General features: G+C 42.9%; 43 protein-coding genes, 1 tRNA gene and 1 pseudogene (1 of these 45 running past the window's edge). 14 read left to right on the top strand and 31 right to left on the bottom strand.

Annotated features, from left to right (window positions below; genetic code table 11):
* The 12 genes from B2575_RS01825 to urtA all read right to left on the bottom strand — a co-directional run.
* A protein-coding gene (locus B2575_RS01825; RefSeq protein ID WP_296239958.1) for a HupE/UreJ family protein crosses the window boundary here: on the bottom strand, nucleotides 1-387 show its 5' portion. 291 nt of this gene lie to the left of the window's left edge; the window shows 387 of its 678 coding nt (coding positions 1-387); its start codon is at nucleotides 385-387; the stop codon falls past the left edge of the window.
* A gap of 105 nt (nucleotides 388-492) precedes the next feature.
* Entirely contained in the window at nucleotides 493-1,146 is a 654-nt protein-coding gene (gene ureG / locus B2575_RS01820; RefSeq protein WP_296239957.1) for an urease accessory protein UreG, read from the bottom strand.
* A gap of 38 nt (nucleotides 1,147-1,184) precedes the next feature.
* The gene (locus B2575_RS01815) at nucleotides 1,185-2,000 is read right to left on the bottom strand and encodes an urease accessory protein UreF (RefSeq protein WP_296239956.1); all 816 of its coding nucleotides are present in this window, start codon (nucleotides 1,998-2,000) and stop codon (nucleotides 1,185-1,187) included.
* Nucleotides 1,993-2,592: an urease accessory protein UreE gene (ureE, locus tag B2575_RS01810; protein WP_296239955.1), complete on the bottom strand. Its 600-nt coding sequence runs from the start codon at nucleotides 2,590-2,592 to the stop codon at nucleotides 1,993-1,995. Before ureE ends, B2575_RS01815 begins: the two co-directional genes overlap by 8 nt.
* Nucleotides 2,593-2,666: 74 nt before the next feature.
* Nucleotides 2,667-4,793: an urease subunit alpha gene (ureC, locus tag B2575_RS01805; protein ID WP_296239954.1), complete on the bottom strand. Its 2,127-nt coding sequence runs from the start codon at nucleotides 4,791-4,793 to the stop codon at nucleotides 2,667-2,669.
* A 74-nt stretch (nucleotides 4,794-4,867) separates the two neighbouring features.
* Nucleotides 4,868-5,170: an urease subunit gamma gene (ureA, locus tag B2575_RS01800; protein WP_296239953.1), complete on the bottom strand. Its 303-nt coding sequence runs from the start codon at nucleotides 5,168-5,170 to the stop codon at nucleotides 4,868-4,870.
* 164 nt (nucleotides 5,171-5,334) lie between these two features.
* On the bottom strand, nucleotides 5,335-6,324 hold the full coding sequence (locus B2575_RS01795) for an urease accessory protein UreD (protein WP_296239952.1): 990 nt from the start codon (nucleotides 6,322-6,324) through the stop codon (nucleotides 5,335-5,337).
* Between the two features lie 59 nt (nucleotides 6,325-6,383).
* Complete coding sequence (gene urtE, locus B2575_RS01790; RefSeq protein ID WP_296239951.1) at nucleotides 6,384-7,082, bottom strand: urea ABC transporter ATP-binding subunit UrtE; 699 nt, start codon at nucleotides 7,080-7,082, stop codon at nucleotides 6,384-6,386.
* A 46-nt stretch (nucleotides 7,083-7,128) separates the two neighbouring features.
* Nucleotides 7,129-8,094, bottom strand: a complete 966-nt coding sequence (gene urtD, locus B2575_RS01785; RefSeq protein ID WP_296239950.1) for an urea ABC transporter ATP-binding protein UrtD — start codon at nucleotides 8,092-8,094, stop codon at nucleotides 7,129-7,131.
* Nucleotides 8,094-9,164, bottom strand: coding sequence for an urea ABC transporter permease subunit UrtC (gene urtC / locus B2575_RS01780; protein ID WP_296239949.1), 1,071 nt, complete (start codon nucleotides 9,162-9,164; stop codon nucleotides 8,094-8,096). Before urtC ends, urtD begins: the two co-directional genes overlap by 1 nt.
* A 10-nt stretch (nucleotides 9,165-9,174) precedes the next feature.
* Nucleotides 9,175-10,959 carry an urea ABC transporter permease subunit UrtB gene (gene urtB, locus B2575_RS01775; RefSeq protein ID WP_296239948.1) on the bottom strand — a complete coding sequence of 595 codons (1,785 nt, stop codon included), beginning with the start codon at nucleotides 10,957-10,959 and terminating at the stop codon, nucleotides 9,175-9,177.
* A gap of 129 nt (nucleotides 10,960-11,088) precedes the next feature.
* Nucleotides 11,089-12,399, bottom strand: coding sequence for an urea ABC transporter substrate-binding protein (gene urtA, locus B2575_RS01770; RefSeq protein ID WP_296239978.1), 1,311 nt, complete (start codon nucleotides 12,397-12,399; stop codon nucleotides 11,089-11,091).
* Between the two features lie 584 nt (nucleotides 12,400-12,983).
* Between urtA and B2575_RS01765 the strand changes: the two genes are divergently transcribed.
* A complete protein-coding gene (locus B2575_RS01765; protein ID WP_296239947.1) occupies nucleotides 12,984-14,600 on the top strand; it encodes an NAD(P)/FAD-dependent oxidoreductase in 1,617 nt (538 codons plus the stop codon).
* A gap of 236 nt (nucleotides 14,601-14,836) precedes the next feature.
* On the opposite strand, the gene B2575_RS01760 is transcribed toward B2575_RS01765, so the two are convergent.
* The 3 genes from B2575_RS01760 to B2575_RS01750 form a co-directional block, all read right to left on the bottom strand.
* A tRNA-Arg gene (locus tag B2575_RS01760) sits at nucleotides 14,837-14,912 on the bottom strand.
* Nucleotides 14,913-14,979: 67 nt separating this feature from the next.
* The gene (locus B2575_RS01755; protein WP_296239946.1) at nucleotides 14,980-15,777 is read right to left on the bottom strand and encodes a hypothetical protein; all 798 of its coding nucleotides are present in this window, start codon (nucleotides 15,775-15,777) and stop codon (nucleotides 14,980-14,982) included.
* 69 nt (nucleotides 15,778-15,846) lie between these two features.
* Complete coding sequence (locus tag B2575_RS01750) at nucleotides 15,847-16,368, bottom strand: hypothetical protein (protein WP_296239945.1); 522 nt, start codon at nucleotides 16,366-16,368, stop codon at nucleotides 15,847-15,849.
* 455 nt (nucleotides 16,369-16,823) lie between these two features.
* Here B2575_RS01750 and B2575_RS01745 point away from each other — a divergent pair.
* The 4 genes and pseudogenes from B2575_RS01745 to B2575_RS01725 all read left to right on the top strand — a co-directional run bounded on the left by B2575_RS01745 (nucleotide 16,824) and on the right by B2575_RS01725 (nucleotide 29,041).
* Nucleotides 16,824-21,447 (top strand): annotated as a pseudogene (locus B2575_RS01745) (exodeoxyribonuclease V subunit gamma).
* A 220-nt stretch (nucleotides 21,448-21,667) separates the two neighbouring features.
* Nucleotides 21,668-26,197, top strand: a complete 4,530-nt coding sequence (locus tag B2575_RS01735; RefSeq protein WP_296239942.1) for a UvrD-helicase domain-containing protein — start codon at nucleotides 21,668-21,670, stop codon at nucleotides 26,195-26,197.
* A 74-nt stretch (nucleotides 26,198-26,271) separates the two neighbouring features.
* Nucleotides 26,272-28,485, top strand: coding sequence for an exodeoxyribonuclease V subunit alpha (recD, locus tag B2575_RS01730; RefSeq protein WP_296239941.1), 2,214 nt, complete (start codon nucleotides 26,272-26,274; stop codon nucleotides 28,483-28,485).
* Between the two features lie 37 nt (nucleotides 28,486-28,522).
* Entirely contained in the window at nucleotides 28,523-29,041 is a 519-nt protein-coding gene (locus B2575_RS01725) for a MepB family protein (RefSeq protein ID WP_296239940.1), read from the top strand.
* Between the two features lie 80 nt (nucleotides 29,042-29,121).
* Here the strand turns inward: B2575_RS01725 and B2575_RS01720 are convergent, their stop codons facing one another.
* Together B2575_RS01720 and B2575_RS01715 are read right to left on the bottom strand one after the other, a co-directional pair.
* On the bottom strand, nucleotides 29,122-29,685 hold the full coding sequence (locus B2575_RS01720) for a hypoxanthine-guanine phosphoribosyltransferase (protein ID WP_045447249.1): 564 nt from the start codon (nucleotides 29,683-29,685) through the stop codon (nucleotides 29,122-29,124).
* Between the two features lie 102 nt (nucleotides 29,686-29,787).
* Nucleotides 29,788-30,456 carry a hypothetical protein gene (locus tag B2575_RS01715; protein WP_296239939.1) on the bottom strand — a complete coding sequence of 223 codons (669 nt, stop codon included), beginning with the start codon at nucleotides 30,454-30,456 and terminating at the stop codon, nucleotides 29,788-29,790.
* Between the two features lie 296 nt (nucleotides 30,457-30,752).
* On the opposite strand from B2575_RS01715, the gene B2575_RS01710 reads away from it, so the two are divergent.
* The 3 genes from B2575_RS01710 to B2575_RS01700 all read left to right on the top strand — a co-directional run bounded on the left by B2575_RS01710 (nucleotide 30,753) and on the right by B2575_RS01700 (nucleotide 33,899).
* Complete coding sequence (locus tag B2575_RS01710; protein WP_055125815.1) at nucleotides 30,753-32,432, top strand: carbon starvation CstA family protein; 1,680 nt, start codon at nucleotides 30,753-30,755, stop codon at nucleotides 32,430-32,432.
* Between the two features lie 123 nt (nucleotides 32,433-32,555).
* The gene (locus B2575_RS01705; protein WP_045454674.1) at nucleotides 32,556-32,849 is read left to right on the top strand and encodes a cory-CC-star protein; all 294 of its coding nucleotides are present in this window, start codon (nucleotides 32,556-32,558) and stop codon (nucleotides 32,847-32,849) included.
* Between the two features lie 33 nt (nucleotides 32,850-32,882).
* Nucleotides 32,883-33,899 (top strand): ArsA family ATPase, encoded by a 1,017-nt coding sequence (locus B2575_RS01700; RefSeq protein ID WP_296239938.1) that lies wholly within the window; start codon nucleotides 32,883-32,885, stop codon nucleotides 33,897-33,899.
* 38 nt (nucleotides 33,900-33,937) lie between these two features.
* Here B2575_RS01700 and B2575_RS01695 read toward each other — a convergent pair whose 3' ends face one another.
* Nucleotides 33,938-35,557, bottom strand: coding sequence for a DUF3482 domain-containing protein (locus B2575_RS01695; protein ID WP_296239937.1), 1,620 nt, complete (start codon nucleotides 35,555-35,557; stop codon nucleotides 33,938-33,940).
* Nucleotides 35,558-35,687: 130 nt separating this feature from the next.
* Nucleotides 35,688-37,052 carry a DUF2868 domain-containing protein gene (locus B2575_RS01690; RefSeq protein ID WP_296239936.1) on the bottom strand — a complete coding sequence of 455 codons (1,365 nt, stop codon included), beginning with the start codon at nucleotides 37,050-37,052 and terminating at the stop codon, nucleotides 35,688-35,690.
* Nucleotides 37,053-37,275: 223 nt separating this feature from the next.
* Here B2575_RS01690 and B2575_RS01685 point away from each other — a divergent pair, with 223 nt between their 5' ends.
* Entirely contained in the window at nucleotides 37,276-38,067 is a 792-nt protein-coding gene (locus B2575_RS01685; RefSeq protein WP_296239935.1) for an SDR family oxidoreductase, read from the top strand.
* Between the two features lie 121 nt (nucleotides 38,068-38,188).
* Here B2575_RS01685 and B2575_RS01680 read toward each other — a convergent pair whose 3' ends face one another.
* The 12 genes from B2575_RS01680 to B2575_RS01625 form a co-directional block, all read right to left on the bottom strand.
* The gene (locus B2575_RS01680; protein WP_296239934.1) at nucleotides 38,189-39,733 is read right to left on the bottom strand and encodes a bifunctional 2-methylcitrate dehydratase/aconitate hydratase; all 1,545 of its coding nucleotides are present in this window, start codon (nucleotides 39,731-39,733) and stop codon (nucleotides 38,189-38,191) included.
* 144 nt (nucleotides 39,734-39,877) lie between these two features.
* Nucleotides 39,878-40,504 carry a GNAT family N-acetyltransferase gene (locus tag B2575_RS01675; protein WP_296239933.1) on the bottom strand — a complete coding sequence of 209 codons (627 nt, stop codon included), beginning with the start codon at nucleotides 40,502-40,504 and terminating at the stop codon, nucleotides 39,878-39,880.
* A 71-nt stretch (nucleotides 40,505-40,575) separates the two neighbouring features.
* The gene (locus B2575_RS01670) at nucleotides 40,576-42,402 is read right to left on the bottom strand and encodes an ABC transporter ATP-binding protein (protein WP_296239976.1); all 1,827 of its coding nucleotides are present in this window, start codon (nucleotides 42,400-42,402) and stop codon (nucleotides 40,576-40,578) included.
* 49 nt (nucleotides 42,403-42,451) lie between these two features.
* Nucleotides 42,452-43,210: a 5'-nucleotidase gene (locus B2575_RS01665; protein WP_349681507.1), complete on the bottom strand. Its 759-nt coding sequence runs from the start codon at nucleotides 43,208-43,210 to the stop codon at nucleotides 42,452-42,454.
* Between the two features lie 138 nt (nucleotides 43,211-43,348).
* The gene (gene prpF / locus B2575_RS01660) at nucleotides 43,349-44,590 is read right to left on the bottom strand and encodes a 2-methylaconitate cis-trans isomerase PrpF (protein ID WP_296239932.1); all 1,242 of its coding nucleotides are present in this window, start codon (nucleotides 44,588-44,590) and stop codon (nucleotides 43,349-43,351) included.
* A 13-nt stretch (nucleotides 44,591-44,603) separates the two neighbouring features.
* A complete protein-coding gene (locus B2575_RS01655; protein WP_296239931.1) occupies nucleotides 44,604-45,281 on the bottom strand; it encodes a tetratricopeptide repeat protein in 678 nt (225 codons plus the stop codon).
* A 238-nt stretch (nucleotides 45,282-45,519) separates the two neighbouring features.
* Nucleotides 45,520-48,153, bottom strand: a complete 2,634-nt coding sequence (gene acnD, locus B2575_RS01650) for a Fe/S-dependent 2-methylisocitrate dehydratase AcnD (RefSeq protein ID WP_296239975.1) — start codon at nucleotides 48,151-48,153, stop codon at nucleotides 45,520-45,522.
* A 248-nt stretch (nucleotides 48,154-48,401) separates the two neighbouring features.
* The gene (gene prpC / locus B2575_RS01645) at nucleotides 48,402-49,541 is read right to left on the bottom strand and encodes a bifunctional 2-methylcitrate synthase/citrate synthase (protein WP_198329944.1); all 1,140 of its coding nucleotides are present in this window, start codon (nucleotides 49,539-49,541) and stop codon (nucleotides 48,402-48,404) included.
* A gap of 112 nt (nucleotides 49,542-49,653) precedes the next feature.
* Nucleotides 49,654-50,307 carry a DUF2059 domain-containing protein gene (locus B2575_RS01640; protein WP_087815417.1) on the bottom strand — a complete coding sequence of 218 codons (654 nt, stop codon included), beginning with the start codon at nucleotides 50,305-50,307 and terminating at the stop codon, nucleotides 49,654-49,656.
* A gap of 93 nt (nucleotides 50,308-50,400) precedes the next feature.
* Complete coding sequence (gene prpB, locus B2575_RS01635) at nucleotides 50,401-51,291, bottom strand: methylisocitrate lyase (protein WP_087815419.1); 891 nt, start codon at nucleotides 51,289-51,291, stop codon at nucleotides 50,401-50,403.
* 354 nt (nucleotides 51,292-51,645) lie between these two features.
* Nucleotides 51,646-52,944, bottom strand: a complete 1,299-nt coding sequence (locus tag B2575_RS01630) for an NRAMP family divalent metal transporter (protein ID WP_045454703.1) — start codon at nucleotides 52,942-52,944, stop codon at nucleotides 51,646-51,648.
* 286 nt (nucleotides 52,945-53,230) lie between these two features.
* Nucleotides 53,231-54,244 (bottom strand): LysR family transcriptional regulator, encoded by a 1,014-nt coding sequence (locus B2575_RS01625; RefSeq protein WP_198329942.1) that lies wholly within the window; start codon nucleotides 54,242-54,244, stop codon nucleotides 53,231-53,233.
* Between the two features lie 237 nt (nucleotides 54,245-54,481).
* Here B2575_RS01625 and B2575_RS01620 point away from each other — a divergent pair, with 237 nt between their 5' ends.
* The 5 genes from B2575_RS01620 to B2575_RS01600 all read left to right on the top strand — a co-directional run bounded on the left by B2575_RS01620 (nucleotide 54,482) and on the right by B2575_RS01600 (nucleotide 57,212).
* Nucleotides 54,482-54,904 carry a hypothetical protein gene (locus B2575_RS01620; RefSeq protein WP_296239930.1) on the top strand — a complete coding sequence of 141 codons (423 nt, stop codon included), beginning with the start codon at nucleotides 54,482-54,484 and terminating at the stop codon, nucleotides 54,902-54,904.
* Between the two features lie 35 nt (nucleotides 54,905-54,939).
* On the top strand, nucleotides 54,940-55,290 hold the full coding sequence (locus B2575_RS01615) for an IS630 transposase-related protein (RefSeq protein ID WP_201501539.1): 351 nt from the start codon (nucleotides 54,940-54,942) through the stop codon (nucleotides 55,288-55,290).
* Nucleotides 55,265-55,789: an IS630 family transposase gene (locus B2575_RS01610; RefSeq protein WP_349681508.1), complete on the top strand. Its 525-nt coding sequence runs from the start codon at nucleotides 55,265-55,267 to the stop codon at nucleotides 55,787-55,789. The genes B2575_RS01615 and B2575_RS01610 overlap by 26 nt, the downstream gene beginning before the upstream one ends.
* A 207-nt stretch (nucleotides 55,790-55,996) precedes the next feature.
* Nucleotides 55,997-56,356, top strand: a complete 360-nt coding sequence (locus B2575_RS01605; protein WP_296239929.1) for a hypothetical protein — start codon at nucleotides 55,997-55,999, stop codon at nucleotides 56,354-56,356.
* A gap of 340 nt (nucleotides 56,357-56,696) precedes the next feature.
* Nucleotides 56,697-57,212, top strand: coding sequence for a hypothetical protein (locus tag B2575_RS01600; protein WP_198329940.1), 516 nt, complete (start codon nucleotides 56,697-56,699; stop codon nucleotides 57,210-57,212).
* Nucleotides 57,213-57,671 lie beyond the last annotated feature (459 nt).

Genomic DNA, 57,671 nt, shown 5'->3' with positions numbered 1-57,671 from the left:
GCGGCTCATAAGTGCCATGGTCAGGAGTACGATAGAGAGTAGAATACCGTATTCAATAAACAGGCTATTCAAGCTCACACTTAAACTCAGTACAAATCCTGTTACTAGACCAATTAACAGTGCTACAAAGCCTTTTTTAAAGCTGTGCATTTGAGTAAATAGCATGCCCATGCCCAGCGCTAACATCAGATGGTCGAACCCAGTCAAAGGGTGCAACATACCAGACAATATTGAAAGGCTAAATGAGCCATCTGCTGCCATCAATTCATGCCCAGGGTGAGCAAATGCGAGTGTTGGTAGCAACGATAACAGTGCTAAGCTACTGATTATGGTGGTTTTTTGGAAGATATTTTTGCGTATCATCGTTTTGGCTGTGTCTGTTGTCATGATAAATCCTTAATAAATAAACAAATCGATATAAAAACTGACTGATAATCCACTGATCCATCAGCGGTTTGTAGAGCACTTATTGATGCCATTACCTAAGGCATTCTACGCCACACTTAACATGCCTTTATCTAAGATAAAAGCAACAATGTCATCAAGACCTTCGCCTGTTTTCATGTTACTAAATACCACAGGCTTATCACCGCGCATTTTTTTGGCATCATGTGCCATCACCTCAAGTGACGCGCCTACGAAAGGGGCAAGGTCGGTTTTATTGATAATGAGCAAGTCCGATTTCATGATACCAGGGCCGCCTTTACGAGGAATTTTATCGCCTGCAGACACGTCAATGACATATAGTGTCAAGTCGGACAATTCAGGGCTAAAAGTTGCTGCCAAATTATCACCACCAGACTCGATGATAATGAGCTCAAGACCTGCAAATTGCTGCTGTAATTCGGCGATGGCAGATAAGTTAATTGAGGCATCCTCACGAATGGCAGTATGCGGGCAGCCACCGGTTTCAACACCGCGAATGCGCTCAGCTGGCATCGCCTCATTGCGGGTTAAAAATTCAGAGTCTTCTTTGGTATAAATATCATTGGTCACCACTGCCATATTGATGTCATCCCGCAGGCGTTGACATAGTCTCAGCGTCAATGCCGTTTTTCCTGAGCCTACAGGGCCGCCAATACCTAAGCGTAGAGGAGAGAGCGTCGTTTCTAAATTTTTGTTTTCGATTTTGGGTGTTAGGGCCATAAATAAAGTTCCTTGATGAGAGTTATGTATATTAGCGATTAAGAGCGAAATAGGCGGCTATATTGCCTTTCATGCTGGCAAGACAGTATGGCTAAATTTGGTAGGTTGGCGGACATATGTAGCTGTTGATAGAGAAGATTTCGCTTAAATGTTGTTATATCAGAGCAATCAGTCATTAACGCCATATGTTGAACGTGCGAAAATTTTTGCTGGACATTAGCAGCCAGTGGCTGTATTTGCTGACTTAATAACTGTTGCAGCTGCCAAATGATGCGCTGTCCTGCCATTTGTCCAAGCGGTACGGTCTTGACCGCAGCCAGCACCATATTTTCAATTTGACCAAAGGCGTAAGTGGTCATGGCTTGTACAGGGTTAAATTGCCAGTGCGAGCTGATATGGGCAAACAGTGGCAAAAAACCATGAACGAGTAAGCTATCAGGCACATTAAGCTCAAGAACATTATCTAGCCATGCGGATAAAGACAGCGCCAATTGACTTGACTCATAGACGAACTCTTTGGTTTCGCGGCTAGCGTGATAATCGGCACCTAAAGCATCAGTCAGCGCCACATCATTAATCATAATTGCCTCTATCATCAGCGCCAGTAGCGGTAGCTCATAACGACACAATGCCAGCTCCAAATAGTCACTCATAAACGTTAAACCACTGCTTTCGTCGTGAATGAGCCCTGACTCGATAGCAGGCTCTATGCCTTGCGAATAGGTATAACTGCCAATAGGTAGGTTGCTTGACGCCAGCATTAACAGACGTCCAGTTACCTCTGTATTATTCAGATCATTTATACCTTGTGCGGTACGGGTAGTCTGCTGTGAGTGTGTGGCGTGATTAGTCATGAGTATGCTCATGATTACGGCTATGGCTGTGAGCGTCAGAGTGATTGTGCTGATGGTTATCGCTATGTGCATGGCTATGACTATGACTATGATCACGATTGTGGCTATGAGAGTGAGAATGTCCGCCGTGCTCACCTTTATACGCACCAGTCTCTGGCTCAAATGGCGCTTGTACGGCTTGGGTATGTAGGCCAAGTTGATATAACATCGCTTCTAAAACATGGTCAGGCTCAAAGTAGAGTGCCTTAGGTGTCAGCATTAAAGGAACATGGCGGTTGCCTAAATGGTAAGCGCCTTTCATAAGGTCAAAGCCATTATCAGCGGTTACTTCTATCAAAGCTTGCTTGGCAGCTATTATTTGTATCAAGTTGCCTTGATGGTCTGCCAGCACACTGCCATTCTTAATGGTTTCCGTACGTGGCAAATCGGCACCAATGGTTTCTTGATGCTGAGTGTCTGCTTTAAACCGGCTACGTTGACGGGTATCGAAATCTAAATATAAAAAGTTTTCTGCCTTTTTTTGCCTATCAATAATCGCTTGTTGTTCAGCGCTAAGGGTTGATAGATCAAGACGTTGCGTATAAATGTTCATAATTATGTTTATAGTCCGTTAAAGTAGATGGTTGACAGCTGATGGTGGATTATCAGCACGACAATAAAAAGCAGCTAGAATAAAAAATAGCGCTGTGCCATCGGTAGATAGTCGGCAGGCTCACAGGTCAGCAGCTCACCATCGGCGTACACTTCATAGGTCTCAGGATTGACCTCCATCTTAGGACAGTAGCTATTAAACTTCATGTCTTGTTTACGTACCTTACGAATGTTGTGTACCGCTTTAATGACCTTTTCTAACCCTAATTGCTTATCAACACCCTTATCAATAGCCGCACTTGACATAAAGGTGATGCAAGTCTGCGCCACTGTTTTGGGGAAGCTGCCAAACATGCTGCGATAGTGCACAGGCTGCGGGGTTGAAATGGAAGCATTGAGGTCGCCCATGGACGCTGCCGCAATTAAGCCGCCTTTAATGATAAGGTCGGGCTTTACCCCAAAAAATGCAGGCGACCATAAAATTAAATCCGCCCATTTATCTACTTCAATGGATCCCACTTCGTCACTAATACCATGAGTGATGGCAGGGTTGATGGTGTATTTTGCGAGGTAGCGTTTGATACGAAAATTATCATTGCTGCTATCAGAGTCAGTGGGACTTAGCATGATATTTTCTAAGGATTGCTCAGTTTTAGCCGATTGATCAGGAGCCAGATGACCACGTTGGGTTTTCATTTTATCAGCCGTTTGCCACGTGCGAATAATGACTTCTCCTACGCGTCCCATCGCTTGCGAATCACTACTCATCATGGAGATGGCACCCATATCTTGTAAAATGTCTTCGGCGGCAATGGTTTCTTTACGAATACGACTTTCGGCAAAAGCGACATCTTCAGCAATGGCTGGGCTTAGATGGTGACAAACCATGAGCATGTCGAGATGCTCGTCAATGGTATTAATGGTGAAAGGGCGCGTTGGATTGGTTGATGAGGGTAAAACATTGGTTTCGCCAATAGCTTTTAAGATATCTGGGGCATGACCACCGCCAGCGCCTTCGGTATGGAAGGTGTGAATACAGCGGTCTTTAAACGCGCCTAGAGTGCTATCTAAATAACCGCTTTCATTTAACGTATCAGTATGAATAGCCACTTGCACATCATATTCTTCAGCCACGCTAAGGCAGTTATCAATGGCTTTGGGCGTGGAGCCCCAGTCTTCATGAAGCTTAAGCCCGATAGCACCCGCTTCAATCTGCTCTACAATGGGGGCAGGTAGACTAACATTGCCTTTACCTAAGAATCCGATATTCATCGGAATAGCATCAGTGGCTTTTAGCATACTATGAATATGATAAGCACCAGGTGTACAAGTGGTGGCAAGAGTACCTTCAGCAGGTCCCGTACCACCGCCTAACATCGTAGTCACACCAGACATTAGCGCCGTTTCACATTGCTGAGGTGCAATGAAGTGAATATGGCTATCGATTCCGCCAGCAGTCAAAATTTTACCTTCTCCTGCGATAATTTCGGTAGCCGCGCCAATAGGTAACGTCACATTAGGCTGAATATCAGGGTTGCCAGCTTTACCAATGCCACTGATACGACCCTCTTTGATAGCGATATCTGCCTTATAGATACCGCTGTAGTCCACAATCAAAGCATTGGTAATAATAGTATCGGCAACTTGCTCACCCAGCAGCTGTGATTGACCCATCCCATCGCGGATTACCTTGCCGCCACCAAATTTGACCTCTTCACCAATGCTAACGCTATCAGTATGCTGGTCACTGTGACTGGTCAAGTCATATTCAACTTCAAGCCATAAATTTGTATCTGCCAAGCGTACTTTGTCCCCTGTGGTAGGGCCAAAATGTTCGGCGTAAATACGTCGGTCAATGCGTTTTTTCGAGGTGTTTTGAGAGGTTTTAGGGTCTACAGCGCCCATAACTTTGCCCGAAAAACCATAAATGTGCTGTCTACCTGAGATGGCAACCAGTTCCACTTCGCGCGCTTGTCCTGGCTCAAAACGTACCGCAGTGCCAGATAGGATATTGAGTCGATAGCCAAGCGTCGACTCTCGATCAAAGCTCAGTGCTACATTGACTTCATAGAAGTGATAGTGAGAACCGATTTGAATAGGGCGGTCGCCGGTATTGATTACCGTTATGTTTTGAACATATCGGCCAGCATTCAAAGCCATATCGCCTGCTTTAATATTATATTCGCCTGCTTTTATCGTCATTTTTGTTATCCTTAATCGTCTTACGGCAATGGCTCTCGTTCAATATCGTTTTATACGGCTCTATAGCAAGCAAGCTATACGATGGGGTTATGTACCGTCACCAGCTTAGTGCCATCGGGGAAAGTCGCTTCAACTTGGACATCGTGTACCATCTCTGCAATACCTTCCATGACGTCATCGGCAGAGAGATAAGTGGCTCCTTCACTCATCAGTTGCGCTACGGTTTTGCCATCACGCGCGCCTTCCATAAGTAACATGCTAATGTAAGCGATAGACTCAGGATAATTGAGCTTGACGCCGCGGTTTTTACGACGTTCCGCCACCATGCCTGCGGTAAATAGTAAAAGTTTATCTTTTTCGGTAGGATTTAATTGCATAAAGCTTCCTTAATAATTATTGTGCTTTAAAGGCTATGATTCGTCTTTAATCTTTATAAAGTAAATAGGCTAAGTTAAATGTACTAAGTTAAATGTACTAAGTATAGTTATTCTGGTTTGATTCAGCACTGTTTAAGGATGAGATTAAGTCGGAGCACATGATATTAAGTGTCCCAAATCCTTGGTCGATGAGGCTCAAGTGCGTACCATTTAGACCTGATAAGCTCGCGAATTTGGTAAAAAGCCTCAAAGCAAGCGCGCACATCTGCTCCTAAATAACGGCAGTTGATACCTTGAAAATTGTGAGTACAGTGAATAGGTAGTGACTGCTGATCAATGAGATGGCGTAGATCGGTAATAGTGGCATCTAAATATTGGCCGAGCTTGAGCGGATTATTCTGTAACTCAGGCGCAATGACCTCTGTGCTAGGTATTGCCCAAAAAGAGCCATGCACATGTTGATTATTCAGTCCTAATGGTGAGATAAACCAGCGCGCATTTGCTTGCTGGGAGGTACATTCACTAACCAATAAATTGCCCTCACGCCATATCTCTAAGCGGTTAACATAATGACCATTAGCAAAAGTCTCTTGATACGCTTGACGTCCAAATACCGCAATATCCCAAGTCAACAAACTTGCTGTCTTAGCTAAATAAAAGCGGTTGTTCGCATTAGAGTTGGAATAATCGTAATAGATGCTTTCTTGGGGTAGCCATTCTAGGACAGCGTGGTCATCGAGGCGGGCGTCGATATGCTGTTCTGCGCTGACAACATCATTAAAATAGTCGTTAGAAGTGTTGCTGTTTGCCGATTGAGTGCCGTTGTTAAATTTTGATGAGTAGCTGGGTCTAGAGGAACGCAACGATTTGCGTTGCCCGTACCATTTACCGGCTCCAGGGGTGGTAATCACCGCATGGCTGTTAGATTGTAGATCAAATTCCAATGTTAAGCGGTCATCATCAGCAATACCAGCAGGAGGATACAATACATAAATATGGCAAATCCCTGCTTGGCTGTTATCAGTACTATCAGGCTCAGGATACAGAGCGCGCTGCACCATGAGTGCGCCAGTATGAGCACGATGACACAGCCGAGTTTTTGCAGCATTAGAGGCGCAGTCGAAATGAAGCTGTAGTGAGGATTGCCAAGTCAAAACTGTATTTCCTTTTAGAAAGCGTCCTTTTAGAAAGTGTCTTTTTAGAAAGTGTCCTTCTAGATTGCCACCAATTCTTGAATGTTATTTTTTGCCATGTCACATCCAGCCCCTTGAGCTATCACTTGTCCTCTAGAAAGCACGGTATAATTATCAGCAAGCTCTTCTGCAAACTCATAAAACTGCTCGACTAAAACAATTGCCATATCGCCTTTATTAGCAAGACTACGAATGACTCTACTAATGTCTTTAATAATGGACGGTTGGATACCTTCAGTCGGCTCATCAAGTACTAGTACTCGAGGCTCTGATGCAAGCGCACGAGCAATAGCAAGTTGCTGCTGCTGACCGCCAGATAGATCGCCACCGCGGCGATGCTTCATTTCGTCCAGCACTGGAAATATATCATATAAGTGTTTGGGTACTTTACTTGCTTTTCGTTGAGAGAATTTCGCCATGCCAATCAGAATGTTTTCTTCAACGGTCAAAGTAGAAAATATATCGCGTCCTTGCGGCACATAAGCGAGTCCTGCGCGTACACGCTGCTCAGGCGTCATCTGACTAATGTCCTTACCGTCCAATAAAATCTCACCTGATTTGATTGGTAGGATGCCCATCAAGCATTTAAGCAAGGTGGTTTTACCGACGCCATTACGACCCAGTACCACGCTACATTCTCCTACAGGGGCGGCGAGGGTGACATCACGTAAAATGTGACTGCCGCCGTAATATTGATTTATAGCATTAATTTCTAACATGTAAGCACCTCTATTTTTTAGGTCTATTTCTAAGCACTACTATCAATTATCGACCTAGATAGGTCTCAATAACGGCCTCATTATTCTGTACTTCACTCAACGTGCCTTCAGCCAAAATAGCGCCATTTGCCAAAACCGTTACTTTCTCACTTATTGCATCAATAAAGGTCATGTCATGTTCAACTACGATTAAGGTGTGATTCTTTTTAAGGCGTAGACATAACTCAGCAGTATGTTCCGTTTCGGCATCGGTCATGCCTGCTACTGGTTCATCAAGTAAGATAAGTTTTGGTCTTTGCATCAGTAACATTCCAATCTCTAGCCACTGTTTTTGACCATGAGACAATAATCCTGCTGGCTTGTTAATCAGCTCTTTTAGGCGTATTTGATCAAGCGTTGAGTCAAGGGTATCTTGGATTTCTGCGTCAATTTTAGTAAACCAGCTTTTTGATACCCGTTTGTCCTTTGGCGCAGCCAGCATTAAGTTATCAAGTACGGTAAATTTCTCAAATACGGTAGGTTTTTGAAACTTACGGCCAATGCCTGCTTCCGCTATTTCTTCGGTAGATAGTTTGGCTAAATTATGTACTTGACCAAAAAATGCGCTGCCTGTGGTCGGGCGCGTTTTACCAGTGATGACATCCATTAAAGTCGTCTTACCTGCGCCATTAGGACCAATGATGCAGCGTAGCTCGCCCGCCTCAATGTATAAAGACAAATCATTGAGTGCACGAAACGAGTCAAACCACACGCTAACGCCTTCTAAATATAGCGCAATCCCATGTCTCATATCTGGACCTGATTTGGGAACAGGATGCGCTAAGCCACCGCTATCTCCATAATCTTCAGCCAAACTAGTGACTGGTCGGGTAGGCGTGGTTTCTGCAATCGTTATGTTATTTGTATTGTCAAAACTTCCCATTGGCTTATGTATACTAGGATCATTTTTATTTTTAATAAGCGCATCGTTAGCTGTTTTTTGGGAAGCAGTATTATTACATATTATTGACATTATTCTTTTTCCTTCTTAAGACGATCAAGTACGCCAATGATGCCGTTAGGTAAAAATAAAGTAACCACTACAAATAATCCGCCTAGAATAAGTAACCAAAACTCCGGATAGGCGACGGTAAAATACGTTTTAATCACATTAATTGTACCAGCGCCTACAATGGCACCGATTAATGAACCTCTACCTCCAGCAGCCACCCATACTGCCATCTCGATAGAGTTGACGGGGTTCATCTCACCTGGATTAATGATGCCAACTTGCGGTACATATAGAGCACCAGCGATACCAGCTATTATTGCAGACAATACCCAAGCTGAAAGCTTGTACCAAAGCGTGCGATAGCCTAGATATTGCAAGCGATTTTCACTATCACGGATGGCACCGAGTACACGCCCATAAGGCTGGCTCATCAGATAGCGTAGTCCAAGATATGACAGTAGCAGCGCCAAAGCGGTCGTAAAGCACAGCACAGTCCTCGTTGAAGAGGCCGTGATGTCATAACCTAATAGCGTCGTAAAACCTGTGAAGCCATTGTTACCACCAAAGCCTGTTTCATTACGGAAGAATAATAAGGCGGCAGCGTAAGTCATGGCCTGAGTAATAATCGAAAAATAAACGCCTTTAATCTTTGAGCGAAATGCAAAATAGCCAAAGATAAAAGCGACCAGACCGGGAACTAGCACCACTAAAGCCATCGCCCACCAGAAATGTTGAGTGCCTGCCCAGTACCACGGCAATTCGGTCCAACTAAAAAAACGCATAAAATCTGGCAAGCCCGTACCAGCAGTTTCACGCGTCAAGTACATGCCAAAGGCATAACCTCCTAATGCAAAATAAAGACCATGACCTAAGCTTAGGATGCCGGCATAGCCCCATACTAAATCTAAAGCCAGTGCTACCATGGCGAGCGCCATTATTTTACCAATCAAAGTTATCCAATAAGCAGACAGGTGAAAACTAGAGGTTTCAGGTAATAAATGGAGCCAAGGCAATATCAGTAGCACTAAAAAACACAAACCAATCAGAATCGCATTACGTGGGGAATCAGATAATAATTGAGTCAAATGCATGAGGTTCTCCTTAATCCACAAAACGGCCTTTGAGGGCGAACAAACCTTGTGGACGTTTTTGAATAAACAAAATCACAAGAACCAGTAATACAATCTTAGCCATCACAGCACCAATGCCAATCTCAAGCACCGTACCACTGACACCAAGACCTAAAGATGCCAATACCGCGCCCCATACTTGTCCAACACCGCCAACCACGACGACTAAGAACGCATCAATAATATAAGTCTGACCTAAGTCAGGTCCGACATTGCCTACTTGCGCTAAAGCACAGCCAGCGAGACCTGCGAGACCCGAGCCAAGCCCAAAAGCCAACATATCGATACGAGCAGATGAGATGCCAACTGCACGTGCCATTTGCCGATTTTGAGTCACGGCGCGCACAAACAACCCGAAGCGAGTCTTGTTAAGTAAGTACATTAGTAGCATAAGAATGATGATGGTAAAGCCGATAATAGCGATACGGTTGAAGGGAAGCACAAGGCTCGAGGACACTTGATAGGCACCGCTCAACCAGTCGACATTGCTGACTTCGACGTTTTGCGCGCCAAATATCATTCGAACCAACTGCATGAGAATCAGACTGACACCAAAGGTTGCTAGTAAGGTTTCAAGCTCACGACCATAAAGCGGGCGAATAATGATTCGTTCGATAATCATGCCGATAATGGCACTGACTAAGAAAGCGACGGGTATAGCAGCAACCAGATACCATCCAGTCATACTAGGAAAATATGCTTGAAAGAGATTTTGCACCATATAAGTGGCGTAAGCACCAATCATAATGAGCTCACCGTGGGCCATATTGATGACACCCAGTAGCCCAAAAGTAATGGCGAGCCCTAATGCCGCGAGCAGTAAGATACTTGCCGTACTAAGTCCCGTGAACAGATGACCTATCCAAGTACTGACGGTAATGCGCTGCTCAATACTATCCTCAGCGTCTAACAGCGCAGATTTGAGTACAGGATCGATATCATCTGCCGCCAATGCTTTTTTAACATCCACTAATACTTGTGGGCTATCGCTATCAGCAAGCACTGTAAGTGCGGCAATTTGGGTAGTAACGTCGCCATCTCTAAAATCAATCCTCGCTTGTAAAGTACTCAACGCCGTTTTGACGTCGTCGTCTTCCTCATTAGTGGCAGCAGTACTTATGAGTGCTGGATCTAGCTGTTCGATATTGTCCGCTAAGATGGCGACTGCCTGTAAACGTTGCGTAGGATCGTTTGACTCAAGCTTAACCTTGGCTTGTCCAAATACTAAGGCTGAGCGTAGCGTATTGGTCAAAGTCACTTGCGCCAAGTCACTCGGCCACTCGATGGTCAGCTGCTTAGCAGGATAAGTAAATAGCTCATCTTCGCTGTTAAGTAGATAAGTTTGCCCACCATTACCTTGGTATAGCTCATCGTTTTTTATCAGCTCAACTAAAGTATCCAAACTCTCAACTGACCCCGGCCACTGATTGAGCATGGTTTGGCGCTTGGTGAAGTCAGCAGCAACGAACTGTTCGATAGCATCCCCTTTACTTATCGCAAGATCAGCTGATGTCGTTACAGACTGCTTGTTTTGAGCAAGTAAGGTCTCTTCACTTACAGCATTGGATGTCGCTGCCACAGTATTAGTAGATACTGCCTCATCGCGCTCGTGGCTGTGTACTACTGGCGTCTCGTGAGCATGAGCAGCTGATGTGATAGCAATGAGGAGGAGTAAAGATAGTAAGGCGATGACAAAAGTCTTATTAGAATAATTGGCTGGCGCGTCACTTTTATAATAGGAAGGGTAATGTGACATGATGGTTCCTTTTTTGCAGTCAACACTCCTTTAACCTCTACTAAAAACTGTTTTATCAGTAGAAGTTAAAGGGTTGCTGGTTTTGATACCATTAAGGGGCTAAGGATTACGGTTTAAGTGACCACAACCTTATTTAGGGATGTACTGACTCCATGGCTCAGCACGAATGACTGTTGGCGTTTTGCTAATTACATCGAACTGACCATCGGCACGGATTTGACCGATCATGACAGGCTTCCATAAATGATGGTTTTCCTCATCCATTTTCAATGTATACCCTGATGGCGCGTCAAAAGTCTGACCTCCCATACTAATACGCACTTTATCGACATTAGTCGTACCAGCTTTTTCGACTGCTTGTTTCCACATATTGATACCCACGTAGGTGGCTTCCATAGGATCATTGGTCACGACTTTGTTAGCATTGGGTAGCTTATGATCCAGCGCATATTTCTTATACTTTTTAGTGAAGTCGCTGTTGACAGGATTTTTAACCGACATAAAGTAGTTCCATGACGCCAAATGCCCTTGCAATAAACTGGTATCGATACCGCGAAGCTCTTCTTCTCCTACTGAGAATGCCATGACTGGGATATCAGAGGCTTTAATACCTTGGTTGGCAAGCTCACGATAAAAGGGTACGTTTGAATCCCCATTAATGGTAGAGATAACCGCCGTCTTTTTACCGGTAGAGAAGCTTTTAATATTGCCAACGATGGTCTGATAGTTGCTAAAACCGAAGGGGGTGTACTCTTCCATGATGTCTGTTTCAGCGACGCCTTTAGATTTTAAGAAAGCCCGCAGTATCTGGTTAGTAGTCCGAGGATAAACATAATCTGTTCCAAGTAAAACGAAGCGTTCTGCACTACCGCCCTCTGGACTCATCAAATATTCAACGGCAGGAATGGCTTGTTGGTTCGGTGCAGCACCAGTGTAGAAAATGTTTTCTGACTGCTCTTGACCCTCGTACTGCACCGGATAAAACATCAAACCGTTTAGTTCTTCAACGACAGGTAGCACAGACTTACGTGACACCGACGTCCAACCCCCAAATATCACATCCACTTTATCTTGGGTTAACAGCTGACGAGCTTTTTCAGCGAATAACGGCCAATCAGAAGCGGGATCTACGACGATTGGCTCTAGCTGCTTACCCAACACACCGCCATTGGCATTAATTTCATCAATGGTCATGAGTGCAGTATCTTTTAATGATGTTTCAGAGATGGCCATCGTTCCAGATAAAGAATGCAAGATACCTACTTTGATGGTGTCACCATCTGCCGCAGGGGTAGCAGTCGTCTCAGAGGTGTCCGTTTTTGTGGCGGTAGCATTGGTTTCTGCACTGGTTTCCGCAGGTTTTTGACAACCTATAAGACTTAAGCTGCCGACAACAGCTACTGCTAGCAGAGACAAACGTGATGTCAATTTTGAGTCGATACGATAGTTTGTATTGATAGGAGTAGCAGTGATAAGCGTTGGCAATAAAGACATATATTTCTCCAGAAAGATAAAGTAGCAGCCTGGTAGGCCGAGTGAACGAGCCATTCCTAACTATGATTAATACTTCAATATCTATGCCAATATAAAATACTAGACAAATGCACCAATATTGGTCTTTATCAGGAGCTAGGGCACTTTTGTGCACCATAATTGGTTTTTATGATGCTCTATGCACCATTTATGTCTGGTTAAGAAATGCTAAAGCGGTATAAAAAATGAGGACATCAGAAGCGATGTTTTTTTGAGTTCAGAAAGTGTGAACAGAAGGGAATTAAGAAGCAAACGTACTGAATGATTTTAACTCAACTAAAGACAGGTTTTGTTTTTAGCTAAAGCACGTTAGCCATTACGCTTGGTAGCTAGCTTGGGGTGAGGTCAGACATTTAGTTTTTATAATAGGGTGCTGATCTATGCTGAAGAAATCATAAATTTACCCTGCATAAGTAAAATATTTATTCGCTTATTTGTACCAGTACCAGTAAAATGCGAGACTGTTTTCTACACGAGTTTATGAGTAACCAATGATACGTTTAACTGAAATTAAATTGCCATTAAATCATGCACCTGAAGATCTAACGACGGCTATAACGACAAAACTTAAAATTTCTGCTGAGCAAATGGCGTCATTTGTGATGTTTAAACGCGGTTATGATGCTCGTAATAAAAGAAATATCCAATTAATTTATACGCTAGACATCACACTGACTGACTCGGATTTGACCAATGATTTGCTGGTTCAGTTTGAGTCAGACAACCATGTAAAAGCAACACCAGATACCAGCTACAAATATGTAGGTGTAGCGCCAGAGCATTTAACTGAACGTCCTGTTGTTATTGGTTTTGGACCTTGTGGTTTATTAGCAGCACTTACCCTTGCTCAAATGGGTTTTAAACCTATTATCATTGAACGTGGTAATGAAGTCAGACAACGCACCAAAGACACTTTTGGCTTTTGGCGTCAGCGTAAATTAAACACAGAATCTAACGTACAATTCGGTGAAGGCGGAGCAGGTACCTTCTCTGACGGTAAATTATATAGCCAAGTGAAAGATCCCAATCATTATGGTCGTAAAGTCATGACTGAATTTGTAAAAGCTGGCGCACCAGATGAGATTTTATTTGTCAGTAAACCGCACATAGGTACTTATAAGTTAGTCACCATGGTAGAAAAAATGCGTGCTGAGATCATAGCACTCGGTGGGGAAGTCCGTTTTGCGACTCGCGTAGACGACTTGCACATCACTGACTCAAAAGTAACAGGCGTGACCCTTAATACTGGCGAAACCTTAAAAACTAGCCATGTTATTCTTGCTGTTGGTCATAGCGCCCGTGACACCTTCCAAATGATTCATGATAAAGGCGTGTATATTGAAGCAAAACCTTTCTCGATTGGCTTTAGGATTGAACATAAACAGTCAACCATAGACCAAGCACGCTTTGGTGACAATGCTGGAAACGAGATACTTGGCGCTGCGGATTACAAACTGGTTCATCATTGTAAAAATGGTCGTTCTGTTTATAGCTTCTGTATGTGTCCAGGCGGGACCGTTGTTGCCGCCGCATCAGAAGAAGGCCGTGTGGTCACTAACGGCATGAGCCAATATTCAAGGAACGAGCGTAACGCCAATAGTGCTATTGTGGTAGGTATCGACCCAGAGCGAGATTACCCAAACCACCCCCTTGCTGGTATCGACTTACAAAGACAACTAGAAACCTTAGCGTTTGAATTAGGTGGCAAAGACTACAGTGCCCCAGCGCAAACCATTGGCGATTTCTTAAAAGGTAAACCAGACTCAGAATTAGGCGATGTAAAACCCTCTTACACACCGGGCATTACCTTAACCGACTTAAGCAAAGCACTGCCAGACTTTGCCGTGGATGCCATACGTGAAGCCATTCCAGCGTTTAATAAAAAAATCAAAGGGTTTTCATCTGACGACGGTCTACTAACTGGCGTAGAAACCAGAACATCGTCACCAATCAGCATTAAACGCAATAAAGAATTCCAAAGCATTAATACCAAAGGCTTATTCCCTGCAGGCGAAGGCGCTGGCTACGCAGGCGGCATATTATCAGCAGGGATTGATGGCATCAAAGTGGCCGAAGCTGTAGCGAAATCGATGTTGAACATAGAGTAAGAGCGGCTTTAGGCAAATTATAATATTAAAACGCTTATCTAGATAAAAACATGTGATCGATAAAGCCTTTCAAGCTATGAAGTATAAAGCTTGAAAGTCTTTTTTGTGTTTTGAAGGTATGCTGTATGAAAATGCATCGTAAGTTATGCAATGTTATGTTGTGATATGCTAATACATTAAAAAACCCCGCAACTGGTAGGTTGTGAGGTCTTTTGATTACTTTTGACAATGTTTGATGGTGCGCCCACCAAGACTCGAACTCGGATCGATCGCTTAGGAGGCAACTGCTCTATCCTGTTGAGCTATAGGCGCATTTTGGAATAACATTGTAGGAAAAATTGCTCATAAAAGCAATCAACAAAATATAAAGATTTTATTATTAATTGCCATTACTCAAGGCGTCAGCGACATTCACAGTGTTGGCATTTGCTGCTTTTTGTGCACGTGATGTTGGATTAAACAAGTCATTTACACTGTTTTTATAACCTTCGATATTATAATAATCGTACTTTTCTAATATATCTTGTCCGGTACTCGAAAGTAAAAAATTACGGAAGTTAATAGCAGCAGTATTCTCTGTCAAAATAACCCCTTCAAGCGCTTGCTTGTCTCTCAATGCATAGCTGAAAGAATTTAGGGTACGTGCCTCTGCATTGTCAGTTTCAATGGCACCAGTCTCAGCAGTATCTACTTTTTTATCATCAGTATTGCTGATATTTTCTTTGTCTTGGTTTATTTTATCTTGAGCCGCTTTTAGCTCTGCTTGTAACGGTGTCAGACGGTCTGCAGATAGGCTGTCGTTAGCGATGATCATGTCTATATCAGCGCCAAATTCAGAGTGTTTATTATAGTTAGGATTGGCGTTTGATAATGTTAAGAGGTCGCTGGCGGGTACATAACTTGGCACAACCTGCACATGAGGATAACGAGATTCGAAGCTAACGATGATATCGTCCAAGGGTGCTTGTAAATCCTCTTCAGCCTTTATATACAGCGTACTGTCGGTGAGGGCGTTTACCTCGTCTTGAGTGGAGGCTGACGGTTCATTTGCACTTGCCATGATCGGTAAGGGGTCTATATTTTTACGGTTACTGCTCCATAACCACGTAAAGATTGCAATAAAGATTATCAGCAGCAGTAAAATTAGCCCAGCCAGTAGCAGCTTGTAGTCTCTCATATGTTACTGCTCTTCTCTTAATGGGTTTGTGTCAAGTTTACATAAAATGCGGTGTGCGACGTATTATTTTTAAAGCTGTTGGTGTAACACTTCATCTGCTAAGTCCGCAAGCATATCTGCAAAAATATCGGTTTTTGAATCAGGTAAAAGTTTTTTCTCGCTATTATTCTTATGAATAATTGTACTATTTTGATTGGATAGCACAGGTTGATCGTTTGAGGGGGAGGTAACATCATTTTCAATGGCTTTTATTTGGTGTGCAGCCAATGGCGATTCGCCCATCGTAAGCTTGTCTTTAAGCCATTCAAAACCATGGGCTTCCCACCATGCTTCAAAGCGTGGCAGCGTACTCCCACGCACCGCGATAGGCAGATTCAATGTTCGCAGTTTTTGTGCAAGTATGGGGTCGTTAATGGCTTGATGGATGCTCAAATAAAGCGAGCGACTATCATCAGTATAGGGCTGTCTATTTTGCCACGATCTGTCGTCAATTTTCATACGTGGCAATTGCCACAATTCACCGCGATAGTATACAACATATAGACGTCGTTTAGGATGAACGAAAATGGCATCAATGGGACGCAAGGGCATAGTATTAAGTTATTCCGTTAAAAAGGGTTATGGACATAAAAATTACAGCAGTTAATCTGACAGCAGCACTGACTTCTCTATTCATAAATATGAGACTTATCAATGTGACACTATCTGTCGTAAGATATTATAATAGTGGCACATATACTAGTAAACGATAGCTATCGATGGCACACTAATCAGCAGCCTATTTTATGATTGTTATAAATAATCACTGATGATGCAATGATAGTTAATCGTTGTTGTCATTTGCATCGTGTTTATGACAGCCATGCTAGCAGAAATACATTGTAGTAACGACCGCGAAACATAGATTGGTGAGTATTCTTCGTGGTATTCCTTAGCAGCCATCAATATGCATTAGAAAGTTAACGCAAATGTTATTCCATTTCAGGCACTCATGACCGTCTACATCACACTATCACTCATATATAACTTCAATCAGACTATCTTCTATGTTTACCATTATTCAATCGCACCGCACCGAAAACCTTGTTGATCAACTGCTTGTGCAATATCAGTCTAAGGATCAGCCTGTTTTTGAGCCTTTTATTGTCATTGTGCCCTCAATGGTATTGGGCGATTGGTTGGACAAAACCATTGCCAGTCGTGCTGGGATTAGTACCTTGGTACGTACTAAGTTTTGGGGTCAGTATCAGTGGACGCTCATGCAGGATGTGTTAACCCGCCATAACGCTTCTTTGCTAGCGCAAAACCCTGAGGCGGAAACTCTTAATGTGCCTGAAGTGGCGGTGTTGTCACCAACGGTGATGCAATGGCGATTGTTTGGGTATTTGACTTATTATCAAGAGTCGATTGTGGCAGATGAAAAACATTCGGTCCATCCGTTGCTGGCATCTTTGATTGACGAACCGCAAGCAGGTGCTCAGCAAGACAATGTGCGACAAGATAAGGCGCAACAAGATGCACGTATCTGGCAGCTGGCAAGTGATTTGGCGAGGGTGTTTAACCGCTATTTGACCCATCGTGAGGATTGGCTGGCGCTATGGTCGCACAATCAACCACTGAATGTAGGTGAGTTGATAGCGGATAAAGATGCATTGTCATTGCGCTTTGATAAATATGCACGCGGCACGCCTGAGTGGTTGGTCGAGCATTATGTAGAGTTAGAGATTGCTCAACGATTTTTATGGTCGCATTTATTTGCTGATGTTCATCTACACCGTGTGGCACTTGAGCGCGCATTTTGGTCAGCCTTAAAAGGTAATAAGGCGAACGAGCGTGCTCAGTTGCCAACTATACTGCGTATTTTTACTATTCAGCAATTACCACAGACGGAGCTAGACTTCCTACAGCGCCTGTCGCAATACATGAATATCACGCTATTACATTACAATCCATCAAAGCTGTTTTGGGCCGATATCGTCGATAAATCATGGTTACAACGTCAGCAGATTATTAACCCTGAAAGTGTATTTTTACGTGATTATGGTCACAGTTTACTGTCGCGTTTGGGTAAGCAATCGCGTGATGCGTTTGCCATGCTTGCTAACTTGTCGGGTAATGAGCAATACGACGATGCGCTGGTGGAATGGCAAGATAATTTTGAAAGTGGTTTAAATGATGAGCTTAGTAAGGGTATGGATGAAAGCATTTATACTGATGATGCCATTGCTCAAGATAGGCAAAGTAGCCTAAGCTTATTAAAGCGTTTACAGAACGATGTGCTGATGCTTGATGAGCAATCGACCCAGCAAGCAACGGCTGCTACAGTCTCGCAAGCGGTAAGTAAGCAAATAGAGCCAAGCTTCAATGAAGAGAAGCCAGAGACAGCTTGGTATGAAGATGAGGCGTTAGAGAATAAGCGCTTTGAGGTAGACCGTTTTTGGGCAATATCTTCTCAAGATAATAGCCTAAGCATTCATTCTTGTCATAGTTTACAGCGTCAGCTTGAAGTGCTGCGTATTATGATTGGCCGCTGGTTGAACGAACCTATCAAACTTGGTGAAAAGAAACGCCATATATCTGACATTGTTGTGCTGCTACCCGATGTTGAACGTCATCATGCACTGATTGGCTCTATCTTCGTCAATGGTAAAGGTCAGGATGGTTTGACCTTGCCCGCTAAAGTGACGGGTGTTGTTGATGCGGACATTCGCCAGTTATGGGAAGCTATTATTGGTTTTTATAAGCTATTGGGTAGCCATAGCGCCCGTTTTGAAGCGGCTGAAGTCTTAGATTGGCTTATGTTGCCGCCCTTGTTTGAAAGCTTTGGGCTGACTCATGAGCAGATGAGCCGTGGCTGTGATTTGTTGGTAGAGGCGGGCTTTATTCGCGGTTTTGACGAGCTGCATCTTAAGCAAACGTTGGATAGTAATGATTACGACTATCGCTTTAGCTTTGCTCAAGCGTTAGACAGATTGACCGTAGGTCTGGTCATGCCAGAAGCTGAGTTGAGTGATTGCTTATATGCTCTAAATGAAGATGAATGGCCAAGCACTGCCTTACCAGAAATGACTTTACCGCTACCACAAGTCAGCTTAAATGATGCGTTGATTGTTGAAGCGCTTTGCCGCATTTATACCGGTTTGGTCGCACGACGGGATGACCATATACAAAAAATGAAAGCGGAAGACTGGCTCGATCAGATTGAGAGACAAGTGATTCATCGCTACTTTGGCGATGTGGACCAAACGCGTACCATGCGCGCCATTTACAATGCGATGAATGGCTTTAAATCAAGTTTGCGAGCCAATCGTCACTATAGGCAGTACTCCAGTGGCGATAGCGCCAACAGAGAAGTGGAGCAAAGGCTGGCAGGTGTGGAGCAGTTGCCACTAAAGTTGAGCTTTATGCTAGACAGTATCGAAGCGGAGCTTGAGAGTCAGCAGGTCAGTGCGGAGCCAACTGGTGTGATTACCTTTGGTAAGTTTGGTGCTTTAAGGAACGTGCCCTTTGAGTTGGTGGTCATGCTAAATATGGATCTTTCAGAGTTCCCTGGGCGTGACCGTGATAACCGCTATGATTTGATGAAAGCGACTAATTCACGTCGCGGCGACAGAGTCAGTGAAGATGATGATAATGGCGCATTTTTAGATGCCCTGCTGTGCGCACGTAGTGCTTGTTGGATGTTCTACAACGGTCAAAGCTTGACGGACACTCATGAGCATCTACCAGCCAACCCAGTAAGCGAATTGCTACAGTTCTTGCAAGGCGAGGTGCAATGGCAGGTGAACTCGCTTGAGACATTGCCTGAGAATATTGATCCCCCCACCGAAAGCCTCAAGCGTTACTTACCTAAATTGATTAAGCAGTGGCTAGTGACTGAGCATCCTGCACTACCTTTTCATGAGAGTCTGTTTGAGACAGAAATTGAAGGCGCTGATATTTTTGAGCAAGCGTCTCCTGATATTGATGACAATGCTAATGCCAACGTTAATATCAATGCTCAGGATTCTAGCCCTGTCGAGATGATTGATGAGCTGGATGCTTTATTAAATACAGCCATGCGCAAGACCAAACTGGCTCAGAAAAAACAGTTTCCGCCTGCGCCGCTTTGGNNTAGATGTTCTTTTGAATAAAGCCATGCGCAAAACCAAGCTTGCGCAAAAACGTCAGTTTCCGCCTGCGCCGCTTTGGCAAGCGGTGTTTGATACATTGAAAGGGCGAGTGTCTAGCGAGCCTATGCAACTGGTCGGCCTACCCACAAAAGCACAATATGAGTCCATCGCTCAGGTGCTTGGCCAAGGCTTAGGTCAGCTAGGTCAAGTAGACAGTCAAACCTTGTCTGCATTAGCTGAATTGTTGACGCTAGATACAGTTGTCGATACTAGCAATGTCAGTAGCATGACAGAGACGCTCATCCAAGTATTATCCGATAGCGTATTTAACATTGGAGAGATAGATATTGAAGGAGCATTAGCTTACCAAGTGCGCCATCCCGCCAAAGCATTTTTACGGTCCCAAAAGGTGCATGTGGTACAAGGTGAAGAAGCACTGTCGCATCAAGAGCCGCTATTTCTAAACAGTTTGACGACCTATCAAATCAAAGATCATTTGATTAAGCAATTGGTCGCCGATGAGAATAAGGCCAATGGCGGTGATACAACTGCTGAAAGTTCCACCCCAATCCTGATGTATCAAAAAATTATGCCCGCTGGTGTCGCTCGCCAAACCACGCTACCCAATCAACAACAAAAACTGCAACAGCAATGTTTGGAATTTAAAGAGCAGTTAATAGCTAATGGTTTTGGCGAAAATATTGTACCTAATGAAGATGGAGCAGAGGGTACGACAGGTTTGCAGCTACTAACGCCAACCGCCGAGCATCCTGTTCAGATAGAGCTGGCAAACTTGCTAAATAGTATTAATAACGAGTCAAAAAGCCAAGCAGATATCGAAGAGGTAGAAACGCTGCTCAAGTTATTGCCTAAAGCCATTAAAATAAAAGGCTCAGTACCCATATTAGCACCAGTATCATTACCAACAGCAGTGCCGATAGATGCGCATGATAGCCACTCTCATATTCAGGCGGGCATGCCTTATGCTCAGCAATCACCCAAGCAGTGGTTAAATATATTGCCCAATTCTGCCAGTCCTAGGCATTTACTCAAATTTTGGTTATCACATTTGTATTGGCAAGTGGCTAGACGTACCACTGCTGAGCAAGTGGCACTAAATGATGGGGTGAGTATTTGGCGCTTTAATAAGCCTAGCTCGCAAATTGGCAAATATAAAGATGTAATCGCATTTAAACTAAGCCCCATTGTCTATGAAGACGCTGTGATTGAGCTGATAAAATGGGCGATTTTTTCCAAGTTATCTGGGCAAGTGCCTATTACTTTATTGCCTGAATATGCACTCAATTACCTTGATCAGTGTTCAAAATCTGAAGATGGTGAAGGCGGCAGTTATTGGCCAAAACGAGCAGACTTTTCAGATTGGCTACGGTCTGGCTATCATACAGACACAGTATATGATACTTGCTCTCAGCATGCCATTTGGCAGTACGTATTACGTGATCAAGATGCATTTAAGGCTTTGTCAGGGGCGTTGACCACCTTGGCGCGACCATTATATGAGCCGATGTTTAATGCATTGATTGACTTAGATGGCTAATTAGGGCGTGTCTTCAATTCACTCAATAGTCATCTAAATGGGCTAAAAATGGATAAATATTGCCAAATAGCTTGTTAATATCCCGATATTATCTACGCTATTTTTCTTGTTTGACGGCAATTTATCTCCATTTTTGAAATGAAGACACGCCCTAGTCATTTAGAATAATCAATTTTTGCTCTCTTGATCTAATAAATAATAATTAAAAGTATACGCCCATATGACAGACTTGACTGATCCAACCAATATCATTGAACTTTCTACACAGCCACATTTATTCGATGAGCGCTCAGATGCGCCTCACTCAGATCCTATGAGTAAGCGTAAGGCTGATGTGATACCAGCAGTTGATGTTGACCTAACGGGCAAGCACCTGATTGAAGCGTCTGCTGGTACTGGTAAAACTTGGACGCTAACAGGCATTGTATTGCGCCTGCTAATTGAAGCACGACGTGCGCCAGAGCAAATTATTGCCACGACCTTTACGCGAGCCGCTGCCGCTGAGATGCGTCAGCGTATTCATGATCGTTTGGTGGATTTTTATCAATTATTGCAGTGGGTCAACAGTTTAAGTGCTGACATCAGTAATAAGGAGGCTTTGTATCCCAATATATTGCAGGTGATGCCTGAAAGCGATAAGGATAAACAAGAGGGCAAACAATCAAGTACGGATTTAAATACTGAGATAGGCGCTGATGAGTTAAACCAAGACCTTGCCTCTGATAAGCAAGCTGCTGCCACAAAGCGTGCGCAAGCAAAAAAAGACCGTGAAGATTGGTTGGTAGCACAGGCTAAATATGTGCGCTTGGATGGCATCATGCAAGATCCCATTAACCTGCATCTCGTCGGTTATTTGCTGGATCACGTGTACAGCTATCCAATGACGGAAGCTATCAGGCGTACCGCACTGGTTTTAACCACGTTGGATAAATTATTTGTAGGTACGCTCGATAGCTTGGCACAAAAATGGCTGAAGGAGTACAGTAGCGAGACAGGTCATCAGCAAGGTATGGCTATTATCGAAGAGAGCAGTATCGAGCAGGTGACCGATAGTATTATTCATGATGAGCTGCGTCAGTTTCAAAGTCGCTTGTATCATGAGCAGCCTAAACTGTATGCGCTTATGGATCAGCAAGGTAAGCTGACTGCCGTGAGTGATCATAAAAAATATGTGACTCGCTCGCTTAACTTTATTTCTGCGCCAATTGATGAGATTGTAGTAAATGACTTTTCGTTTGAGGGCTATGAGCGGCTTATAAATACTATCATTGAGCGCAGCGATGAGCTTGATATCTTTTTTAAACCTGACGGCGAGTATTATGACGTTCCAAAAGGACAGCTACAAAATAATAGAGACTCTTGGCCGAAAATTATTCAAGCATTAAAAGATTTTGGGCCAGCCGCTTACAAATTTATATCAGACGCAAAAACTTATACAGGAAAATTAATACAAGCTTTTCAGAAAACTGATGACGTAGGCAAACAATTCTATAAACCAAAAGATGGCGAAAGAGTTAATCTGATATTTAATGAGTTGCAGGTCGTTCGTGACTTTAAACGCTATGTCGAAGAAAGTAAAAAGCTAGACGAATACATAGTGACTGTTTTAGCCAATCTTAATCGTCATATCGTGCTTGCGGTACGTGACAGGCTACCAATTATTTTGGAAGAGCGAGGTGAGACGACCTTTAGCCTGCAAATGGTACGTTTAAACCAAGCATTAACTGGTCGGCAAGGAGAGAAACTGGCACGTTATATTCGTCACCATTATCCTGTGGCGTTGATTGATGAGTCGCAAGATATCAATGGCGCACAAGCCATTATGATTGAAAGCATTTATTTGCCAAAGAAAAAGGGCAAGGTTGCTGATAATGATAAACAGTCAGCTACTAAAAAAGCCAGCCATGAGTTCCTGCTATTGGTTGGTGACCCTAAGCAGGCTATTTATGGGTTTCGTGGTGGCGATGTGGCTAACTATAACTACATGAAAGCTCAATTTGATAAAAGCACGCTTTGGACGCTTGATATCAACCGACGCTCAAATGCGAGCGTGATTAATGCCCTAAACTGTTGGTTCGGCATGGCTGATGCAACCACTGGCGAGAACAAATTAGCTCAATTAGGCGCAGGTATTTATTACCAGCATATCAAAGCGGCAAAACCAGAAAATCAGCTGTCTTGGTTTAATGAACCAGACGCTCACAGCACTACTTTAGTGACTGAGGTGCTTTCTGCCCAGCCAGTGAGCGTATTACACTTACCATATGATAAAGACAAAGAGCTTGAGTACGATGAGCATGAAATCACGGCGCGTCATATTGCGACTTTGCTTAGTAGTGGTCAGACTTTAAAAGGCAAGCCTATTCAGCCTAGTGATATCGGTGTGCTGGCACGTACTAAGAAAGACTTAAAACGGGTTGAGGATGAGTTGGTTAAGCTTAATGTACCGACCTTGACTACCAGTGATGTCAGTATCTTTGAAACCATCATGGCAGAAGATGTGGCGGCGCTGCTGAGTGCCATGTTATATCCGTATCGTCATGACATGATTAATCGGGTGTTGACCAGTCATTTATATGGCCTAAGTATTAAAAACATCAAAGCCATGATGACGGACCATGAGTCAGGCATTACTGAGGGCAGTAGTAAAACAAGCTCTCATTCAAAAAATTCTAATTCGAAGGATGCCTCAGTTAATGAGGTTACTGATAATAAAAAAAGTTATCAAGATTTTATTACTTATCTAAAAGAAGGCGCACAGCGTTGGCAGAACTTTGGCATCTTGTCGGCATTGCATTACTTGTTAGATAAAAACCCCATACAGCCGCAAGGCATTTGGCAAGCGCTAGCGGCTCATCCAGAAGGCGATCGTCATATCATGGATTTGCGTCATGTGATGGATATCTTGGCGCAGTATGGCCTAGGTATGGGTGAGCATGAGCTACTGGCTTGGTTTAGACAAAATATAGATGCAGCGCCCAATAGCGATTGGGCTAAGCAATATCCGCTACCGACAGAGTCTGGCGTACAGCTGATGACCATTCATAAGTCCAAAGGACTTGAGTTTCCTATTGTTTATGTATTGGGTATGGGTGATGCCAGTAGAAAGTCAGGCACCAATGAGAAGTATGGCCTGTATTTATATAACGCAGATCAAGCACCTTCAGCATTAGTACAGCAGTCACTAGATAGTCAATCAACAGGAAATCAACGCCGCTTCTCACCGATACAAGGTTCTGCTACCACAGACGACTACTACACCGATATCGAAACGCGGGAAGATTTCGATGAGCTGCGACGGCTTGGTTATGTGGCTTTTACTCGCGCCAGTGAGCAGCTTTATGTCGTGCTGCGAGATCCTAACAATAAGACAGGATTTGAGTTAAAGCCAGTGTTTTATTGGTTTGAATCACCAGAAGCGAAATTTGAGCTGCCTGATAGACTCAAAGGTACCATAGGCATGCTCAGAGGGCATAAGGTCAATGAGTTCTACGACAAGAATTACGCAAGCAACGATGCTAAATCAGCAGGCGTAAATGACAATGTTCAGCTCGCTCTTACCAAGTCAAGTGCTCATAAGCCTGCCACAGAGACTATTGAGTATGCGCCTTTTGCAGAGGTTATGAAAACCAATTATTTTTATGGTTGGGCTAAGACCAGCTTTACCGCTTTGGCACGTCAGCTCGATGAATCTACACAAACAATGGCGATAGTGGATGAGCGTATTGATGATGCGATAGACATTGATATGGCAGACACTTCAGTGTCGGTTGAGCCTTTGCTTAATAGTAACGCGTTTCTTGAAAAAGTCGATGGGTTAAATCTTAAATCAGAGGATGATATCCGCTTTACCTTTGTGAAAGGTGCTAATGCGGGTACGTTCTTGCATGAGATATTTGAAAAAATTGATTTCAGCAATAAAGCGCAGTGGTCTCAGGTTATCGATAGAGCCATCAGCAGCTATCAACTGCCTCTAGTTTATAGTAGCGCTGAGCAGCAAGGCCGTCGATCACAAGCGAAGAAGCAAGAGCAAGGCGATGACGGTTCATTCAATACTAGCTCACTTGATCTTGCTTCAATAGATGCTACCAAGCATGAGGCACTAATCAATTGGATTGAAGAGGTGCTACATGCGCCGCTATTGGCCTCCAATCAACCATTAAACTCTCTTAATGCAGGTCAGCGGTTTTCTGAGTTAGAGTTCAATATGGGGTTGTCAGAGAAATTTAAAGTACAGGATATCACTAAACTCTTCCAACAATATCTCCCTAATGAGATGGACAAACACGTCACTCTTATTCCGCAAAACAAAGCGCATTTGTATCGTTATTTACGCGGCGAAATTGACTTAGTGTACGAAAATGCTGGCAAGTATTACGTTGTCGATTATAAAAGCAACTTTCTAGGAAATAGCCTAAGCGATTATAATGAAGATACACTTAAGCAAGCAATGTCCAAGGCAGGGTACTGGCTACAAGCAGCGATTTATCAAGTAGCTTTACATCGATTCCTTTCAATGAGAATACATGATTATGCAGGCAATGAAGATAAGTATTTAGGCGCTGTGGAGTATGTTTTTTTACGAGGTGTGTATGATCCCAATTCTCAAATAGCTGATGATCTATCACAATATGTTAAAGAGGCTGATAATAGCCACTCAATCCACAACGACCGCTATGGATTAGTGACGTGGGATATTCCAATTGAGTTCATTAAGGCTCTAGATGTGTTGTTTGGCATGCCCAACTAGTAGGCTAGAAGTAATGATTAAATGCTAAAAAACATGATATCGATTAACTATTTCAACATAGAGACAAGCATACTATGAGTAATAATAAAAAAGAGAGCAAGGCAGTAATTGGGCTACAACAAAGCTGGGCTAGTAACATCAGTGATTATATATTGCTACGCCGCGAGCAAACGTATTTAGCGTATAAGGCAACGGATGCAAAAGCTAATACTGATAGTAAGCAAGTCGATAAAACAGAAGAAAGTAATTTATTCACCGCTCTATTCGTTATGTTAGCGACTCATTTGGAAGAGGGGCATACTGTATTGACCATTGAATCGGTTGAGAATGAAACACCGCAACAAGGTCGTATCAGTGGCGAGTTAGTGACTCTATATGTGTGGCAGCAGCAATTGTTAGAGATGTTAGCAATGCCAATCTTTGCGCTGATAGATACCAAACTAAATACGCAATCAGAAGATGACTCTATAACTGAAAGGTCGCTATTCGTATTGCTAGACACGCTATTTGATAAGAAAGAGCAGCTGTGGATACAATTGGCGCTTAGCAACCATGAAAAAGAGGTGCTAACCAAGCGTTTTGACATGATTGCTACGCTATACCAATTATTAAAAAATACGGACTTAAGTTTTTTTATACGCCTAGTTAACGAACACGATTTGTTCGCTGAGGTTAATAGTAGCATTAATAATAACGATAAAGTAAATAGCCTAAGCAAAAAAAATCAACCTATTATTTATAAACAAGTTAACAGCAAAAACACAGAAGGTTCAGCAGTATTACTAACTTTTTGGCTACATCGTTCTTGGCAAGCAGAATTTAACTTAGCACAGCACATTAATACTATTTTAAATCAACAGATAACTCCTCTAAATATATCAATACCCAAAAATTTAAACGATCAGCAGATAGCAGCTATTAATGTGGCTAATAATAATGCATTTAGCATTATCACTGGTGGCCCAGGCACAGGTAAAACCTATACCGTTGCTCAGTTAGTCATCGCGCTGCAACAAGCGACAGAGAGTGGGGAATACGGGGCTGAAAATATTAGATTCAGTACGGACAGTGCCAGTCTGGCATTGGCAGCACCGACTGGTAAGGCTGCCCAGCGCATGCAAGAATCTTTACAAGCTGCTCTCGATACAGCAGATATTGATCTACAGTTACAAGAAGCTAAAACCATCCATCGCTTGTTAGGTATTGGTCGGACGGGCAGACCGCGCTACGATACTAACAATCCACTTGGCGAAGATATTATCATCGTTGATGAGGCGTCGATGCTCGGGGTCGAGTTGGCTAATTATCTCGTAAGTGCAGTAAAACCAGGTGCAAGGCTGATACTATTGGGCGATGCAAACCAGCTAGCAGCGGTAGATGCAGGAGCAGTGTTGGCTGACTTGTGCCGTATTCCACTGTTACAACCCATTCATGCAGAGTTAACCGAAAGCCGCAGATTTAGCGCAGAATCAGGTATTGGCAAGCTTGCCTACCAAATTAATCAGGCAGAGGTAGATACTCAAGCCATCTGGCAGCTGTTAAGGCAGGATGAAGCCTTGAGTTTTCAGTATGTAAATAAGCTGCAAGCAAATGAGCTTAAAGATAATAAGACAAGAAATAGCCTAAGTAGTAAAAAAATTATTCTAAAGGTATCGTTAAAATATATTAAGTATATAAATAAAATAAAAGAACTCCTAAAAAATCCAATAGAAAAATCCATGCCAGAATCAGTAAAAAATACGATTACATCACTAATGGAAACATTTAATGAGTTTAGAATTCTAAGTGCTGGCCATAATGGCGAGTGGGGCGATCATTATATTAATAATTATCTCACGCAGTGGCATCTTGCTGAGCTAAAGCTACCACTGGGCCAAAACACATGGTTTCATGGCCGTCCTGTCATGGTTCTACAAAACAACTATGAATTAGGATTGTTTAATGGTGATATCGGTTTCTGCTTGCAGACTAGCGATGATAGAAGCCGACTAGAAGTGTTTTTTGAAAATAAAACACAAGGGATTGCCGTTAATTTACTAAATGAAGAAGTCATCGCCACCGCATATGCAATGACCATTCATAAGTCACAAGGGTCTGAGTTTGATCATGTGGCTATTACTTTTGATAATAGTCATGCTAGATTGCTAAGCAAAGAGCTTATTTATACGGCGGTGACCCGTGCTAAGAAACAGGTAACCATATATAGTACAAAATCTGCTTTTGAAAAGGCTGTTCAAACACCTACTGAGCGCCATACAGGTTTGGCATTACAGTTTTCTAAGCATTAATAGATAAATGCTCAGAAATATAAAAAGAGGACTAGAGTTGTATACCTTTGATACTGTGCTAGAGCATATTAATGAAATTATTTATAAGCCCAACCAATTGATTATTGCTTCAACTCAAGAAGAACAACAAAATCTAGAATATGCTGCTGGTACATTTGAATTAATGAACAGACGGGCTGTCAAAACAGTTAGATTCAGAGTAGCTAAACAAACACCTACCAAAGTAGGGCAGTTCGTTACCTTTTGGGAAAAAGATTCCAAAGGTATTAATCAACCTTTTCAATATGATTCGTCACCAGACTTGTTAGTAATCACCGCATTTAAAGACAACCATACATTTGGGCAGTTTGTTTTTCCAAAAAATGTCTTGCTTAGACATAATATTCTTCAGTCTCATTTTACAAAAGGTAAGATGGGTATCAGGGTGTATCCTAGCTGGGATAATCCAACCAGTAATACTGCTAAGAAGACACAGAATTGGCAACTCGATTATTTCTTCGTGGTGACTGATACAAACATACTGCCTACAGAAAAAATACGGGCATTGTATGAGTAGCAAAATTAACAGTAAGTGCAAAATCCAAGCAATAAAAAAGCATCCAAATTGGATGCTTTTTTTGAACTCAAATGTAGAACTTAAACTTTGTCTTCTTTGATGGCATAGATGCCAGGCAGATGACGCAAATAACCATGGAAATCCATACCACAGCCATAGACATAACGATCTGCAACATTGATACCGACAAAATCAACATCAAAATCTTCAACTTTACGATCATGCTCTTTATTAAGCAACACACAACATTCAAGTGATAAAGGTTTTTCTTTGCTTAATTCTTCGACAACTGTTTTTAGCGTGATACCTTCATCAAAAATATCGTCAATCAGCAATACATGCTCACCTTCGATACTAACATCAGGTTTGAATTTCCAATCTAGCTCATTGGTGCCTGCATTATCACGATAGCGCGATGCATGAATATAATGCATGCGATGATAGAATGTCAAATGAGTCAATAGTTGACCAGCTGGAATAAGTCCACCATTCATAACAACCATAACGATTGGGTTTAAACCAGCATAATGTAGGTTGAGCTGGGCGGCAAGGCGCTCATAAGCAGCGGCTACTTCGATGCTACTGATAAGGCACTCTGAGTTGCGTAATGTTTTTTCAATTTCTTGGTTGCTGATTTGGGTCATCGGGTGCGCCTTCGGTAAAAAGTGCCGCTTATTTTAGCAAATTTTAGTGAATTTGCCCAATGCCATCTGTGTTTTGAGACAAAATTAATCAAATACTGGCATTTATTCTGGCTTTTCTACGATGAAAGGGCGGTAATAGTTTGCTAAACGATTTAAAGAGCGATCAGGTAGGTCGGGTAGCAACTTATTTAAGGCCATACTCATGCCTTTATCAATGGCGGCTTTGGCAACTGGGACAGCTTTGCGTTTAATCATGCCAAGCTTCAATGTTTCAGCATAGCGGCTGATAAAATGAGTCAATGTCTCTTCATTCATGGTTTCAAGCGCTTTTTTAAATACTTTCATATCTACTTGCTCAGGTGTGATAGCAGCAAAGCCTTTTTCGATGGTTTGCGCATCTACATCAGATAATTTGAAACCCACTCGTTTTACACCTTCGTTATCAATAAACGTCGCCCGATCTCTCAAGAAATGAAAGCTTGGCATCACTTCTTCGTTATTCTCTTTACCGAGTAAGATGTTAAGCAGCGTATCTGTTGCTTTTTCAACTGTGCCAACAATTTTGCGCATCGAGGCTTGACGTTCAGGGTTTGGAATAATATCTACCAATCCAATCAACAAATTGTCGATTAGATCACGTGCTGTTTGATGCGTCAGGGCATCACGATATGGGTAGTATTCGACCTCCTCATTTGAGGCAATCACTTGCTCAGCGTCAATGATTAATGCTTTCAATTTATCTGAAGGTACAAACCCAAAATAATGCGCCATGGTGCTTCCTTTATTTGTTGTTTTTCATGTTTAACCAGCGTTACATTTGTCGTTAAATCAGTTAGTATCTAAATGGGTTGCAGTCAAAGACTCACCATATGCTGACTAGTGACATGTGCTAACGATAGAATGCAAAGCCTTATTAATGGATGATGATACTACAGTACTTCTATAAACAGCCTTTGGACAGGTGCGCTAAGTCACTAGTCGCCGACTAATTTAACATATTTTTTATATTCTAAATTAAAAAGCTTGAACTTATAAGGCTACCTATTACTTGTCTAAGGAGAGATAAGATGAATAGTGCAATCGTGCTAGTGTTTGCTGTTGCCGCGATGCTTTGCGGTTATCTGTTTTACTCAAAATTTATCGCTACTAAAATCTTGGCATTGGATAACAGTATCCCCACGCCAGCGCACACTATGAAAGATGGGGTGGATTATATCCCCACCAATAAATACGTGCTATGGGGACATCATTTTACTTCAGTCGCAGGGGCAGCTCCGATTATTGGTCCTGCCATTGCCGTTATTTGGGGCTGGGTACCTGCTATCATTTGGGTAGTATTGGGCACGATTTTTATGGCAGGTGTCCACGATATGTCAGCTATTTGGGCTAGTATGCGCAATCGAGGTCAATCGATTGGCTCGATTGCCGGTACTGTCATGGGTACACGTGTGCGTAGCTTGATGATGATCGTTATTTTCTTATTATTACTCATGGTAAATGCGGTATTCGGCGTCGCTATTGCTAATATGATGATAAAAACCCCATCCGCTGTGCTACCTGTTTGGGGGGCTTTGATAGTCGCCTTTATTATCGGTCAGTGTATTTATCGCTATAAGATGAATCTGGTTTGGGTATCAATCATTGGGGTCACAGCTTTATATGGGCTTATCTATCTTGGTCCTATGTTCCCTGTCGTATTACCTGAGACATTCTTAGGCTTACCTGACAACGCTGTTTGGATTATTATTTTATTCGCCTATGCGGCAATCGCTTCTTTATTACCGGTTTGGATGCTCTTGCAGCCGCGCGATTATATCAATGGCTTACAGTTATTTGTCGGTCTGATTTTGTTATACGCTGCCATCTTTATTGCGACGCCGAATATTGTCGCGCCAGCGATAAACACAGCATTGCCAATCGGTACGCCATCTATGGTGCCTTTATTGTTTGTGACCATTGCTTGTGGTGCAATTTCAGGCTTTCATGGTTTGGTGGCAACGGGTACGACATCTAAGCAGATTGATAAAGAAGAGGATGTGCGATTCGTTGGTTACTTCGGTGCCATGGGTGAGGGCATGCTAGCACTTGGTGCAATACTTGCGGCAACAGCAGGCTTTGCAACCCTTGGCGACTGGCAAGCCGTTTATCAAAAATTTGGCGATGGCTCTATTGGTGCCTTTATTGATGGCGGTGCAACTATATTGAATGCAGGTGTTGGCATTGATATGGTTTTATCGCAGACGATGCTGACGGTAATGGCAGCATTGTTCGCTGGTACTACGATGGATACTGGGGTACGTCTGCAACGCTATATTTTCCAAGAGTTTGGTGAAATTTATAAACTGCCTGTTTTAAATAAAAGTGTGGTGGCAACATTGCTTGCTGTTGGTAGCTGTTTGTTATTAGCCTTTGGTGCTGGTGGCATCGATGGCGCTGGTGGTATGATTATTTGGCCGTTATTTGGCACGACAAATCAGCTCATGGCAGCCTTAACCTTGATGATTGTCACTGTTATCTTGTTACGTAAAGGCAGACCAGTATGGTATACCTTGGGGCCATTGTCATTCTTACTGGTCATGACGGTTTTTGCGTTATTGATTCAGCTAAAAACCTTTTTCAATGATGGTAATTGGCTGCTTATTATTATGGATATCATTATCTTGATAGCCACGATTTTAGTGACGTTTGAAAGTCTATCGGTACTCCGAAAAGAGTGGTCGATACACAGAGGCAAAAGTAACCTCTAAGCCATGTTAAATGCCTAGTTTGATACTTACTGAAATACGATAAAAACGCTAGCAGCAATTGCTGGCGTTTTTTGTCTCGTATAGGCATGATAGTTAATAGGCATCCGAAAAAGAAGCGCGATTATGGAAAACACAGATATAACAAAACCCATAAAAAATATCGAGCCATGGTGGCAAAGGTTTGCGGCTGGGCTAAACGAGTTTTATCATGCGCCTTATCGTCAAACGATGGCACGCGCCGCGCGTGATGAAGAAGATTTTTTCATGCTACTCATGTTTGCGGAAAGCTTGGGTATCGACAATCCGGCAAGCTTTTATACATTAGAGTTGCAGCCTTTGTTTTTAGAAAACTTCCATGAATGGCATACCAGAATGGGTATGGATAGATGCCCTTTTGACCACGTAGGTTGCTGCTAGTTTCCTTTGAATTCATTAAAATGAGATACAAGTATGGCATTACACCCTTTACCCGCATTGGTAGAGCAACTGGCACAGCAGCCGATTATATTTATCGGTGGCAAGGGCGGTGTCGGTAAAACCACTACTGCCGCCGCACTTGCCAGCTATTATGCTAATCAAGGCAAAAAGACACTGATTGTCTCGACCGATCCAGCACACAGCTTGGGCGATGTGTTAAACGTCCCACTAAAAAACCAAAAAACAGCAGTAACTTCTTGTCTAGATGCTATTGAACTAAACCCTGACGTCATCGTTGATGAGCATTTTGCCCAAGTTGAACGCACCATTACTTCTTATGCCAATCCAGACATGATGCCAAAAATTCGCGAGCATCTACGGCTATCAAAATCAGCGCCTGGCGCACAAGAAGCCGCCATGCTCGAATCTATGTGCCAGCACTTGGTTGCAGCAGCAGATGCCGGCTATGAGCATATTATTTTTGATACCGCACCGACGGGACATACACTGCGTTTATTAGTGCTGCCTGAAATGATGGGTGCGTGGACGGATGGGCTACTGGCACAGCAGCGAAGGCAAGCAAAACTTCGCTCAGTGGCAAATCATTTGGGCGGTCATGAACAAGACAATAACAAAAATGATTTAGCCAATCCGTTTGCCGAAAAAAAGAATGATCGCTGGGAGCAAGCAGTATCTGTACTAGAAAAACGCAAGCAGCTGTTTCGTCAGGCAGGATTGCTACTGCATGACCGTACACAAACCGCCATTGTATTAGTGATGACGTCTGATGTATTGCCACTGGCTGAAACAAAGCGAGCTATAGAGCAGTTAGAAGACAGTAAGCTCATGCCAGCCGCAATCGTTATTAATCAGTTGATAGCACCAACTCAGTCTGATGATTTTTGGCAGCGTCGTGCTGAGCGCCAACAACAATTAATGCAAGATATTGAGCAAAGCTTTCCCAAGTATCCGCTATACCCAATATATCTGCAACAAACGGACGTACGCGGCACTGATGCATTGAGTGCTTTATTACACCCATCTCCTTAAACAATCATATCTATCACTTTAGTCAAAATTGGCGATCATTACTCAGGTTTATATGACTGTAGCTTACTAGCCAGCGACCATGCCATATCTGCTCGTAATAGCTGCGCTTGTTCAGACTTACCACTACTGAGTGATGACCATTGCGGTTTACCACGAGCTTTCTTGAGCTCACTTGGCAATTTATGTGTCGGCCATGGTGTGACAGTGGTGCTTTCGTCATCTAAAGACTGTTCAATACTGGATTTCTCACCTTTATACAGCAATTGCGTGGCATCAGTTGCTGCATGACCACGATGACGTAGGGCGGTGAGTAAATCTATCGAGCGAGTGGCCAGTAGTGTCAACGTAGCAGGATCGATATACAAACGTTTTACCCCAGTGATTCTATCGGCAATACTACTGGTATTAGATAACAGCCCACCTGCGATACCGCCAATGGCAGCACCCAACCCCAAGGTTGTACCAAGTGCTGCAGCATCGATGCCAAGACCCAATAACGCGCCAGCTGCCGCGCCAGAAGTGGTGCGAATACCGTAACTTTTTAGCAGCTCAGGGTCGAACGGATCTTGTTGATAGGCTTTTAGCTCAAGTGGCGTTGCTGCTACGTCATTGTCATAAAACTTATATAAATTGAGCAAGTTGTTCTGCATCGCCCGTTCACTCTGTCTCACCGCTTCTTGCATTTGCTGTAATACTGGCATTGGGTCGTCATCTTCACTAATCTCGCGCACAAATGATGCGACATTTAACAAAAAGTCCGCAATGATAATGTTGGCCTCGTCATTTAGCTGTGCCCAGTCTTCAGTACGACGTGCCATCAACTGCTCAAGCATCTCAGAGTGTGTAAGCATAGTGGCTAAATTCTGCCATAAGCGCATTTCATCTGCAAACTCAAAAGCCACGGAGTCAAAGCGTGTAGAAATATGCAAATTACGACGCGCTAGCATCGTCTGCCACTCATCTATATTGGCATCTTGAGCGTCAGTGAAATTAAATACTGGCATGACAGGAATCGCTGCCCAAGATAAAATAGCTAACTCGTCTTTATATTTACCGAGTACTGGCTCACGTGCATCGACGACATAAATAGCCATATCACTTGCCAACAGCTGCCGAATTACTTTGGCCTCTTGGCTATAGTCCTCATTGCTATTTAGTGCCTCACCACCTTGGGCAATGTCTGCTGCCAAAAACTGTTGCAAACGCTCAATGCCATCACGCCGACTGGCGGTATTGTCCTCTAACCAATCCATCAATCCTGACGCATCTTCTAAACCCGGTGTGTCATACAATACCACCAACACTTCACCCGTTTGGCTGTCTGTTAATTTGGCTTGCTCTACATGACGGGTAGTTGCGGCTTCGTTTTTGACTTCACCAAAATAGACGTCACGCAATAGGGTACGCAATATAGAAGTCTTACCCGTATTGGTATGACCAACGACCGCAAGCTTTAGTGCCTCACCACTAGCGATAGTTTTCCTTGTCATACTTGTCGTTGTTGTTAATGGTTCAGCTGATAAAGGTTGATTGTCTTGAGTTACAGCTGATTTTAAAGTGCTGTTTACGGTATTAGGGGTTGCCTCATAAGCCTTATCTGCAAAGAGACCAGCAGGCTTATTGTGTTCATAATTCTCTTTTTTATTATCATTATTCATAATATCGTCTTATATTTATTAATGATCAAAACATACAGTGGCTTTTATTGTAGAACAAATTATGTGCTATTCCGGTATTAATACTAACCATATTTCTTAAGTAACTGATAATCCCATTTTGGCTAGTCAATCAAGTATTCACTAGACCAATGTTGCGGGCAGAGAGTGCGGTTTGCCACTGCTGATAACGAACATCTTGATGGTCTGCAACCTGATTGGTTAAGTCTAAAGCGCTTGCATCACTCAGCAGCTGCACGATGAGCCCATCTTTAGCGTGAGCAGCGATTTGATCAAGTTTACGCAATGTGCCACGGTCAGGTAAGGCTTTATGATGAATACCAAGTAAGACCTGCACTGGATGACTGTCTAAATACGTCTTCAAACGTGCCATATCATCACGATCATCAACGATACCGAAATTCTCTATCTCATTATTATTAATATTGGCATCCAGACCTGCAAGCCACCAGTTATTCTGCTCTGCTGGATACTCAAGCAAAGCAACCAGCTTCTTGCCAGCGCTGACATTAGCTTTTGGCGCAATAGGAACGGGCACTTCATTAAAGTCATCAGCATCTACCACCTGACATTGCCAAAAGTTTAAAATCTTTTGATAATAAGGCTGCTTGATGTCCAAACGCATCTTTTTACGACGGAACATCAATGCACAAAACGCCCAAGCAATCGCTCTTGGTACAATACCGTACATCAGCAAACTACCAACCAATAAGCCTGCCCATTGCCGCGCAACAGTCAATGGCATCGCATCAGTCACCAAGCGACTCTGTACAATAGCGTTGCTATTTGGCACATCGAATCCCACCATACTTGGTAACCAGCCAAGTACCTGTGTCAAAGTAATTAGCGCTTGATCGGATAGTAAAGTCGACTCCCAGCTAAAGCTATACTGACGCACAATCAACAGGAAAATAATCGCCAGCAGCATGCCTGTCAACGTTGCCAGCCATAACTGATGACTAAAGCGCCCCAAATACCAGCGCATCCCACTATGCTGTAATTGGCGCTCGTACAAGTCGACTGCTGCCTTGGTAACATCATCCTTGCCACGTATCAGATAACTGGGACTGACAAAATTGGCAAACCAATTCGAAGACTGCTTGCCTTGATTAATCAGGGTCATCACCAGCCAGCCTAACAGCATAATGGTATGAAAACCCAGTAAGCAAACCAAGACATAAAAGAAATTCACCACATTGGTCTGTAGCAAGGTGAATAATCCCAAAAATCCCGAGAGACACCACACCACGCTCATGACCACCATGATGCCTTTGATACGCCCGTCAATTTTGCCCAATACTCGTGCCAGCGCACCATTACTATCGATGCGTGAGGCTCGGCGGTGCAATTTTTGAATGGGTTTGCCATCCTCACCTTGCAGCTTTTCCGTGATAAGTAGCGGGTCAGTGGCAAAGACATGTTGCTGCGTCTCAAGCGTACGTACCAGCTCAGTCAATTGATCTTGGGGTGATAGCATAATGCGATAACATCCATATAAAGGCGTTTATGTAGGAGATAATTCTTGATTATTGTAGCGTATATATTAGGACACACCTTCGCCAAATGTTAAAAAATGAACATTTATTAAGCATTTTTATCATGGTAAAGACAATAAAACTCAGCCAAAATGAATAATGAACAAAATGATAATGACAAGGGTGAAAAAAGGCTGTTAAAGAGAATCCAAAAAAGGAATCATCATGAATAACAAAACATATCTAATCGTTGGTGGTACAGGCGGCATTGGTAGAGCGATGATTGAGCAATTAGTAGATGGCACTGCCAGTGACAATAAGTATGAGAATGCGAATACCGATAATGGTGGAAAACAGGGTATTCATGTCTTTGCGACTTATCATCGCAATGTACCTGATTTTGAGGCTGACAATCTGCATTGGATATCCATGAACCTCTGCGACGAACAGAGTATCCAACAAGCAGCCGAGGTTATTCAGCAGCAAACCACTCATATTGATTGGATTATCAACTGTGCAGGGTTATTACATACGGCGACGCAGCAGCCAGAAAAAGCGCTGCGTCAGGTTGATACTGAGTTTTTTTTACAAAATATGCAAGTGAACGCCTTAGCCAGCTTACTCATTGCCAAGCATTTTAGACCACTATTAGCCAAAGCTGCGCGTAGTAATGACAAGCCCGCAATCTTTGCGACGATATCCGCGCGCGTTGGCAGTATCAGTGACAATCAGCTGGGCGGATGGTATAGCTATCGTATGAGTAAAGCGGCACTCAATATGGGCATGAAAAACCTGAGTATTGAATGGAGTCGCTCGCTTAAAGACGTGTGCGTGGTTGTCATGCAACCAGGAACGGTAAATACGCAACTATCAGCCCCTTTTCAAGGCAATGTGGCCGAAGGTCAGTTGTTCTCGCCAGCCTACAGTGCGGAATGCTTATTAGAAGTGCTTAACCGTATGACGACGTTGCAATCAGGCAGTTTTGTTGACTGGGCAGGGGAATCCATACCTTGGTAGCTCTAAATGATTGAAACGTTCACAAAGCCAATTCAAGAGATAAAAATAGGGCGTGTCCTTAATATGAGAACACGCCCTATGTTATTGATAAGATAAGGTTTGTTTTTAGATAGGCAAATACTTAATTCGCCATAAACAAGTCCATAAACTCATGTACAGGTGTGTGCTCTAAGCGGGTTTGATCACTACAAAGCGCAAAAATATCCTGACAGCGACTGTCGATAAATCGCGTTGCTAAACTGGCACGAAACTTGGCTTCTAATATCGGCAAGCCCTCAGTACGGCGGCGCTTATGTCCGATAGGGTATTCGACCACAACCTTGTCGGTACTGCTACCATCTTTAAAAAATATCTGAATGGCATTGGCAATCGAGCGCTTGCTTGGGTCATGGTAATCTTTTGAATAACCCGCATCTTCTTCTACGATCATTTTTCGGCGTAGACCATCGATCAAAACATGGTGCTGTGCATGATAATCGTCTTCGTAGTTTTCTGCCATTAAATCGCCAGTGAGCAGAGGCACCGCGACCATATATTGCAAACAATGATCGCGATCCGCAGGGTTGGCCAATGTGCCTTCTTTAGAGATGATTCTAATCGCGGATTCATGAGTGGTCAGGACAATTTTTTCAATATCGTCGATTCTGTCATCAATGCGTGGATGTAAAATAACAGCAGCCTCACAAGCAGTCTGCGCATGAAACTCGGCAGGAAAGCTTAACTTAAATAAAATGTTTTCCATCACGTAACTGCCAAACTCACGCTGGAAAGTAAAATGACGCTCGTTTGCAGGTTTAAGGGCTAAGTCTTTATTGGTATGGCTAAACAATACATCATAAAACCCCCACTGCGGTGCAGAGAGTGCCCCAGGGATACCCATTTCACCGCGACGAGTAATGTCAACCAAGCGTACCGCACGACTGGTAGCGTCGCCTGCCGCCCAAGATTTACGGCTACCGGCATTGGGTGCATGACGATAGGTACGCAACGCCTGACCATCGACGATCGCCTGCGAGATGGCAGCCATGATACGCTCACGTGGCAATTTATAGAGCTTGGCGACCACAGCGGTAGAGGCCAATTTAACTAAAAACACATGATCAAGACCCACACGGTTGAATGAGTTTTCGAGTGCAATTACCCCCTGAATCTCATGTGCCATAATCATAGCCTCGAGTACCTCACGTATGGTTAATGGCTGATGATTGCGACTGACACTTTGTTGGCTAATATAATCGGCGACCGCTAGGATACCGCCTAAATTGTCCGAAGGGTGTCCCCATTCAGCAGCCAGCCACGTGTCATTATAATCGAGCCAGCGCACCATACAGCCGATATCAAAGGCGGCTTTGATAGGATCTAGTCTGTGGGCTGTACCCGGAACGCGCGCGCCATTAGGTGTAAGCTGATCGGCACAATCAGGACCCAGATGCTTAGTACATTCAGGGAAACGTAGCGCAAGCAGACCGCAGCCAAGCGTATCCATCAGACAGTGACGTGCAGTATTCCAAGCATCTGCGCTATTGGGGGAGTCGTTATCTATCGAATAATTAAGCACATAATCAGCAATCTTTTGAATCTCAATGTCATATTCTGGACGGACATTGCTTTCTACCGTTGCATCATTTTTATTTGAATGTGTTGTATCTGAATTATCATTTGACATGGTTGTCTCCTCTTCCTTGAGTATGCTACTTCCTTGACCCATTATCCCGGTCATTCTTTTAAATTAGCCATCATTTAAAAGTAGCATACTCAATATGAAACAACCAAACTGAATTATGTTAAAAATTAAAACCTTGCGGCGCGCTTAAATCATCAAATATAGCAGACCTAACACAAATAAAGCCGCCATGATAAACAGCAGAAAACTTAAGACTTTGTTCGTTGTGGAGGCAGACTCAGTACGCTCTTTTTGTACTTTGTTTTTCTTGGCAACGTATAGAACCATTTTCACATGTTCTATATTGTCTTCGAGATAATGATCGCCTTCAGGTACAAACCCCAAGGACTCATAGAAGCTAAGTAAATAGGCTTGTGCAGAGAGTATAATCGGGCGCTTTTTACCATATTTTTTACGGCAGTGCGAAATGGCATGAATCATCATCTGCCGTGCGATACCCTCACCTCTGTGCTCTGACAATACCAGCACTCTACCGATGGCAGGCATAGCAGTATGATTGGTCTTAATCGTAGGGTCGGCGACCGATAGATTGGATTTTAATTTATTAAATTCAGGCGGAATGATACGGCAGTAGCCTACCAAAGCCTCGTTTTGATGCGCGATAAGATGTAGGCAATCAAAGTCCACCTCATCCATATCTTGATAGGCGCAGTTTTGCTCAACCACAAACACTTGTGATCGGGCTTTTAAAATATGATAGAGATCAACTGAGGTCAGCTCATCAAAGGTTTTGATAGAAAATTCACAAGTCATAGTGGGCTAGCTTCTGGAAATAGGCGGTAAAAGATTGGCATTATAACGATTTAGGCACACATTAACCATTCCTAACCATTTAGAGTCTGGCTGATTTTATCCAAATTTAAGCTATCCGACATGGCATTGAATATCTCAAAATACTTGCCGTGTTTCTCATATAGCGCTTCATGCGTACCAGTTTCAACCACGCGACCATCTTCTATCACGACCAAGTCATCCGCATCGATAATTTGGGCAATATTATGCGAAACCATAATTACGGTACGATCTTTTTTGATGAGATCTAGACTTTTCTTCACTTGTTGGCTGGCGATGGCATCGAGGCTAGCGGTTGGCTCATCCAAAAACACAATGGGTGGATCTTTTAAAAACATCCGTGCCAGCGCGATACGCTGCTGCTGACCACCAGACAATGACTTTGCTGTACTCTCATAGCCTTCTGCTAAATTAATAATTTGCTCATGAATGGAGGCTTTTTTTGCTGCAATAATAATATCTTCATCTGTCGCATTCATATCGCCATAGCGGATATTTTCGCTAATCGTACCCGAAAAGATATGATTACTTTGTAGTACCAAGCCAATATTTTGACGCAATTCATGAGTATCGCAGTCGGCTAAATTATGTCCGTCTAGCCATATGGTGCCGCTATCTGGCGCATAAAACTTTACTAATAAGCTAATAATCGTACTCTTGCCAGCACCGCTTAAACCCACCAGCGCAGTAATACGATTGGGCTTGATAGTAAAGCTGACATCTTTTAGCGCTTGCGTGCCATTCGGATACGTGAAATCGACGTTTTTCAGCTCAATATGACCTTTTAAATTTTTACTACTTCTGCCCGTGATATCTTCAACTTGGCTTTCATCTTCTAATATATCAAAGAAACCTTCAGCGTAAGTCAGGGCGTTATTAATCTGATCATAGATACGATGCAATTGACGAATAGGGGCGGCGACGTTTTGGAATAGCATGACATGGAATAAAATCATACCGATGGTCATCTCGCCTTTTAAAACAAAGTAGGATGTCAGCAGAATAATAACGACCACACCAATTTGCTCAATAAAGGTTTTTATCGCATCATAAATAAAACCAATACTGCGAATGCGCAGCTGATTATCAGTCATGTCTTTTTGGATGGTTAAGTGCTTTTCCGCTTCTATCGACTCACGAACAAAGGATTTCACCACGCTGATGGAGTTGATCAAGGAGATAACCAAGCCACTTTTGGCTTCTCGATAGCCACGCATCTGCCGACGGAATCCTTGTAGACGCCGCGCTTGTTTTTGGCTGATGAAGAAATAAATGGGAATGATAATAAGACCGACCAAGCCTATCCAAAAATTGGTCGAAAACATAATGATAAGTGAGACGATCGCACTGGCAAACAGCGGTAGCATATCGATAAAGAAGTTTTGCACTAAACTGGTTAAGCTGCTGACGCCATAATCGATACGCGTTTGCAACTTGCCGCTGTCGTTTTCGCTACTGGTATAAAATGCCATGCGGTAGGTCAAAATGCGCTCAATGATTTTTTGCGATAAATCACGCGAGAGATTGATGCGAATTTTTTCACCATAAAAGCGCTGACCAAAAGAGATAAATATCGACAGTATCTCTTTGGTTAAGAGTACGGCACTGATGATACCTAGCATGCGCACGCCAGCTTCCCAGGGATCGGCAAGCGTGGCAATTTCGGTCAAGGTATCAACGGCATAGCGCAGCACAAAGGCGTTGACTTGCGCTGTAAAGGAGCCAAGCACCGTTAGTATCAGTGTGGCAATAATTAAAACTTTATATGGCGCGGCAAAAACGGCAAGCTTTTTGAGGATATCCCATAGTAGAGCCCGCCGTTCTTTTTTCTCGACAGGGGGCTTTTTATCTAAGGGCATACGGCGTGTTTGGGAAGATGTTGGCATGTATTTTTATGAATATTAGTAATTAGCTTTCATTATGTACTACTTTATTAGCGATTCCAAAAGGAATATGAACTGATGGCAATACACCAGATGATTTCAAATGTGTCATCTGATCGTCAAAAAAGATATGAGGCCTTAATATCTCAAGAACCTTTGATTTGTCTACTCCGCCCATAAAAAAAGCTTCATTTGCAAGAATACCCCATTCACGCATTGTGTTAATTGCACGTTTATGTGAAGGTGCGTTTCTTGCAGTGACGATAGAGACTCTTACCATTGGTTCATAATTAGGGTTTTCAAGCTTATAATCATTTTCAAGTTTTTGAATATGAGAAATACGGTCAATAAAATTCTTTAGTGGTCCTGGATTATGAGCTATATCAACCTTAGTAGACTCATGGAGGTGAAACTCATCAAGGTTTTTATTTTCTTTATAAACACTTTCAGATTCATCGTCGATTATCACGCCATCAAAATCGAATGCTATTCTCAATTGCGTATCTTCAATATTATCAGAAATATCTCCATGTAAAATCTGACCTGCTGGATAACCTGCCTCTATTGCTTGTTTAACGTCTCCCTCATTAGCAGATAAAAACAATTCAATATCAAAGGCTGGAATATATTCGTGTGCTGATCGACCTTGCAAAAAAACCGCACGAGTAATAGAAAGGTTATAATGTTCAATTGAGTTAATAACCCTGAGGCCGGTGTCAGGATCATTGCGTGATAATAAAATAACTTCTACTAACGGATCTTTAAGCAGCTCATTTAGCTTCAATAGTCTCCTGATAAAAGGGTAGGCGACCCCAGTATTAAGAGCATCATCTTTCTGATTCTTTAAGATCAAATAATGCGCTTGATGAAATACCAATAACTAGCTTTTCTGTAAGATCATAAGCCATTGAAATCCCCTTAATTAAAAGGCATCCGCTGGTACAAACACTTCACCAACCATAATACGACGTGCCGAACGACTCATCGAGACTTTTTTGGCTTGCCAGCGACCATCGACTTGCTCGGTTTTTCCGCCTACTAATAACGTGCCAGAGGGATGACCAAAACGTACTTCACTAAGTTGCTTTTTCGATTGACCGCCACCTGCCGCTTCATTGACCAATGTACCTTGTGTAGTTGCCGCTGCGGCAATCGCAACCGCTGCCGTGCCCATCATGGCATGATGTAGTTGCCCCATGCTCATCGCCCGTACGACAAGATCAATCTCATTCGCCTCAACGGCTTTGCCACTTGATGCGCTGTAACTTTGTGCAGCGCCAACCCATGCAATCTTGGGTATATGCTGACTGCTTTGCGCTTCACGGACGTCTTTAAACAGCCCCATCGCAACGCCGCCTTTGGCACGGATTTTTTCAAGCTTAGCCAAGGTTTCGCTATCGCTATTGATATCGCCTTGCAACTCAGTACCCGTAAAGCCTAAATCTTCTGCTCTCATAAAGATGGTTGGGATACCAGCACTAATAAAAGTTGCCTTGACGCTATCAGTATTTAGACCACAGCCAGAGACATCAAAATCATCGACCAAGTTACCAGTAGGGAACATATCGCTGGTAGCATCAACAGGATCAATAAATTCAATTTTAACTTCAGCAGCAGGGAAGGTCACACCGTCTAATTCAAAATCGCCAGTTTCTTGTACTTGCACTTTTCCTTGCTCATCAGTGTAAACAGGTACATGAGCGATAATCGTTTTACCGATATTCTGTTGCCAAATGCGTACTTCGCAAATGCCAGTATTCGCACTATTTGCGATCTTATCAGTATCGACTAAGCTCATATTAATGGCACAGGCACCAACCGCCGCAGTTAAGTTGCCACAGTTACCCGCCCAATCAATCATCGGCTTGGCAATATTTACTTGCCCAAACAAGTAGTTCACATCGTGGTCTGTTTTATTTGAATTAGAAAGAATTACCGTTTTTGAGGTGCTAGAGCTGCCATTGCCTAAGCCGTCGATTTGCTTACCATAAGGATCAGGGCTACCGATAACCCGCAATAGGAAATTATCACGCGCAGCCCCTGCAACTTGGCAACGTTCTGGTAGGTCGGAGAGTTTAAAGAAGGTGCCTTTTGAGGTGCCGCCACGCATATAGGTGGCGGGGACAGATAGTTGTGGGGCAAAAGCAAGGTTTGGTCGGGTCATTTTTTTATTCCTATTATTTTAGTACGATATATTCATCACCGTTTTGAATGACCATTGTTAATGATTCAATAGATTGCGGCGACAACATATTTATAGACTCACTGGTTTCTTCAGAGCTTTGTGCAGCTGCTTGTTGCAGCCAATAACGTGCTTTTTCTTCATTTTTTCGAACACCCCATCCGTTTAAATAGGCTGCTGCTAAAAAGTTCTGTGCCTGCAGATCGCCTTCTTTTGAGGCAATAGACAAAAGCTTAGCAGCTTTAGTCAAATCTTGCTTGGTACCCCATCCTTTTATATACATAAGGGCTAAAGTTGTCACGGCATGAATAAATCCACTTTCAGCGGACAAACTGTACCAGTAACACGCTGCTACTAAGTCTTGACCGACACCATCACCAGTATGAAATTTAAGCGCCAAGAGATACTGCGAAACTGGGTCGCCTTCATCAATGCCAGGTCTCAAATCGGACTTAGCCATTTCAAGTTGTTCCCGTCGAATTTGTATAATACTATCAACGGATTCTTGTATATCGCGGCCGGTACGTACATTAGAAACCCAACAACCAATAATAATAGCAATAACGACAATGGAAATAGAGACGTCTACCATTGATAAATCAGTGAGACTACTACAACCGCTAAGATTCAATACAGAAATCAAAACAATAAAAATTCTATTGATGTTTTTCATGCCACTTCTTATGATAAAAAATGACAATTATACTAAATAGAAAAACAAATGTTTATTTTTTTAAGAAAATTCATTTAAATAAAGTACTATAAGCAATGTATTTAATGGATAGAAGCCTAATAAGACTAAGGAGTATCAGAATCTATTGTGAGACTACTAAAAAAGCCAATGCCATATAAATATAACATTGGCTTTTGTCACGTGTACGACAGCTATCGTTGTTGTTTATTCGTTTCTATTAAACGATATCTAGCGTGCCATCGATAAACTCTTTAGCAAAACGTTGCAGCATACCGCCTGCGTTGTACATTTTGACCTCATCAGCAGTATCTAAACGACATTTCACTGAGGCTTTATCGACAGTGCCATCTGTGCGGTTAATGACCAATGTCATCTCACCACCAGCCGACACTTCGCCTTCAATATCGAATATTTCAGTACCATCGATATTAAGCGTATTACGATTGACACCTTCTTTAAACTGTAAAGGTAGCGCTCCCATACCGACTAAGTTTTGACGATGGATACGCTCAAAATCTTCTGCGACGACGACTTCTACGCCAGCTAGACGAACCCCTTTAGCAGCCCAGTCGCGGCTTGAGCCTTGACCATAGCCATCACCAGCGATGATGATAAGCGGCTGCTCACGGTTCATATAGGTCTCGATTGCTTCCCACATACGCATGACTTGACCTTCAGGCTCTACTCTAGCAAGCGAACCTTGTATTACTTCACCTTTCTCGTCACGTACCATCTCATTCAATAGCTTAGGATTGGCAAAGGTCGCACGCTGCGCGGTTAAGTGATCGCCGCGATGGGTTGCATACGAGTTGTAGTCCTCGGCAGGTAAGCCCATAGTATCAAGATACTCGCCAGCCGCCGAATCGCCCAAAATCGCATTAGACGGTGATAAATGGTCAGTGGTGATATTATCACCAAGCACCGCTAACGGACGCATGCCTTTTAGCTTATTCATCGCTGCCATTTTGCCTTCCCAATACGGTGGACGGCGGATATAGGTCGTCTGCTCACGCCAGTCATAGAGCGGGCTTAAGGCTTTACCAGTGTCCTTTTTGGCTTCATCAAACATCGGGATATAAACAGCGTTGAATTGCTCAGGCTTCACTGCTTTGGCAACGATGGCATCAACTTCGTCATCATCGAACCAAATGTCTTTTAGATACACGTCGTTGCCGTTTTGGTCTTTTCCTAACGAGTCTTTTTCAATATCGAAGCGAATATTACCAGCGATGGCATAGGCAATCACCAATGGTGGCGATGCTAAAAAAGCTTGCTTGGCGTATGGATGGATACGACCATCGAAATTGCGGTTGCCTGATAATACTGCCGTACTAAACAAGTCACGATCGATGATTTCTTTTTCGATATCAGGATCAAGTGCGCCACTCATACCATTACACGTCGTACAAGCAAAGCCAACCACGTCAAAGCCGATTTCTTGGAGTTCAGGCATCAAGCCTGCTTCTTCTAGGTACATTTTGACGGTTTTAGAGCCTGGTGCTAATGATGATTTTACCCAAGGCTTACGTAACAAGCCTTTAGCATTGGCGTTACGGGCAACGAGGCCTGCTGCTACCATATTGCGTGGGTTTGAGGTGTTGGTGCAGCTGGTGATAGCCGCGATAATAACTGCGCCATCTGGCATCATGCCGTCTTTGGGTTCTGGTAGTTTTTCATCAGCACCGTGAGCAATACCTTTGGCAACCAAATCCGTGGTTGAGACACGAGCATGCGGACGCGACGGCCCTGCCATATTACGTACAACTGCTGATAGATCAAACTCAAGCACGCGAGCATATTCAGCTTTTTCCATACCATCAGCCCATAGACCAGTCTGCTTAGCATACTGCTCAACCAATTTTATTTGAGCTTCACTACGACCAGTTAGGCGTAAATAGTCGATGGTTTGCTCATCGATATAGAACATCGCAGCCGTTGCGCCATACTCAGGGGTCATATTAGAGATAGACGCGCGGTCACCGACACTCAGCTGACGTGCACCTTCACCAAAGAACTCGATATAGGTAGAGACTACGCCAGCATCACGTAAGAACTCGGTCATAGCGAGTACTAAATCGGTGCCAGTAATGCCTCTTTGCAGTTTGCCCGTTAGCTTAACGCCCACGTAATCAGGCAGGCGCATATATGATGGATTGCCCAACATCACGCTTTCAGCTTCAAGCCCGCCAACACCGATTGAGATGACACCTAAAGCATCAACCATTGGTGTATGACTGTCAGTACCGACTAAAGTATCGGCAAAGGCTACTTGTTCACCGGCTTTGTTTTGGACGACTTGGACGACAGGCGACATTTTTTCTAGATTGATCTGATGCATGATGCCGTTACCGGGCGGTACGACGTTGACATTATCAAAGGCATACTGGCACCAGTTGATAAAGTGAAAGCGATCATCGTTACGGCGCTCTTCGATAGCACGGTTTTTCTCAAAAGCGTTTTCCTCAAAGCCGGCATGTTCAACGGCTAGTGAATGGTCAACAATTAATTGCGTTGGCACGATTGGATTCACTTTAGACGGATCGCCACCTTGCTCAGCGATGGCATCACGTAGACCTGCCAAATCGACAAACGCGGTCTGACCTAAGATGTCATGACAAACCACGCGGGCAGGGTACCAAGGAAAATCTAAATCTTGTTTGCCCTCAATATGTTGTTTTAAAGCAGCTGTTAGCTCTTCTGGTGGGCAACGACGTACCAAGTTTTCACATAGTACTTTTGAGCAAAACGGTAGCTTGTCATACGCGCCAGCTTCAATATTTTCGACAGCCTCGCGGGTGTCAAAGTAATAGAGGTCGGTATCTGGCAGGGGCTTTTTGAATTGATCATTCATTGGTTGTACTAGAGCGTTGTCCATGATTCACCTTTGGCAGTTGGCTGGTTTAAATTTAAAAAATAGTCATTCTTTTAGCAAAGTCATTAGTGGAATTAGAAGTTAGAAGAAGGCTTTGCTAAAAAAATATGGCTAAAAAGAAAGTGAGGTTATTAAGAAAAAGTTTAACTGCTAAATTGTGAATATATCTAGCAGTTAAACTGGTTATCTCGCATAAGCACTTATCCGAGATAGTAAATATATATGGATTAACGCGCGCTCATCTCTGGTACTGGACGCAGCTCTTCACCGGTATATTCCGCACTTGGGCGAATGATACGGTTATTAGCACGTTGCTCAAATACGTGTGCTGCCCAACCTGTTAGACGCGAGCAAACAAAGATTGGCGTGAACAACTTAGTTGGAATGCCCATAAAGTGATAGGCTGAGGCATGGAAAAAGTCAGCATTACAGAACAGCTTTTTCTCGCGCCACATGACTTCTTCACAGCGTACTGATACTGGATATAGCACTTCATCACCAACGTCAGCAGCTAGCTTCTCAGCCCAGCCTTTAATAACGACGTTACGTGGATCTGATTCGCTATAGATGGCATGACCAAAGCCCATAATTTTGTCTTTACGCGCTAGCATACCCATCATTTCTTCTTCGGCTTCATCAGGTGAGCTAAAGCCTTCAATCATATCCATCGCCGCCTCATTAGCGCCACCATGCAGAGGACCGCGTAGTGAACCAATCGCGCCAGTGATACAAGAATGGATATCAGATAGCGTAGAAGCACACACACGAGCGGTAAAGGTCGAGGCGTTGAACTCATGCTCTGCGTACAAGATAAGAGACACGTTCATCACTTTTTCGTGTAGCTCGTTTGGTTTCTCACCCTTTAGCAAATGCAAGAAATGACCGCCAATGGTGGCATCATCAGTTTCGGTTTCGATACGCACGTTGTCATGGGTAAAACGATACCAGTAGTTGATGATAGAAGGGAATGCCGCAAGCATGCGATCTGCTTGGTCGTTTTCTTCATCAAAACTCATTTCGGTTTCTAAGTTACCCAGCATAGAGCAACCTGTACGTAATACATCCATTGGATGCGATTCGGCAGGGATACGCTCAAGCACGTCTTTTAATGACTGTGGTAGACCACGTAAGCTTTTGAGCTTGGCTTGATAAGCATTAAGCTCAGTTTGGTTTGGCAAGTTGCCATAAAGCAGCAAGTAGGCCACTTCTTCAAAGATGCATTTGTCTGCCAGTTCTGATACATCATAACCGCGATAGGTCAGACCTGATCCTGACTTGCCGACGGTAGATAGCGCGGTCTTGCCAGCGACTTGTCCGCGCAGACCTGCGCCTGACAATACTTTTGTTGATGGGTTTTGTGCTGCCATGATGAAATTCCTTTTGTGGGTAGCTTTTTGGGTGAAAACCGGTGTTTCTAAGTTTCTAAGTTTCTAATAATAAATTTGTCAGTTGATGACTGACTATAGCGCCAGTCAAGTATTACGCAGGCTGTTCAGGCTGTGGACCATCTAAATCGACATTACAACGCTTGAATTCGGCTTCAATAGGAACGTTCAAGACTTCCATTGCGCTGCCTTCGCCTTCTGCATTATTGATTTTCATGTACTTGACACCCAGTGGTGATTCCATGAATGTCTGAATCTCAGTCATCTCCTCTGGAGTAGGGTCAGCCATTGGTGTTGCAATCTCTTCACCATTCATGACGCGCAGTTGCTCATTACCAAACGTAATCAGCTTTTTCCCTACCTCTGACGTATAAAAGTCATCCAACTCTTGTAACTCTGCATCGGTAAACTGACTCTTATAGAAGCTATCGACTTCGGCTTTACCCAAGTCTTTGTCGCGTGATTCGAGACAGCTGACTTGCTCTGCACTGAGCGCACCACTATTGATAACTGGTGCGAACAATAGACTGTCGACGGTATCTAGCGTAATCGTCGTCATGACCAAGTCATCTTGAGTGGCAGGTGCAGGAGCCTGTTTGGTAGTATCAACTTCAGCAGTGCTTGCACCACTGGTCGTATCATCAGCGGTTTCTGGTGTTTTATCACAGCCCGTCATGAATAATAGCGCCGCAAGCGTGCTGCTCAGTAGTGACGTTTTAAGAGCAGTATTAGCAGTAAAAAATGGCATAAATAACCTAAAAGTAAATGAAGACGGATTTCGAAAAAATAACACACTCAAAGGTGAGCTATCTTTTCAGTATTGCCAATGAAGAATGCCTAACTACTTATTAGCAAATAGCTTGTCTAGCGTCTGCTCAAACTCATGATAATTTAAGAAATCATACAGCTCCATGCGGGTTTGCATGGTATCAACAACTTTTTCTTGGGTGCCATCAGTCAATAGATGCTGATAAACGTTTAATGCCGCTTTGTTCATCGCACGGAATGCTGATAGCGGGTACAACACCATCTCTACACCCACGCTATACAGTTGATCAGTGGTGTAAAGGTCGGTCTGACCAAACTCTGTCATGTTGGCGAGTACTGGGATATCCAATACGTCAGTGAACTTACGATACATTTCGATATCGGTTAACGCCTCGGCAAAAATCATGTCTGCGCCTGCTTCTTGGAAGGCAACGGCGCGCTCGACAGCAGCGTCTAAGCCTTCTACCGATAGCGCATCTGTACGTGCCATGACCACAAAATCAGGATCCGTTTTGGCATCCAATGCCGCTTTTAAGCGATCAACCATTTCTGAAATACTGACGATTTCTTTATTTGGGCGATGACCACAGCGCTTTTGCGCCACTTGGTCTTCGATATGTACCGCTGCCACGCCCGCTTTTTCCATTTTTCTGATGGTCTGGGCGATGTTAAACGCACCACCAAAACCAGTGTCGATATCGACTAATAACGGCGTATCAACTGCGTCAGTGATACGGCGTGCATCTTCTAGCACATTATCAAGGCTAGTCATACCCAAATCAGGAAGACCAAATGAGGCATTTGCCACACCAGCACCAGAGAGATATAACGCTTGGTGACCGACTTGGGTTGCCATCATTGCAGTATAGGCATTGATAGCACCTGCAATTTGTAGTGGCTGGTTGTTATCATTTTTTTGAGTGAGGGCACTGCGAAAGCGTGCGCCAGCAGATGATAGAGTCATGTGAGTGTCCTTGCATAGAGAGATAGTATTATCGTTATTGTGTTCGATTATACCCAATAATCAGTGAGTAAAAAGCATTGTTTGAGTGCGATAAATTAGATAATTTAAACAACTATTTTATTAAAATTAACATTATTCAATATATAAATAGCATTATCTATAAAGTAATGGTTTGCTCAAACTATTATTCATATTGCTGAATTTGCAAAGACACGTATAGCCCATTATTTACATTTATTTACAATAGCGGTTGCGCTTATTTTTATCGATTCATAGTTTTAGCTTACCAAAAAGCCCTAATAGCTAAGCTAAAAGGGCTTTTATGATATAAATAGATATTTTTAAAACCGATACCTAGCCAAATAGTCCAGCAAGATTGGCTAAAAATAACAGCGCAAAACCCGTTAAGAAGATGAGTCCCGCGATAGAGAGTGCATTCATGCCAAAAGACAGTTTTTTATGGTTTTTAACCAGTGAGTAATTTAACCAGCCAAAGATAGGCGCTGAGACAAACGCCGATATCATGGCAAACTTAAGCATAGTACCTAATTGTCCAGTAAAGAAAGTGATAATCATCAACCCACCACCGATAGCATAGGTCGTCCAAAAAGCGATTTGCTTTTTGTTGATTTCGCTTTCTCCTTTTATTAGGCGCCAGCACTCAGCGTTGGCACGGCCATAACCGTCTGCACAGGTAATCGTCGTGCCAAACATACACATAAAGGCGACGAAAGCGACCAATAGACGTGACCATTCACCGATAGTTGCGGTATACATGTTGATCAACTGATTGATATAAGCGCCACCGACCAGCTCAATTTCTTGTCCTGAGCCATACTGTACAAACACGCCTAATGACAAAAAAAATAAGGCTAAAATTGCTGAGACAGCATAACCGACGTTAAAATCAAGCAAACCTTGGCGATGGGTGGTGTGATCGGCTTTGACTTTGGCAGATGTCCACATCGAGGTAATGGCGGCAAACTCAAGCGGTGCTGGCATCCAGCCCATGAGTGCCACAATAAAACCTAAAGTTGCTAAATTCCAAGGAGAGGCGGCGACAAAGTCAGCAGCCATGACTGTCGGCTTGCCAGCAGCAATGATGACAGCAGCGACGGTCGCAGTCGTCAAGGCAATCATAATCCATTTGGTCACACCATCAAGCAGTTTATAGTGACCCGCAATTAAAAAGAACCAAGAAACCGCCACGATGATTAGAGACAGTGCCATCGTCGATAGCCCAAGAGAAGCGGGTAGCATAAAACCTAAGATAACCGCTGCTATTAATGAGACTGCGCCCGTACTAATGACGGCTGATAGGATAGAGAGTATAAAATATACCCACAGATATACTTTTGAGCGTTTGGCATAGCCTGCAATTAAACTCTCGCCAGTGTCATAGACGTAGTCGGTTGCAAAACGAAAAAATGGATACTTAAAAACGTTGGCTAAAATAATCATAATGGCCAGTTGCCAGCCATATATAGCGCCAGCCTGCGTCGATGAAATCAAATGTGAGCCACCGATAGCAGCGGTTGCCATCAAAATACCGGGACCAAAGATGCGCCAGCTAAAGCCTTCTTGCGGCGAGGTCGCAGTATCGTCAGTGGCATTTGGGTTGGTGCGTGGGTTATTGAGTGGTTGTGTGGTCATGAATACCTCTAAATGGTTAAAACGGCAAATTATCACTTACCTGTGTCAGCTTGCCAATGATCATGAGAGAAGCGCTTTATAAACTGCTTAAATATAAAACGATTCATCTTGTATCAACTTTAGCACACCGAAGCCAGTCAGGAGAATGATTATTCTAGTTGTTATTACTATTTGTTTGCATTGCCATTCTTTTTATTTAGCATAATCAGTTGCTAATATCAAGCATTAAGGCTGATTATTTTTTAGCGGTTCTTTATAACACAATATCCATTCAATATCTGATAATTTAAGGCTGTGACACAAATTTTTGCTGCCGATAAGTGATGCCGCGCTGCTCATATACCTGATAGGTGGCGCGCAGTAAATCAGAAATGCTGGGATGAACGAAATCTTTGAGCGTATGCAGATAAATAGGGGAGGTGACGTTTTCGTGTACTAAACGTTGATAACTGATTTGGTCGGTACGCACGGTCTTTAGGCTAGCAGGCACAAGCGTAATACCTTCGCCAGCCGCCACCAAGCCTAGCGCTACTTGCAAGTCACTCACCGTCGTAGTCATAAAAGGCGAAATACCGTATTGTGCGAATAAGTGTAGTAAAGGCTCCGTAATAGGCGCGCTATGTGCGGATTGCTCAGCGCTTGTGCGTCTGGATTTTGTATTATTATCCAGCTTTGCGCTGGTTGACCTTACGCTCGTCGCTATCGGTAAATGGGTTTGATGGTAGAGAATCAGTCGATTGTTTGCTAAGTCTATCAATCGCTGCTCCTTTATATGCGCCAAAGGATGGGCTTTTGGTAAGGCGACGACATAACGCTCATGACGCATTAGTATTTGCTGAATCCATGGATCTTGATGGGGGAAACGCCCAAATCCGATGTCTATCTCACCAGATTTGAGCGCCTCTATTTGTTGATATGAGCTGATGTCTTTGAGATTGACGTCGATATCGGGGCTGGATTGCTTCAGCATGGCAATGATTTCAGGAAGCAATCCATAAAGCACGGATGGGACAAAGCCAATATTCAGCATACTGCTGGGCGTAGATAGTCGCTGCGTCATGCTGGTGACGGTATCAATCTCTGTCAATATGGCGCTGATTTTGTCGTAAAAGAATGTACCAGCTTCGGTCAGATGTAGCGGTCTATGGTAGCGATCGACCAATTCTACACCCATATCTGTTTCAAGCTGTTTAAGCAGGCGACTCAAGCTTGGTTGTGACAATCCAGTTTTAGTCGCTGCGGCACTAAAGCTCCGTGAATCTGCGATAGCAATAAAAGCGTTGAGCTGTTTTAAATCCATATCTTTATGCTCACTTGTTTATGATGTCACCGTTGCTTGTGGCTTATTTTTTTGGCTATTTTGATTATTTTATCCGAATAAGAACAGCAAGCGACAAATTATGCTTGAAGCGAACGAGGCGAGCTACTATATTGTTTGTTAACGTTAGTGTTACACTTTAGCAAACAATAAAAACTTTATTCTTAATTCTAGCCGTCATCTACTTTTTCGCGGTAAAAACTGGTTTGGTATTACTTCATGAGCGACAAAAAAAATAGCCCTAATGCGCAGTTAGAGGCAAATTTAGCCAAAATTGCTAATACTAAGCCACGTAAGCGTATGCGTAAAGATAATATCTACGAGCGTTTCATCACGCGTGTCGAAAATGTCGATAGTAATGAGGATAACGCTACTTTCAAAGAAAATGCATTAAAGCCACTAAAGAATACCGATCACCTTTCATCGTATGAGCCATTAAGCGCCACAGAGCTAGAATTATTTGCTAATTTAGAGCAAGAAAGCGTGAGCACAGGTATTAATGTAGATTTTTCTGATGACGATAAAGACGAGGGTTTTTCGACAAATCATGCACCGATAGCTAATACTGACAACTCTTTAGACTCTGATGCAAATAACGATAAATCTTCTTTATATAGCCAATCCCACTTAAAATTGTTATAAACTAATTATCAAACCTAATTGCTATCATAAAGACCATGACTTACTCATTAGATTTTCGTAAACAAGTACTAAAAAGCTTAGACGAGGGTATGACCTTTGCCGAGGCAGCTGAGTTTTACAATCTGAGCCCAACCACCATACAAAACTGGAAGCGGCGTGTTCATAGCAAAACAACCAGGCAAACCAAACCTTATAAAATACCAGATGATGTGCTACTTAATGATGTCAAAGAACATCCCGACGATTACCAGTATGAGCGAGCACGTCGTCTAAACTGTAGTAAAACAGGCATTCATCATGCCCTAAAGCGCCTAGGCATCAGTCAAAAAAAAGACCTTAAAGCATCCAAAAGCGTGTCCGATCAAAAGAGCGATATATCACAGTAAGCTTAATAGCTTTAAACAACAAGGCTATCCCATCGTTTATATGGATGAAAGTGGCTTTGAGGCTGAAACTATTCGTCCTTATGGCTATGCACCGATTGGTAAGCCTTGTATCGATAGCTACAACTGGCAAGGTAAAAAGCGAACCAACGTTATCGGTGCTCTATATGAAAAGATGCTGTTTGCACTAGATTACTTTGAGACAAACATCAACAGCATCGTTTTCTATCACTGGTGCAAACACAAGCTAATCCCAAGTCTTAAAACCAAATGCGTGATTGTCATGGATAATGCCAGATTTCATAAGAGCAAACGCATTCAAAAGCTACTGAACAGGCACGGTCATCGTATTCTATGGCTGCCGCCGTACAGCCCTGATTTGAACCCTATTGAGAAGAAATGGGCTCAGGTGAAGTTTCTACGCCAAGGCTGGATGGAAAACGACTTATCCAAATTGTTTTATGATGTTTGTCCTAAACATAACAATTTTATTTTGAACTGACTATATATCGCTGACAGCGCAAATGCTGATGATTTAAAACGTCAAGATTCAGAAAAATTAGCAGCGGAAAAAGTTAGAAACGAACAACTATCTAATAATAACGACGCTGTAAATGACAGTGCCATTGCTAAACAATTAGCAAAATCAAAGGAAAAGCAAGTAAGTAGCAAAAAACCGCTTATTATTGGCATGATATTTGGCTCATTATTGATTGCTATTATTGTAGCGACACTAATTTTCACCGGCGTTCTATCGACCTCAACGAAAACGATTGCACCTGATAGTGCAGAGACGAAAACAACAACGACAGATGCAGCACCAGCTGTTAGCACTGGCAAAGCAGTAGTAACCGATGACAACCAACCTTCTGCGGATACAGGCGCGATAGACAAATCGACAGTGATATCGCAACCAGATGAATCCCCCACTGAGAATCCAGACACTAATCCTAATGGGGTAGAGACTACTGAAGCCCCATCGACCATGCCAGCAGCTGATGCAGCCATCACTTATGATGACTTTAGAGAAGAATCTCAAAGTACCTTGTATCGTGAGACCAATGATTAGGGTCTGTTGCACATTCATAATTTCAACTAGTCATTCAATCTAAGGCATGTTATCAATTCAAATGGACTGAATTTTGCCAAGCAGCGTTAAATATCTGCTTAATACCTCGAGATAACCTGTGCTATTTTGCTTATTAGACTACAATTCATCTCATTTTTATTACCATTTTTCAAATTGCTCATCAGCAACTAGCCATACAATAATAGTACTTTCAAGCCGCTTATCAGTCAATTCTATCGCTCATACCAAAAATCATTGCAACATACCCGAGAGCCCGTATCCTGAGATCAAGGATACGGTGATAGGCCGTTCATAACATGGATTGACTCGGTATTGAATTATGACTATCTCAGACAATAAAAGTGATATCAATAAAAGTGTTGGCTTATCCAGTAATTCTAATAAAGAGCCACTATTAGCAACCGACACAGCAAAGCTAGCAAAAGGCAGTTTGCTGAGTCATGTAAAATGGTTTGCCATAGTGGGTGTCTTGTTATTAACGACTATATTTGTGTCTGCTCGTTTTTTTTCAACAATTCCTCAAACATCCATGGTAAGTGTTCATCTACCTGTTACGGTAGCTACTCATCAAATCAACGAGACGGTAGCAGATAGCTCACCGCTAGTAGAAGTTAAAAACAATCATATTAAGGCTAATGTTGAAGCTAAGTATGCTCAAGCCGAGACTGCTATTAGTTATGGTGATTTTAGACAGGAAGCACAGAATATCTTATATCGTGAGCCAGAAGCGTCTGTCTCACATATAAACCTAAGTACAGCTAGCATTGAGCCTGCCATTAGTCATGAAGATTTTAGAATAGAAGCAAAAAACATCTTATACCGTGAGGAAAAATAATCAAGTTTATATGCTAATACAATAGAATTGAAACGCAGATGACGACTTATTTAAAACCATCTATTTGACATATGCATATCTCCAGATAGCTTTATAAGCAGGCAGAGAAGCTCCTACTCATTGGAGGGATTTGGTTAACTTAGCCTCGTTATATCCTGATATTGAAATAATATAAACGCGAGTAATGAGAATGCTAATATTCACACCTTCATTAGGAGAAAAATCTGCAAGAGTGATTGGCTAACCACTCTTTAAAAAGCAAAGTGCGTATTCAATAAATGGTTGATAAGTTTGTTATGCATGTTGCATTTTCGATATTTAATTTACAAAGGCGGCGGTATTTTTAACGGCTTTACAAATTATTAATACTGAGTGCTCAGATGCATTTCAATCAAATAGCTGTAATAGAAACATTGTTATAGATTTAATTCTATAGTCAATCCTATATAAATCAGATAC

This window comes from Psychrobacter sp. UBA6739 (genome assembly GCF_002453835.1).
GTDB classification, from domain to species: Bacteria; Pseudomonadota; Gammaproteobacteria; order Pseudomonadales; family Moraxellaceae; genus Psychrobacter; species Psychrobacter immobilis_A.
Note: the sequence above shows the minus strand (reverse complement) of the source record. Positions and strands in the feature narration are given on the sequence as shown.

Excerpts from the sequence above, each read along its gene's own strand:
- ureG (WP_296239957.1), bottom strand. The coding sequence starts at position 1,146 with ATGGCCCTAACACCCAAAATCGAAAACAAAAATTTAGAAACGACGCTC.
- B2575_RS01815 (WP_296239956.1), bottom strand. The coding sequence starts at position 2,000 with ATGACTAATCACGCCACACACTCACAGCAGACTACCCGTACCGCACAA.
- ureE (WP_296239955.1), bottom strand. The coding sequence starts at position 2,592 with ATGAACATTTATACGCAACGTCTTGATCTATCAACCCTTAGCGCTGAA.
- ureC (WP_296239954.1), bottom strand. The coding sequence starts at position 4,793 with ATGACGATAAAAGCAGGCGAATATAATATTAAAGCAGGCGATATGGCT.
- ureA (WP_296239953.1), bottom strand. The coding sequence starts at position 5,170 with ATGCAATTAAATCCTACCGAAAAAGATAAACTTTTACTATTTACCGCA.
- urtE (WP_296239951.1), bottom strand. The coding sequence starts at position 7,082 with ATGTTAGAAATTAATGCTATAAATCAATATTACGGCGGCAGTCACATT.
- urtD (WP_296239950.1), bottom strand. The coding sequence starts at position 8,094 with ATGTCAATAATATGTAATAATACTGCTTCCCAAAAAACAGCTAACGAT.
- urtC (WP_296239949.1), bottom strand. The coding sequence starts at position 9,164 with ATGCATTTGACTCAATTATTATCTGATTCCCCACGTAATGCGATTCTG.
- urtB (WP_296239948.1), bottom strand. The coding sequence starts at position 10,959 with ATGTCACATTACCCTTCCTATTATAAAAGTGACGCGCCAGCCAATTAT.
- B2575_RS01765 (WP_296239947.1), top strand. The coding sequence starts at position 12,984 with ATGATACGTTTAACTGAAATTAAATTGCCATTAAATCATGCACCTGAA.
- B2575_RS01755 (WP_296239946.1), bottom strand. The coding sequence starts at position 15,777 with ATGAGAGACTACAAGCTGCTACTGGCTGGGCTAATTTTACTGCTGCTG.
- B2575_RS01750 (WP_296239945.1), bottom strand. The coding sequence starts at position 16,368 with ATGCCCTTGCGTCCCATTGATGCCATTTTCGTTCATCCTAAACGACGT.
- B2575_RS01735 (WP_296239942.1), top strand. The coding sequence starts at position 21,668 with ATGACAGACTTGACTGATCCAACCAATATCATTGAACTTTCTACACAG.
- recD (WP_296239941.1), top strand. The coding sequence starts at position 26,272 with ATGAGTAATAATAAAAAAGAGAGCAAGGCAGTAATTGGGCTACAACAA.
- B2575_RS01720 (WP_045447249.1), bottom strand. The coding sequence starts at position 29,685 with ATGACCCAAATCAGCAACCAAGAAATTGAAAAAACATTACGCAACTCA.
- B2575_RS01715 (WP_296239939.1), bottom strand. The coding sequence starts at position 30,456 with ATGGCGCATTATTTTGGGTTTGTACCTTCAGATAAATTGAAAGCATTA.
- B2575_RS01710 (WP_055125815.1), top strand. The coding sequence starts at position 30,753 with ATGAATAGTGCAATCGTGCTAGTGTTTGCTGTTGCCGCGATGCTTTGC.
- B2575_RS01705 (WP_045454674.1), top strand. The coding sequence starts at position 32,556 with ATGGAAAACACAGATATAACAAAACCCATAAAAAATATCGAGCCATGG.
- B2575_RS01700 (WP_296239938.1), top strand. The coding sequence starts at position 32,883 with ATGGCATTACACCCTTTACCCGCATTGGTAGAGCAACTGGCACAGCAG.
- B2575_RS01695 (WP_296239937.1), bottom strand. The coding sequence starts at position 35,557 with ATGAATAATGATAATAAAAAAGAGAATTATGAACACAATAAGCCTGCT.
- B2575_RS01690 (WP_296239936.1), bottom strand. The coding sequence starts at position 37,052 with ATGCTATCACCCCAAGATCAATTGACTGAGCTGGTACGTACGCTTGAG.
- B2575_RS01685 (WP_296239935.1), top strand. The coding sequence starts at position 37,276 with ATGAATAACAAAACATATCTAATCGTTGGTGGTACAGGCGGCATTGGT.
- B2575_RS01680 (WP_296239934.1), bottom strand. The coding sequence starts at position 39,733 with ATGTCAAATGATAATTCAGATACAACACATTCAAATAAAAATGATGCA.
- B2575_RS01675 (WP_296239933.1), bottom strand. The coding sequence starts at position 40,504 with ATGACTTGTGAATTTTCTATCAAAACCTTTGATGAGCTGACCTCAGTT.
- B2575_RS01670 (WP_296239976.1), bottom strand. The coding sequence starts at position 42,402 with ATGCCCTTAGATAAAAAGCCCCCTGTCGAGAAAAAAGAACGGCGGGCT.
- prpF (WP_296239932.1), bottom strand. The coding sequence starts at position 44,590 with ATGACCCGACCAAACCTTGCTTTTGCCCCACAACTATCTGTCCCCGCC.
- B2575_RS01655 (WP_296239931.1), bottom strand. The coding sequence starts at position 45,281 with ATGAAAAACATCAATAGAATTTTTATTGTTTTGATTTCTGTATTGAAT.
- acnD (WP_296239975.1), bottom strand. The coding sequence starts at position 48,153 with ATGAATGATCAATTCAAAAAGCCCCTGCCAGATACCGACCTCTATTAC.
- prpC (WP_198329944.1), bottom strand. The coding sequence starts at position 49,541 with ATGGCAGCACAAAACCCATCAACAAAAGTATTGTCAGGCGCAGGTCTG.
- B2575_RS01640 (WP_087815417.1), bottom strand. The coding sequence starts at position 50,307 with ATGCCATTTTTTACTGCTAATACTGCTCTTAAAACGTCACTACTGAGC.
- prpB (WP_087815419.1), bottom strand. The coding sequence starts at position 51,291 with ATGACTCTATCATCTGCTGGCGCACGCTTTCGCAGTGCCCTCACTCAA.
- B2575_RS01630 (WP_045454703.1), bottom strand. The coding sequence starts at position 52,944 with ATGACCACACAACCACTCAATAACCCACGCACCAACCCAAATGCCACT.
- B2575_RS01625 (WP_198329942.1), bottom strand. The coding sequence starts at position 54,244 with ATGGATTTAAAACAGCTCAACGCTTTTATTGCTATCGCAGATTCACGG.
- B2575_RS01620 (WP_296239930.1), top strand. The coding sequence starts at position 54,482 with ATGAGCGACAAAAAAAATAGCCCTAATGCGCAGTTAGAGGCAAATTTA.
- B2575_RS01615 (WP_201501539.1), top strand. The coding sequence starts at position 54,940 with ATGACTTACTCATTAGATTTTCGTAAACAAGTACTAAAAAGCTTAGAC.
- B2575_RS01600 (WP_198329940.1), top strand. The coding sequence starts at position 56,697 with ATGACTATCTCAGACAATAAAAGTGATATCAATAAAAGTGTTGGCTTA.